Source organism: Paenibacillus campi (assembly GCF_034659835.1).
In the GTDB taxonomy this organism is placed as follows: domain Bacteria; phylum Bacillota; class Bacilli; order Paenibacillales; family Paenibacillaceae; genus Saccharibacillus; species Saccharibacillus campi.
Map to the genome: position 1 here is coordinate 692,059 of NZ_JAXSQZ010000001.1, position 57,671 is coordinate 749,729.

General features: G+C 46.4%; 52 protein-coding genes and 1 other RNA gene (2 of these 53 only partly in view). 40 read left to right on the top strand and 13 right to left on the bottom strand.

Going from position 1 to position 57,671, the window contains the following annotated elements:
- The 4 genes from U1I11_RS02685 to U1I11_RS02700 form a co-directional block, all read left to right on the top strand.
- Positions 1 to 120, top strand: partial view of a tetraprenyl-beta-curcumene synthase family protein gene (locus U1I11_RS02685; RefSeq protein ID WP_322903579.1) — the 3' portion only. 963 nt of this gene lie to the left of the window's left edge; only the last 120 of its 1,083 coding nucleotides appear in the window; its start codon lies off the left edge, out of view; it ends in the stop codon at positions 118 to 120.
- 23 nt (positions 121 to 143) lie between these two features.
- A complete protein-coding gene (pfkA, locus tag U1I11_RS02690) occupies positions 144 to 1,127 on the top strand; it encodes a 6-phosphofructokinase (protein ID WP_322903581.1) in 984 nt (327 codons plus the stop codon).
- Between the two features lie 329 nt (positions 1,128 to 1,456).
- Positions 1,457 to 2,056: a TetR/AcrR family transcriptional regulator gene (locus tag U1I11_RS02695; protein ID WP_322903582.1), complete on the top strand. Its 600-nt coding sequence runs from the start codon at positions 1,457 to 1,459 to the stop codon at positions 2,054 to 2,056.
- A 73-nt stretch (positions 2,057 to 2,129) separates the two neighbouring features.
- Entirely contained in the window at positions 2,130 to 2,999 is an 870-nt protein-coding gene (locus U1I11_RS02700) for a DUF72 domain-containing protein (protein ID WP_322903584.1), read from the top strand.
- A gap of 428 nt (positions 3,000 to 3,427) precedes the next feature.
- On the opposite strand, the gene U1I11_RS02705 is transcribed toward U1I11_RS02700, so the two are convergent.
- From U1I11_RS02705 to U1I11_RS02720, 4 genes are all read right to left on the bottom strand, one after another.
- Positions 3,428 to 4,783, bottom strand: a complete 1,356-nt coding sequence (locus tag U1I11_RS02705; RefSeq protein WP_322903585.1) for an MATE family efflux transporter — start codon at positions 4,781 to 4,783, stop codon at positions 3,428 to 3,430.
- A 425-nt stretch (positions 4,784 to 5,208) separates the two neighbouring features.
- The gene (locus tag U1I11_RS02710) at positions 5,209 to 6,384 is read right to left on the bottom strand and encodes a putative glycoside hydrolase (protein WP_322903587.1); all 1,176 of its coding nucleotides are present in this window, start codon (positions 6,382 to 6,384) and stop codon (positions 5,209 to 5,211) included.
- 401 nt (positions 6,385 to 6,785) lie between these two features.
- Positions 6,786 to 6,989, bottom strand: a complete 204-nt coding sequence (locus tag U1I11_RS02715; RefSeq protein WP_322903589.1) for a hypothetical protein — start codon at positions 6,987 to 6,989, stop codon at positions 6,786 to 6,788.
- 300 nt (positions 6,990 to 7,289) lie between these two features.
- Entirely contained in the window at positions 7,290 to 8,111 is an 822-nt protein-coding gene (locus tag U1I11_RS02720; RefSeq protein ID WP_322903591.1) for a YitT family protein, read from the bottom strand.
- Between the two features lie 426 nt (positions 8,112 to 8,537).
- On the opposite strand from U1I11_RS02720, the gene cshA reads away from it, so the two are divergent.
- Positions 8,538 to 10,130, top strand: a complete 1,593-nt coding sequence (gene cshA / locus U1I11_RS02725; protein WP_322903593.1) for a degradosome RNA helicase CshA — start codon at positions 8,538 to 8,540, stop codon at positions 10,128 to 10,130.
- A 243-nt stretch (positions 10,131 to 10,373) separates the two neighbouring features.
- Here the strand turns inward: cshA and U1I11_RS02730 are convergent, their stop codons facing one another.
- A complete protein-coding gene (locus tag U1I11_RS02730) occupies positions 10,374 to 11,276 on the bottom strand; it encodes a LysR family transcriptional regulator (RefSeq protein ID WP_322903595.1) in 903 nt (300 codons plus the stop codon).
- Between the two features lie 442 nt (positions 11,277 to 11,718).
- On the opposite strand from U1I11_RS02730, the gene U1I11_RS02735 reads away from it, so the two are divergent.
- The 5 genes from U1I11_RS02735 to U1I11_RS02755 all read left to right on the top strand — a co-directional run bounded on the left by U1I11_RS02735 (position 11,719) and on the right by U1I11_RS02755 (position 17,138).
- Positions 11,719 to 13,128 carry an HlyD family secretion protein gene (locus U1I11_RS02735; RefSeq protein ID WP_322903596.1) on the top strand — a complete coding sequence of 470 codons (1,410 nt, stop codon included), beginning with the start codon at positions 11,719 to 11,721 and terminating at the stop codon, positions 13,126 to 13,128.
- Between the two features lies 1 nt (position 13,129).
- Positions 13,130 to 14,341, top strand: a complete 1,212-nt coding sequence (locus U1I11_RS02740) for an ABC transporter permease (protein ID WP_322903597.1) — start codon at positions 13,130 to 13,132, stop codon at positions 14,339 to 14,341.
- 467 nt (positions 14,342 to 14,808) lie between these two features.
- A complete protein-coding gene (locus U1I11_RS02745) occupies positions 14,809 to 15,684 on the top strand; it encodes a YesL family protein (protein ID WP_322903599.1) in 876 nt (291 codons plus the stop codon).
- A 461-nt stretch (positions 15,685 to 16,145) separates the two neighbouring features.
- A non-coding RNA gene (gene ssrS, locus U1I11_RS02750) (6S RNA) lies at positions 16,146 to 16,335 on the top strand.
- A gap of 407 nt (positions 16,336 to 16,742) precedes the next feature.
- Positions 16,743 to 17,138, top strand: coding sequence for a DUF1499 domain-containing protein (locus U1I11_RS02755; protein ID WP_322903601.1), 396 nt, complete (start codon positions 16,743 to 16,745; stop codon positions 17,136 to 17,138).
- A gap of 474 nt (positions 17,139 to 17,612) precedes the next feature.
- Here the strand turns inward: U1I11_RS02755 and tpx are convergent, their stop codons facing one another.
- Complete coding sequence (tpx, locus tag U1I11_RS02760; RefSeq protein ID WP_322903603.1) at positions 17,613 to 18,134, bottom strand: thiol peroxidase; 522 nt, start codon at positions 18,132 to 18,134, stop codon at positions 17,613 to 17,615.
- Positions 18,135 to 18,839: 705 nt separating this feature from the next.
- On the opposite strand from tpx, the gene U1I11_RS02765 reads away from it, so the two are divergent.
- Entirely contained in the window at positions 18,840 to 19,544 is a 705-nt protein-coding gene (locus tag U1I11_RS02765) for a rhomboid family intramembrane serine protease (RefSeq protein WP_322903605.1), read from the top strand.
- A gap of 300 nt (positions 19,545 to 19,844) precedes the next feature.
- Here the strand turns inward: U1I11_RS02765 and U1I11_RS02770 are convergent, their stop codons facing one another.
- Positions 19,845 to 20,522: a zinc metallopeptidase gene (locus U1I11_RS02770; protein WP_322903606.1), complete on the bottom strand. Its 678-nt coding sequence runs from the start codon at positions 20,520 to 20,522 to the stop codon at positions 19,845 to 19,847.
- Positions 20,523 to 20,553: 31 nt separating this feature from the next.
- Entirely contained in the window at positions 20,554 to 20,988 is a 435-nt protein-coding gene (locus U1I11_RS02775) for a MerR family transcriptional regulator (protein WP_322903608.1), read from the bottom strand.
- 414 nt (positions 20,989 to 21,402) lie between these two features.
- Between U1I11_RS02775 and U1I11_RS02780 the strand changes: the two genes are divergently transcribed.
- The 3 genes from U1I11_RS02780 to U1I11_RS02790 are packed head-to-tail and all read left to right on the top strand — an operon-like array spanning position 21,403 to position 24,646.
- Positions 21,403 to 22,794 carry an ammonium transporter gene (locus tag U1I11_RS02780; protein WP_322903609.1) on the top strand — a complete coding sequence of 464 codons (1,392 nt, stop codon included), beginning with the start codon at positions 21,403 to 21,405 and terminating at the stop codon, positions 22,792 to 22,794.
- A 50-nt stretch (positions 22,795 to 22,844) separates the two neighbouring features.
- Positions 22,845 to 23,918 carry a DUF294 nucleotidyltransferase-like domain-containing protein gene (locus U1I11_RS02785; RefSeq protein WP_322903611.1) on the top strand — a complete coding sequence of 358 codons (1,074 nt, stop codon included), beginning with the start codon at positions 22,845 to 22,847 and terminating at the stop codon, positions 23,916 to 23,918.
- Complete coding sequence (locus tag U1I11_RS02790) at positions 23,915 to 24,646, top strand: exonuclease domain-containing protein (protein WP_322903614.1); 732 nt, start codon at positions 23,915 to 23,917, stop codon at positions 24,644 to 24,646. Before U1I11_RS02785 ends, U1I11_RS02790 begins: the two co-directional genes overlap by 4 nt.
- 409 nt (positions 24,647 to 25,055) lie before the next feature.
- Here U1I11_RS02790 and U1I11_RS02795 read toward each other — a convergent pair whose 3' ends face one another.
- Both U1I11_RS02795 and cimA read right to left on the bottom strand, forming a co-directional pair.
- Positions 25,056 to 25,649: a Mov34/MPN/PAD-1 family protein gene (locus U1I11_RS02795; protein WP_322903616.1), complete on the bottom strand. Its 594-nt coding sequence runs from the start codon at positions 25,647 to 25,649 to the stop codon at positions 25,056 to 25,058.
- Between the two features lie 382 nt (positions 25,650 to 26,031).
- Positions 26,032 to 27,651 (bottom strand): citramalate synthase, encoded by a 1,620-nt coding sequence (cimA, locus tag U1I11_RS02800; protein WP_322903618.1) that lies wholly within the window; start codon positions 27,649 to 27,651, stop codon positions 26,032 to 26,034.
- Between the two features lie 283 nt (positions 27,652 to 27,934).
- Between cimA and U1I11_RS02805 the strand changes: the two genes are divergently transcribed.
- From U1I11_RS02805 to U1I11_RS02880, 16 genes are all read left to right on the top strand, one after another.
- The gene (locus tag U1I11_RS02805; protein WP_322903620.1) at positions 27,935 to 28,495 is read left to right on the top strand and encodes an Imm50 family immunity protein; all 561 of its coding nucleotides are present in this window, start codon (positions 27,935 to 27,937) and stop codon (positions 28,493 to 28,495) included.
- A gap of 216 nt (positions 28,496 to 28,711) precedes the next feature.
- Positions 28,712 to 29,077: a hypothetical protein gene (locus U1I11_RS02810; RefSeq protein ID WP_322903621.1), complete on the top strand. Its 366-nt coding sequence runs from the start codon at positions 28,712 to 28,714 to the stop codon at positions 29,075 to 29,077.
- Between the two features lie 93 nt (positions 29,078 to 29,170).
- Complete coding sequence (locus U1I11_RS02815) at positions 29,171 to 29,602, top strand: hypothetical protein (protein WP_322903623.1); 432 nt, start codon at positions 29,171 to 29,173, stop codon at positions 29,600 to 29,602.
- A 187-nt stretch (positions 29,603 to 29,789) separates the two neighbouring features.
- Positions 29,790 to 31,088, top strand: a complete 1,299-nt coding sequence (locus U1I11_RS02820) for a DNA polymerase IV (protein WP_322903625.1) — start codon at positions 29,790 to 29,792, stop codon at positions 31,086 to 31,088.
- A gap of 259 nt (positions 31,089 to 31,347) precedes the next feature.
- Positions 31,348 to 31,584 (top strand): ferredoxin, encoded by a 237-nt coding sequence (locus U1I11_RS02825; protein WP_322903627.1) that lies wholly within the window; start codon positions 31,348 to 31,350, stop codon positions 31,582 to 31,584.
- A gap of 377 nt (positions 31,585 to 31,961) precedes the next feature.
- Complete coding sequence (locus U1I11_RS02830) at positions 31,962 to 33,380, top strand: L,D-transpeptidase (protein WP_322903629.1); 1,419 nt, start codon at positions 31,962 to 31,964, stop codon at positions 33,378 to 33,380.
- A 206-nt stretch (positions 33,381 to 33,586) separates the two neighbouring features.
- Entirely contained in the window at positions 33,587 to 34,681 is a 1,095-nt protein-coding gene (locus tag U1I11_RS02835) for a quinone-dependent dihydroorotate dehydrogenase (protein WP_322903631.1), read from the top strand.
- Between the two features lie 56 nt (positions 34,682 to 34,737).
- The gene (gene yjbM, locus U1I11_RS02840) at positions 34,738 to 35,556 is read left to right on the top strand and encodes a GTP diphosphokinase (protein ID WP_322903633.1); all 819 of its coding nucleotides are present in this window, start codon (positions 34,738 to 34,740) and stop codon (positions 35,554 to 35,556) included.
- Complete coding sequence (locus U1I11_RS02845; RefSeq protein ID WP_322903635.1) at positions 35,546 to 36,034, top strand: DUF309 domain-containing protein; 489 nt, start codon at positions 35,546 to 35,548, stop codon at positions 36,032 to 36,034. The genes yjbM and U1I11_RS02845 overlap by 11 nt, the downstream gene beginning before the upstream one ends.
- A 380-nt stretch (positions 36,035 to 36,414) precedes the next feature.
- A complete protein-coding gene (locus tag U1I11_RS02850; RefSeq protein WP_322903636.1) occupies positions 36,415 to 38,130 on the top strand; it encodes an RsmB/NOP family class I SAM-dependent RNA methyltransferase in 1,716 nt (571 codons plus the stop codon).
- 3 nt (positions 38,131 to 38,133) lie between these two features.
- Positions 38,134 to 38,889, top strand: coding sequence for a pseudouridine synthase (locus U1I11_RS02855; RefSeq protein ID WP_322903637.1), 756 nt, complete (start codon positions 38,134 to 38,136; stop codon positions 38,887 to 38,889).
- Positions 38,890 to 38,960: 71 nt separating this feature from the next.
- Positions 38,961 to 39,782 (top strand): Cof-type HAD-IIB family hydrolase, encoded by an 822-nt coding sequence (locus U1I11_RS02860; RefSeq protein ID WP_322903638.1) that lies wholly within the window; start codon positions 38,961 to 38,963, stop codon positions 39,780 to 39,782.
- 329 nt (positions 39,783 to 40,111) lie between these two features.
- Complete coding sequence (locus U1I11_RS02865; RefSeq protein WP_322903639.1) at positions 40,112 to 41,293, top strand: glycosyltransferase family 4 protein; 1,182 nt, start codon at positions 40,112 to 40,114, stop codon at positions 41,291 to 41,293.
- A gap of 207 nt (positions 41,294 to 41,500) precedes the next feature.
- On the top strand, positions 41,501 to 42,070 hold the full coding sequence (locus U1I11_RS02870; protein ID WP_322904475.1) for a xanthine phosphoribosyltransferase: 570 nt from the start codon (positions 41,501 to 41,503) through the stop codon (positions 42,068 to 42,070).
- 276 nt (positions 42,071 to 42,346) lie between these two features.
- The gene (locus tag U1I11_RS02875) at positions 42,347 to 42,676 is read left to right on the top strand and encodes a hypothetical protein (RefSeq protein WP_322903640.1); all 330 of its coding nucleotides are present in this window, start codon (positions 42,347 to 42,349) and stop codon (positions 42,674 to 42,676) included.
- Between the two features lie 256 nt (positions 42,677 to 42,932).
- On the top strand, positions 42,933 to 43,193 hold the full coding sequence (locus tag U1I11_RS02880) for a hypothetical protein (protein WP_322903641.1): 261 nt from the start codon (positions 42,933 to 42,935) through the stop codon (positions 43,191 to 43,193).
- 635 nt (positions 43,194 to 43,828) lie between these two features.
- Here U1I11_RS02880 and U1I11_RS02885 read toward each other — a convergent pair.
- Both U1I11_RS02885 and U1I11_RS02890 read right to left on the bottom strand, forming a co-directional pair.
- Complete coding sequence (locus U1I11_RS02885) at positions 43,829 to 44,314, bottom strand: YhjD family protein (RefSeq protein WP_322903643.1); 486 nt, start codon at positions 44,312 to 44,314, stop codon at positions 43,829 to 43,831.
- A 490-nt stretch (positions 44,315 to 44,804) separates the two neighbouring features.
- Complete coding sequence (locus tag U1I11_RS02890) at positions 44,805 to 45,449, bottom strand: DUF1349 domain-containing protein (RefSeq protein ID WP_416235580.1); 645 nt, start codon at positions 45,447 to 45,449, stop codon at positions 44,805 to 44,807.
- Between the two features lie 126 nt (positions 45,450 to 45,575).
- Between U1I11_RS02890 and U1I11_RS02895 the strand changes: the two genes are divergently transcribed.
- The 10 genes from U1I11_RS02895 to U1I11_RS02940 all read left to right on the top strand — a co-directional run bounded on the left by U1I11_RS02895 (position 45,576) and on the right by U1I11_RS02940 (position 56,198).
- A complete protein-coding gene (locus U1I11_RS02895) occupies positions 45,576 to 46,778 on the top strand; it encodes an MFS transporter (RefSeq protein ID WP_322903645.1) in 1,203 nt (400 codons plus the stop codon).
- A 1,075-nt stretch (positions 46,779 to 47,853) separates the two neighbouring features.
- Positions 47,854 to 49,095 (top strand): aspartate aminotransferase family protein, encoded by a 1,242-nt coding sequence (locus U1I11_RS02900; protein ID WP_322903648.1) that lies wholly within the window; start codon positions 47,854 to 47,856, stop codon positions 49,093 to 49,095.
- 22 nt (positions 49,096 to 49,117) lie between these two features.
- Entirely contained in the window at positions 49,118 to 50,155 is a 1,038-nt protein-coding gene (locus U1I11_RS02905; RefSeq protein WP_322903651.1) for a zinc-dependent alcohol dehydrogenase, read from the top strand.
- A 33-nt stretch (positions 50,156 to 50,188) separates the two neighbouring features.
- Positions 50,189 to 50,347, top strand: a complete 159-nt coding sequence (locus U1I11_RS02910) for a hypothetical protein (RefSeq protein WP_322903653.1) — start codon at positions 50,189 to 50,191, stop codon at positions 50,345 to 50,347.
- Positions 50,348 to 50,385: 38 nt separating this feature from the next.
- Positions 50,386 to 51,135, top strand: coding sequence for an HAD family hydrolase (locus tag U1I11_RS02915; RefSeq protein ID WP_322903655.1), 750 nt, complete (start codon positions 50,386 to 50,388; stop codon positions 51,133 to 51,135).
- A gap of 1,130 nt (positions 51,136 to 52,265) precedes the next feature.
- Positions 52,266 to 52,586 carry a cupin domain-containing protein gene (locus tag U1I11_RS02920; protein ID WP_322903656.1) on the top strand — a complete coding sequence of 107 codons (321 nt, stop codon included), beginning with the start codon at positions 52,266 to 52,268 and terminating at the stop codon, positions 52,584 to 52,586.
- A gap of 399 nt (positions 52,587 to 52,985) precedes the next feature.
- The gene (locus tag U1I11_RS02925) at positions 52,986 to 54,107 is read left to right on the top strand and encodes a glycerol dehydrogenase (protein WP_322903657.1); all 1,122 of its coding nucleotides are present in this window, start codon (positions 52,986 to 52,988) and stop codon (positions 54,105 to 54,107) included.
- Positions 54,108 to 54,510: 403 nt separating this feature from the next.
- Positions 54,511 to 54,819, top strand: a complete 309-nt coding sequence (locus U1I11_RS02930; protein ID WP_322903658.1) for a barstar family protein — start codon at positions 54,511 to 54,513, stop codon at positions 54,817 to 54,819.
- 456 nt (positions 54,820 to 55,275) lie between these two features.
- Positions 55,276 to 55,719 (top strand): ribonuclease, encoded by a 444-nt coding sequence (locus U1I11_RS02935; RefSeq protein ID WP_322903660.1) that lies wholly within the window; start codon positions 55,276 to 55,278, stop codon positions 55,717 to 55,719.
- Between the two features lie 188 nt (positions 55,720 to 55,907).
- Positions 55,908 to 56,198, top strand: a complete 291-nt coding sequence (locus U1I11_RS02940) for a barstar family protein (RefSeq protein ID WP_322903662.1) — start codon at positions 55,908 to 55,910, stop codon at positions 56,196 to 56,198.
- 136 nt (positions 56,199 to 56,334) lie between these two features.
- On the opposite strand, the gene U1I11_RS02945 is transcribed toward U1I11_RS02940, so the two are convergent.
- Positions 56,335 to 57,671: the 3' portion of an MFS transporter gene (locus tag U1I11_RS02945; RefSeq protein WP_322903664.1), read on the bottom strand. It continues 10 nt past the right edge of the window; the window shows 1,337 of its 1,347 coding nt (coding positions 11-1,347); its start codon lies off the right edge, out of view; it ends in the stop codon at positions 56,335 to 56,337.

Consider the following 57,671-nt stretch of genomic DNA (forward strand, 5'->3'; position numbering starts at 1 on the left):
CCGAAGGTCAGTGAGCAGCAGGAAGTGCGAACCGTCTCCAGAAGGCTCATGCGAAAGGGCCCGCTTACCCGTGTCTTTTTTATGGTAAACAGCCGCTGGATTCGTAAGTATATGTATTGAACATAAACAAGGGGGACATTAGCATGTCAGCAACAGAATCAGCAGTACAAAAAATTGCCGTTTTAACTAGTGGAGGCGACTCTCAAGGTATGAATGCAGCGGTGCGCGCCGTCGTGCGTAGCGCTCTGTATTATGGCTTGGAAGTATGCGGTATCCAGCGCGGCTATCAAGGTCTGCTTAACGAGGATATTTTCCCGATGGACTTGCGTAGTGTCGGTGATATTATTCAGCGTGGGGGAACTGTATTGCAATCGGCACGCTGCAAAGAATTCATGACACTCGAAGGTCAGCAAAAAGGCGCAGACATCCTGCGCAAACACGGTATCGATGGTCTGGTCGTAATCGGTGGCGACGGATCATATCAAGGTGCTAACAAGCTGAGCAAGCTTGGCATCAAAACGATGGGCTTGCCGGGTACGATCGATAACGATATTTCGTTTACCGACTATACGATCGGTTTTGATACATCGGTCGGCGTTGTAGTGGACGCGATTAACAAATTGCGCGATACGATGTCTTCGCACGAGCGCGTATCGATCGTTGAAGTTATGGGTCGTCATTGTGGCGATATTGCGCTGCATGCAGGTCTTGCTTCCGGTGCGGAATCGATTCTGGTGCCGGAAGTTCCGTTTGATCTGAAGGAAGTGGCAGATCGGATGCATAACAACTTTGCTTGTGGTAAACGTCATAGTATCATTATCGTAGCTGAAGGAGCAGGACGTGGCGAAGACGTAGCCGAGCAGCTTCATCTGCAATATCCAAGTCTGGAGCCGCGTGTAACCGTACTGGGACATATTCAGCGCGGAGGTACACCAACGCCTCGTGACCGTAATCTGGCAAGCCGTCTCGGCGATTATGCGGTACGGATGCTGATTGCCGGCGAATCGGACAAAGCATGTGGCATTATTAAAGGTCAACTGAGCATGACCGATATCGATCTAGTAGTGAATACGAAAAAAGATTTTGACCATGCTACGTACGAGCTTGCACTGCGCCTGTCACAGTAATATTAATACTGCCTCTGCTTATGTTTTGATCCGAAAGAACAGGATCGCATGTAGGCAGAGGTTTTTTACATATATCGATCCGTCAAATAGAGCGGAATGTGGAGGATGAAACAAGTAAAAAAATGATCGGTTAGTTATGATTTTTATTACATAAAATGCGATTTTAAGTATCGGTAGTAGCAAAAGTTGGAATAAATCGGTAATTTTTTTGCTGAAAAGTTAGAAGATTGCTAGGAATTATTGTAGTATAGAGTAGAACAATGTGATACGTTTCATTCAGTAATTCAACAATCGGAGTGCTGAGAAACGAGAGAGGGGGCTACTTTACATTGGCTAGAGAAAAAGGAGCGAAGGGAAAGGAGAGCCGGTTACGTTTGTTGCACGCTGCTGCACGACAATTTGCAGTACATGGCTTTCATACTACAAAGGTGAGCGCAATTGTCGGTGAAGCGAAGCTGTCGCAGCCTGCATTTTATTTGTATTTTGAAAGTAAAGAAGCGGTGTTTGAAGAACTGGTATCTATGTTCCGCACCAGCTTGCAGGCGGTTATTAATGACAGTCAGTTGCCCGATCAGGAGTCAGGTCGACACAGTATTCTCGATCAGCTCTGCCATACGATTCAGTCGATGTTTGAGTATTTTTACAGTCATCCGGATTTGACGCGGATTGGATTTTATCAGTCACCGGATGCCGACGAGATCAAGATGGAGCTAGTGCAAGGAATTGAGAAAATGCTGCGCATCGAACAGCGTAGCGGCAATCTGTCGACCGATATGCCGATGGAACTTGTTGCTGAGTGTCTGGTTGGTACGATCGAACGCATCGTATTCACGCAATTGCTGCCGGGAACAGTTAGTGCAGAGCAGCTGGCGATCCATATTGTACGCTTGTATGTATCGGGTCTAACACGCAAACAGAGCAAAGTATAGTCAATGAAGGAGCCGCATATACGGCAAATGAAGCACCATACCGGATGGATAGCAGCCAGGAGGATTGTAAGGCATGATTAGCGTTGGTTTGACAGGTTGGGGAGATCATGATTCGTTGTACCGTACCAAAGAGGCAGTAAAACAGAAGCTGCCTATGTACAGCGGTCTGTTTCCCGTCGTGGAGCTGGACAGCTCGTTTTATGCGATCCAGTCTAAGCATAATATGGAAAAATGGACGGCAGAGACGCCGCAGCATTTTCGTTTTCTGGTCAAAGCGTATCAAGGAATGACCGGGCATACGCGCGGGAAAATTCCATACGATAATGAGGAGGACATGTTTCGCAATTTCCGGCTTTCGATCAGTACGATGGAGGAAGCGGGCAAGCTGCAAGCCGCGCTGTTTCAATTTCCGCCTTGGTTTGATTGCACGAAGGAAAATGTCAGAACATTGCGTCGTGTGCGGCATTTGATGGGCGATGTGCCCTGTGCGCTGGAGTTTCGCCATCAGAGCTGGTTTACACCGCAAATGCGCGACAAAACGCTGCAATTTATGCGTAGTGAAAACTGGATTCATAGTGTATGCGACGAACCGCAAGCGGGCATCGGTTCGGTGCCGATTGTGGAAGCAGCGACCGATTCGCAGCTGACCGTAGTACGAATGCATGGACGTAATGAATCCGGCTGGAATGCTTCCAGTCAGCCAAATTGGCGCGAGATTCGTTATTTGTATCGTTACAACGAACAGGAGCTGTCCGAATGGGCAGAGCGATTGCGCCGACTGGAACAGCAGTCGCAGGAAGTTTGTGTCATTTTTAACAACAACTCGGCTGGAGATGCGGCTGACAATGCTAGACAGCTAATGGCGATGCTTGGTCAACAAGTTCCCGTTATCCCCGAGGAGCAACCGCCAGCGGCGGAGCAGATCGATTTGTTTGATCTGTAAGTTTAGTTTGATCCATGATGTGATGTAGGGGAATTAGAACGGAATTGGGGCAAAATGTACAGTTAAGTATGGAGTACGTGTAAACGTACGAATCGTTTGTTTCCTTTTACATGTATAGTATGACAGCTCATCTTTGTTAAATGTTAAAGTAGCTTAGGTGCGTTCAAGCCGTATGGTGGATGGAGAGCATGTACCGTTTAGCCATCGTTATCGTAATGACAAAAGCCAGCTTCTGTCGTAAACGTGCATGATCTGTAACAACAGATCAACTTTACGATAGCAAGCTGGCTTTTTTGTTGCATTTTATGTCGCTGTCCATACCATTGAGCTTGCTCGAATGCTCGAATGCTCGAATGCTCGAATGCTCGAATGCTCGAATGCTCGAATGCTCGAATGCTCGAATGCTCGAATGCTCAGATATCGGCTGGTTAGCGAGCGTTGTGATCGGCTTTTTGCTGCACCCAAAGCAAGCGGGCGAGTAATGTGATCGCCCCGCAAGCAAGACCGATACTTAGCCCAATCCAGTAGCCATACGCTCCCCAGTCGGTATATGTAGCCAGCAAATAACCGGACGGCAACCCGATGATCCAATAGGATAGAAACGTCAGAAAAAAGGCGGGGTTTACGTCTTTATAGCCCCGCAGTGCGCCTTGCACCGGTGTAGCAATCGCATCGGACAACTGATAAAAACTCGCAAAAATCATAAAATGGGCAATCAGCTCAATCAGCACCGGATCAGACGAATATAGCGCCGCTACTTGATGCCGGAACAGCAGCAAAATGACCGCCGTACAGACCGACAACAATAATGCCGTACCGATTCCAAGCTTGCTATACTGACGTGCATCCCGCTGTCTGCCCGCACCGACCTCGTATCCGACGACGATCGTTAATGCGGTACAGATGCTAAGCGGTAGCATATATAAAGTAGACGCAAAATTTTGCGCCGCCTGGTGCGCCGCGATCGTCATCGTATCATAGCGACTCATCAGCAGTGTAACCCCTGCAAATACCGCTGTTTCAAAAAAGATCGCAAACCCCATCGGCACGCCAAGCTTTAGCATTTCCCGCCACTTGCTGCCGGATGGCGCATACAAGCGAGTCAACAATCGATCTGCACGAAATGGAGTCGCCTTACGTACAACGATTAGCGCGATAAGGAGCAGACACCAATACGTAATCGCTGATGCAACACCTGCACCGACACCGCCCAAACGCGGAAAGCCCCATTTACCAAAAATAAACAATACGTTCAGACCGACATTAATCGGTAACGAACAAAGTGTAATCATCATCGAATAACGAGTTTGCCCCAGTGCATCGATATAACCGCGTAGCACCGTATAAGCAAACAACGGCACAATGCCTGCCGAGAGTGCAATCAAGAAATGCAATGCCACATCATGCACTTTTGCTTCCAAATTCATCGCCGCCAAAATCGGCTGAATGAGCAGCGAGCCTGCCGCCAACACTAGCAATGCGATGACAATCGACAACAGCAAAGCCTGATACACGTTAAAATTGACTTGACGCCGCTGTCCACCGCCGATCAAATGCGAAATAATCGGCGTAATCGCCACTAAAATCCCGCTCAAACCAGCCTGCACTGGAATCCATAAGCTTGAACCGATCGCGACCCCAGCCAAGTCTTCTGCGCTGGCATGACCAGACATATTCGTATCAAAAAAACTAATCATCGATAACGCAATTTGCGTAATGAACACCGGAAATAAAATTTTCAGAAATTGAGCATACTTTTGTCGCCATGTTGTTGTTGGTATCATTAGGATTGACCTCGTTCATTGGAATAATGGAGCAAGCAGTCTGTAAAAAATAGCGATCGCGATCATCGTTGTTGTGCGTACCGATCATCAGGTGCTGCATCAGTCCTTTATTGTACAGGAGGGAAAGCGGGTTGAATAGAGGGACAGGGGAGAGAGTGGAAGCAGCGATTTTGAACAAGACGGATTAGGGCATCTATGTATTGGCGATGTATACACAAATGGATATTTAGTGTAGCTGATGCGACTATCCCATCTGTATAGGAAAAATCAAGGACAGCGAATCGATCATATTTTCTATTTTCAAGCAAGCATACGAGTTGGTGTACATACCTTAAGCCTAGGCAGTTTAGCTATACCAAAAAGGCAGCCACCCAGACATCCAAGTCTGAGCGCTGCCTTCATTTCATACGAATCGATAACTTAGATTAGAAGTTCGCACCTTCCGTATACCGATTCGATGCATTCCAAAGCAGGTACTCATCCACGCCCATATCTTTCATAGCGCGAATTTGATCATCGACCTGCTGTTTGCCGTATTTAATATAATGTCCACTACCAAGCCAACTTGCCGTGAAATCTTGAATCCACGGGCGGATAATCGGCTTTTGCTCGGCAAGTGGATCAAGCTTTTTGAGCGTATCGACCATTGAGCCTTTAATCGTGGCATACGGATTAGTGTCCGGGTTTTTGACGCCAAACCAGCCGGTCGTGTAATGACTCGGATACACCATCGGGCTGATCACATCGACATTTTCGGAAATTTTGGCAAAATCTTGTCCGATTCCTTCCGCAGCCGGAACGGAGGCAGCATAACCAAAAATATCAACCGATACACGTACACCGAGCGGTGCTAACTGCTTGCGTGCATACTGTACAAATTCGGCAACAACGTCGACACGGGATTTATCGTTTTTCTCGAATTTTAGTTCATTTTCATGATTTTCAAATCCTTCTGGGAAACGAACATAGTCGAACTGAATTTCTTTGAAGCCTTTGGCGGCAGCTTCTTTGGCAAGTTCGATATTGTAATCCCAGACAGCTTTTTTGTACGGATTGACAAAATTATCGCCTTTGCCGTTACTCCACACCTGTCCATTTTTTTTCACAAAGGACAGCTCCGGGTGCTTTTTCGCCAGCACGGAATCTTTAAACACAACGATACGCGCAATCGGATATACATTATGCTTTTTCAAGCGTGCCATTAGCTGATCGATATCACCGATAAATTTTTGCGGACTGCCTAATTTTTGCAAGTCCGGATTTGCGGTTTTATACGTTATGTATCCGGCATCGTCTTTGAGATCGATTACCATCGCATTCAATTCGGTCGTATCGAGCAGCTTAAGCAGCTTTTCCATACGTGCACCACCAGCGCTATACGCGGTTACATAGATGCCTTTAATAACCGGAGCGGTTGGCTGTGGATCGATTTTGGCAGGTACTTGATCCGCATTGACTTCCGTCTGTTCCATTTGGTTTTGAATCGCGACCCGATTCAGCATGGATTGCAGAGATGCCGTCTGTGTTGTTTGTGTTTGAGCCTGCTGATCGCCACCGAATGTGGTAGATGCCAGCAGCATAAGCGCCCACAAAATATCCATATGATAGTACCCTCATCTCTTATGTAGTGTAGTCTTCGGCATAGTGAAAGCCGAGCATTGCATCGTCTGTCCGTCATTGCGTCTACTTATCATACCTCCATTTTCGAAATTAGTTGCGCCTAATGAGATCATTAGGCAAACATTTATTTACTTAAACTGTCTCACAAACAACTAAACATAGCAAATAAAAGAAATAATGGAAATATAATCACAAACCGATCAGCAGTCTATAGGGGGCGATACGATGATAGTAAAGCACGCTTTTACATAAACGCAAACAAAAAAGTACCGCCTGGCTGCCCATATAACAGCGACCGAAGCGGTACTTTCTTTTATCATATCTTAATTGTTCATCAACATACTCATTCATTACCGAGAGCTGATCTGCTTACAATCAGCCATTATTGCAATAACTGCTCATCCTGATTTTCACAAATGCTGTACTGAATAATCTCCAGTGCATCGTTTGGTTCCAAAATGCGTAACCCATCGCGCAATACGATCAGCGCATTGAGTTCCTGCTGTTTTAGGGAAGGCATCATATCCGGGAAACATTTTAACACAATTTGTGACAACTTGACGGTTTCCATTTCCACAATAATCATCCTTTCCTATCCTGGAATCATTTCGCTTAAGAGGAGAAATCATTCTTACGGGAACTTAGGAAAAGCATGTGTGCATAAAGGAACAAATACCGTGCACAAAATTTAATCGTTACGTTGTCTGTGCGGCGTGTAAATTATTCTACTATATATAACGACAAAAAGCGACTTTCAGTGAATAGCTAACGCCGATTTCATCAAAAAGTTTACCGAATAGAGCTAACGATACCTTCATCACATCAGGTTGAGCACGATAATAGACTTGCACGCGTTACAACGTACATACGGGAAATACGTATCCAATTAGCTTTTACGGAAAGAACCCATAATGCCGATCGTTTCCACCATATTTACAAAAGCATGTGGATCGGTTTCTTTAATAATTCGCCGCAGCTCGGTCAGCTCGTAGCGCGTCGTCACCGTCATCAGCATATCTTTTGGCGTATTGGAAAATGCACCTGCGGACTTGATCATCGTCACACCGCGTTGTAGTGGCATCAGCTTTTCGACTAACAAGTCCGTATGATTGGATACGATAAACAGCGTCACCTTAATATGATTGACATGGATCAAATCGACCACTTTGCCGCCGATGTAAATACAGACCATTGAAGCGAGCGCGATATTCCAGTTGTTGGACAGATAGCCCATCGCCAAAATGACAAGCCCGTTCAAACCGACGATCACATTGCCGACCGGAAAATCACGATAGCGTGTAATGATCGAGCCCAGTATATCGAAGCCGCCGGTAGAGCCACCCGCACGAAAGGAAATGCCGACCCCAATGCCGATCAATACGCCGCCAAATACGGCAGAGATTAGCAAATCTGTTGCTGCGGCTTGGGTAGGTACAATAGTCATTAACCAGGTTGTCGCCACAACCGACACAATACTGAGAAAAATATATCGTTTGCCAAGCAAAAACCAGCCGGCAATCAGCAGCGGGATATTGTAGACAAAGTACAGCATACTAATGTTAAGCGGTGTAAAATAACCCGTTAACATAGCAAGTCCTGATACCCCTCCGCTAAGCAGTTGGTGAGGAATCAGGAACATATTGAACGCTACGGATGTAAAGATGGAGCCGATCAATACGCCAAGTAATGGCATTGATTTTTTTAACATGCAGGTCACCTCTAGTGTTAGTTAGTAAGTTATGGAAAGTGAGTAGAGCCTAAAATAGGAAGTTTCTTTCCGCTTCGTAATTATATTATGAATCGGCTAGTCATACATCTGTATTTTATGGTATAATGATTTAGATATTCTTGAGTAGGGATGTTTTGCTGAATGAAATTCAGAATTTTAATAAATGCAAGACGGGTTTATTTCATCATAGAGAGTATTGAATAACCCATTTCATCCAACTTTGACATACTAGGCATTGCATCAGATGCTCTAAAAGTGACCGGACTTATTCAATAATCTACACCAGCTAACGGACATGGTGGTCTGTGAGACCTCCTGATATGCAGCGATATGCTACTCAATTGCTACTTAAGAATACAAACAAGTTAGTGGATTGTCCACCATCATAGAAGGAGTTTGAATATTTTGACAAAATTTGTAGACTTTGGTTTAGATGAAAAAGTATTAAAAGCAATTATGGAGCTGGGTTTTGAGGAAGCAACACCGATTCAATCCAAAGCTATTCCAATTGCGATGGACGGCAGTGACCTGATCGGTCAGGCACAAACAGGTACGGGTAAAACAGCGGCATTCAGCATCCCTGTTATTAACAAGATCGATCGTTCGGACGAAAAAATCAGAGCGCTTGTAATGGCGCCAACACGTGAGCTGGCGATCCAGGTTGCGGAAGAAATCGAGAAACTTGCTCGTTTCAAAGGCATCCGTTCGTTGCCAATCTACGGTGGTCAAGAAATCGGCCGTCAGATTCGCGCTCTGAAAAAGAAACCACAAATCATTATCGGTACACCAGGACGTTTGCTTGATCATATCAACCGCAAAACGATCAAACTGGAAGATGTACAATACGTTATTTTGGATGAAGCGGATGAAATGCTGGATATGGGCTTTATGGAAGACATTCAGTCGATCCTGAAGCAAGTACCGGATGAGCGTCAAACGATGTTGTTTTCTGCAACGATGCCGCCAAACATTCAACGTCTGGCGAATCAGTTCCTGAAAGAGCCACAACATGTATCCGTTATTCCAAAACAAGTTAGCGCACCGCTGATCGATCAATCGTATATCGAAGTGAATGAGCGTCAAAAATTTGATGCATTGTCCCGTTTGCTTGATATGGAATCTCCTGAGCTTGCTATCGTATTCGGTCGTACGAAACGTCGTGTAGACGAACTGGCTGAAGCATTGCAAAAACGTGGTTATTCCGCAGACGGTCTGCATGGTGACTTGTCTCAAAACCAACGTGACAATGTTATGCGTAAATTCCGCGATGGCAGCATTGACGTGCTCGTAGCAACTGACGTTGCAGCACGCGGTCTGGACGTATCCGGCGTAACGCATGTTGTAAACTTTGACCTGCCGCAAGACCCTGAAAGCTATGTTCACCGTATCGGTCGTACAGGTCGTGCTGGTAAAGAAGGCGCAGCTTATTCGTTCGTTACGCCGCGTGAGATCGATCATCTGCACTTTATCGAGCGTGTAACTCGTCACAAGATCACTCGTAAGCCTCTGCCATCCTTGGCTGAAGCGATCGAAGGTAAACAACGTATTACAGCGGAACGTCTGCTGGAACTTGTACAGGACGATACTGCTCCACTGAACGAGTACAAAGGGATCGCGATCCAGTTGCTGGAAAGCTATGATTCTGTGAACCTGCTTGCTGCAGCGATGAAATTGCTCACAGGCGACAAAAAGGATGCGCAAGTTGATCTGACTCCAGAAGACCCAATCCGTGCAAAACGCCGTAAACCGGATGTTCGCTCTGGCGGACGCAAACCATCCGGTGGTTATAACCGCAGCGGCGGTGGTTACAAAGGTGGCAACCGTGAAGGCGGCGGCAGTGGTAACCGTGGTGGATACAGCAGCGGTGGCGGCTATAAAGGCGGTAAAAGTGAAGGCGGACGCAGCGACTATTCCCGTGACCGCAAACCACGCAGCAGCAATGGTGGCGGCGAAAACCGTCGTCCATCAAGCAGCAACCGTAGCGATTCGTTCGAATAAGAACGCATAACGAGACAGAAGGCTATATCATGGTATAACAATCCAATATGATGATGGCTGGGCAACATAAAAGAGGCTACCGGTTTTTCCGGTAGCCTCTTTTTGTTACACCGCAAGCTCCACCGCAAGCTCCACCGCAAGCTCCACCGCAAGCTCCACCGCAAGCTCCACCGCAAGCTCCACCGCAAGCTCCACCGCAAGCTCCACCGCAAGCTCCACCGCAAGCTCCACCGCAAGCTTCGCTTACAGCGGTTGCTGCTGCACTTGCAGCGCATGGCGGAAACGACGGATAAACAACTCGGTCGCGCGGGAAGCGGACACACCCGCAGCGGTCACAAGCCACAGAAATGTTTCGCCCTGATCGGGTAGCTGAAGCGGAATGCTCATCATTTCCTTATTAAAAGCTTTGCCATACGTTTGCAGTGAATACGTCGTGCCGATTGTTGCTGCCAGATTCGCACGTACCGCGCGCAGCAGCGCATCGACATTGTTGCTTTTAAACAAAATATCGCTGTTTGGCACAAGCCGCTGCACGAGCGTTAAAATGTTCGGATCATTGTACAGCACAAGCGGTGTACCGGTCAGTTCCTGAAGTTGAACCGTTTTGCGTTCAGCCAGTGGGGATTCGGTATGGCAGAGCAAAATAAGCTGATCTTCCACAATACGTTCAAAATGCAATTCAGGCTGTAATACACGTTGTTTGGGCAGCAACACAAAACCAATATCACTATTACCGTTCATGACACTGTCCAGCACAGCTGCAGTATGATCCTCGATCAGTTCAAAGCGGCTACCCGGAAATTCGCGCTTTATGTCGGATAGCGTTTCAATCAGTAGTGAGATCGGTCCCGGAATGGAGGCGATGCGCAGCCTTGAATTGTTTAGCTCATGATAGCTGCTTGCTTCGCGTTTTAGCTCATCGATTTGTCCGAGGATGGTGACGATTTTGGCGATGATTTTTTCCCCAGCGGCTGTAACCGTCGCTCCCGCTCGTGAACGGACAAAAATGCGTGTCCCTAATTCTTGCTCGAACATCGTGATCGCACGGCTGACGCCGGTGACGGTCAGATGGCAGTGCTCGGCAGCTTTCGTTAACGAGCCTGTTTTGGCGACTTCCGCAATATAATGAAGCTGTTCAATATTCATCTCGTATGCTTCCTTTCGTTTGCTCTATTGAAATAATATCCATTTCATTTTAAGTTGATTAAAAGTTCACTTTACTCTATTTATAATAAATTTATTGTACTTAAAGTATATGATATATTCAAATAAGAGTTTCATTTGCTATCCATCGATTGAGCGGACTGACATAGCACAGCAGACAGAAACGAATCGGCTTGTGCAGCAGGGCAAGCTCATAGATACAGCAAACGGCAACGGTGTGTGCCAACATATGGGCAAACAGCAATTGTACAGCAACCAAATAAGCAAACTACGGCGTGCATGCAAACGGTGATAGAGCCGCTACATACTATAAAATCCGGCTAATTTTCGCGCAAACCATTTTCTGACCGATTGCTGAGCTTTTATACCGAAGCGGGAAATCCGTTTGCTTGCACGACCTGGAGAGAAAGTGGAGTGAATGAATATGACCAAACGAAAATACGTAGTATATGGCGTGATGTTGATCGTTATTGTAATTGCGATCTATGCGCTAAGTTTATTAATCGGTCGTCAGAGCAATGCGCTAACAGAAAGCAATCCTGCTTCTGTACCGACAGCTTATGTGGAATCCGATACAGTCAGCACGAGTTTTAAACTGGCTGGACGGGTAAAAGAGCTGCTAGTAGATGAAGGAGATGCGGTGAAAAAAGGACAATTGTTAGCTGTGCTGGATAGTGCCGAGCTACAGGACAAAGTTGCCCAGGCACAAGCAGCGCTCAAAACAGCCCAAGCGAACGTCTCCCAAGCACAGGCGGGCGTCGTACAAGCGCAGGCAGGCATCGCGCAAGCGCAAGCCGGTGTAACACAGGCGCAAGCAGCCGAGCAAGCCGCACAGGTGAAAGTGTCGCAGGGCACGACCGCTGTGCAAGTAACAACGGAATCGTCGGCAAGTCAAGTCGAGCAAGCTGAAGCCGCCGTCGCTGCCGCCAAAGCGAAATGGCAAGCAGTGAAAAGCGGTGCGCGCCCAGAGGAGATCGCTCAGGCGAAAACAGCGACCGCTTCGGCACGCGATGCGCTGACAACGGCGACCAAAAACTTAAACCGTACCGAGCAATTGTATACGGCAGGACTGGCAACTGACGCTGCATTGGATCAAGCCAAACTGCAACAGCAACAAGCGCAAGCACAAGTTGATGCGGCAACCGAAAAGCAAAAGCTAGTGGAAAAAGGCAGCCGTCAGGAGGAAATTGATGCCGCCTATGCTCAGTATGAACAAGCCCAAGCCGCATTAAAAGAAGCTCAAGCAGGTCAAGGACAAGTCAGCTTGCGCCAGGAAGATGTCAAAGCTGCACAGGCGGCAGTGAATCAGGCACAAGGCGCGGCAGAGCAGGCGCACGGAACGGTCGCACAAGCAGAGGCGAATCGTACGCTGGCGCAAGCCAAAGTACAAGCTGCCCAAGCACAAGTACAACAAGCGCAAGCAGCTTTGCAGGAAGCGCAGACGTATGCAGGTTATACGAAGTTGTATGCACCGACAGACGGTGTGATCAAAACGCGAGCGATTCGTGCGGGTGAGTTGGTCAGTGCCGGGTCGACCATTTACACGCTGGAAACGACTTCACAACGATGGGCGAAATTTTATATGACCGAGACGGCGCTGGACGGTTTGCGTGTGGGCGATAGGGTCACGGTCAAATTGCTAAGCGATGATCGGACATATAAAGGTAAAGTAAAAGTGATCGATGCTGCCGCCGATTTTGCGATCCAAAAGCCAAGTCAAAGCTCTGGCGATACCGATATCCGTTCATTCGGTGTTAAAGTGCTGTTAACCGGCTTGCCGTCTGCCGTACCGACTGGCAGCACGGTGCTGTACACCGGCAAAGGAGCGCAGTAATATGAGCATATGGCGGGCGATTGCCGAAGAATGCAAGCATATGTTTAGCATCCCCAAGCTGGCAGCCATTTTGCTGTTAATGCCAATTTTGTATGCGGTGCTGTTCGGATTTCTGTATTCGCATGAACGGATTACCGATATGCCTGTCGTTGTGTATGATGGCGACAATTCGGCGCTCAGTCGACAAGTTATACAGGCATTTGCTGCGACCGATACGTTTAAGGTGATCGGACAGCGCTGGAATGAGGAGGATGTCGTGCAAGCGGTACAAAATGGGGTGGCACGTGTCGGTTTGATTATCCCTCCTCATTTTGCGAGCGGATTGCAGCATGGCGACAATATCCCGATTATGACGTTTATCGATGGCAGTAATATGATCTATTCCAACAGTGCCTCCCGTATCGCCAATCAAGTCATTATGAGTGTAAGCAGCGGCGCAACATTACAAACACTGGACAAAAAGGGCATGAGCAGTCAGCAGGCAGGCGCATTGCTGAACGCGATTCCGTATCGTTCCAGAGTGCTGTACAATCCGGTATTTAACTATGAATATTATATGCCGGTCGGCGTCATCTCAGCCGCTTTGCAGCAATGTTTGCTGCTGGGCATTGCCTTATCTTGCACATGGCAAAAAGAAGCCGGTCTGTGGCATCGTTTCTACGATTGGCGTTTTGCTCCGTGGAAGCTGGCAATTGCCAAATTAACGCCGTATTTTCTCGTCGGCTTGTTTAATGTAGTGGTGTCGTTTTCGATTGCTCATTTTGGGTTTGGCATTCCGTTTGTCGGACAATTGTTGCCGATGCTAATCCTGTCGCTCGGTTTTAATTTTGCGTTATGTGGGCTTGGCTTTTTGTTTAGCATCGTATCCAAGCGCCAGGTTGATGCGATTCAGGCGTTGATGCTGATCGCGATGCCATCGTTTATGCTGTCTGGTTATACATGGCCACTGGAAGCGATGCCCAAAGCGTTACGTGTGATCGGAGAATGTCTACCGCTGACTCAATTTTTACAAGGCGTACGCAGCATTGTCGTGAAAGGATTGCCACTGGAGCAAATTTGGCACAATGTAATCGCCCTTGGCATGATCGGGCTGGTCACGCTATTGCTGTCATTCCTTCTGTTCCCGCTAACGATGCGTCGTTATGCCGATAGGGGGAGCATACAAGGTGATGGCAAAACAGCGATGACAACAGCGGAATCGCTCGGCAAATGAATGTCTAAACCGGATGATAGCAGAGCTGCTGAATATAGGAATACGATCAAACATAAACTTCGTAGTTTGGCTTAAGTATAGTTACAGTCGGTCTAACCATCATTTGCTGATGAATAAGTTAAAGTACGTTCAAATACGATCTTCACTTGAGACAACCTACTAGGCAGTGTCTTCAAACGATGCTACGTCTCATTTTATTGTTCACAAAGGTCAAAAATAAGACCGTGTACAGCTTACTCTGACGCAAATTACCCGTATCGAACGATCTGTAAAGCAGTTTGAAGATACGCCCTAGTATTTGCAACCGCCGTTTGCCTTGTACTGGCAAGCGGCGGTTGTTTTGTGACGGCTGCCGAAGTAACGCTTGCAATAGGGCTGGTATTGTCCTGTCAACTTGAGTTATAGTTAGAATAGATATCATTAGCGTTGTGGCATCGTGATGCCCGTGTAGACAAGGGGGAAATGCTTTGGAGTTTAGAGGGGTAATGGGCGGGTTGTATCGTATATCCGAGTGGATTATGCGGATCGCCGGCAGCAACCTGTTATGGGTAATTTGTTCGTCACCATTTTTGTTTTTTTTGGTGATGCGTTTTATTTTCAGCCAGCCGCAATTTACGCAAAATGATATTTTGCAGACGAATTGGGCATTGGGAATTTTGGCACCGTTCACACTGTTCCCGGCAACAGCAGCACTATTCACTGTTGTGCGTAAATGGGTCATGGGTGAAGGTGATGTATCCGTTTTCAAAATCTTTTTCCGCGGTTATAAAGAAAACTATCGTCAAAGTATGATCGGCGGCATTTTTTATACGCTGCTGTTCGTCATTATGTATGTGGATTATACCGTATATATGAATCAGTTTCCGCATTTGCAGCTGCTCGGTATCGTAATGCTGATCTTCCTGCTCGTCCTGTTTGTATCGTTATTCAACTTCTTTTCGATGATTGCCCATTATCATATGAAGCTGAAAGATATTATTAAAAATGCGGTTTTACTGTCGATCGTCCGTCCGTTCCGTCTGTTCTCGACTTTGCTCGGTACGGTGGCGCTGCTATTTATCGGCACCAAATACCCGGTACTGTTCGTGCTCTGTCTGTCGTCGGCGATCGCATGGTTTGCCTTTTTTAACTTCTATGGCATGTTCCTGAAAATGCAGGAGCAGTCCGAAAAGCAAGCTGCCGCTGCAAAAGAGAAAGAACTGCAAGCAGACGAGCAACTTGCCGCTGGTGAACAGTCGCCCAATGAACAAGCAAAACGTCTAGAAGACGTTCCCGCCCAACAACTATCGATGGATCAAGATGTGAAAAATAGTCTGACTAAAGACAAAGAGCGTGAACGTTAAGTTTTAGTGTACCAATGAGTGTACGTTTTAAAATCCCCTGCCTGGGATGAACGAACAGGCAGGGGATTTGTTGTAGGAAGGATAGCGGTTTGTATGATAGGCAACTTGCTTGTTGAAAAACTTATATTCGGAAGCCATAATAGTTGGGATGAGGGATGAGGGATGAGGGATGAGGGATGAGGGATGAGGGATGAGGGATGAGGGATGAGGGATGAGGGATGAGGGATGAGGGATGAGGGATGAGGGATGAGGGATGAGCTTGTGAACAGATGTCTACTTTTGCTCTTATGTCGGGGTCAACTATAAACAAACGCTGCTTTTTCTACTATAAATGAAGCCGATATGACAATACGGAAGCGGCTAAATAAGCAGTATACATATTACTGTAAGCGATTACAAAATAGTGAATTACAAAAGCGAAATCGACTTTACAAATGCTAGCATGAAGTTTATAATAAATTTACATCCTGCAATGTACGCCTCGATTTCTCGTTGTTTTGAACCAATGATAATGTCTCGGGAGATTAAAATTCAATTATGGCTGACCGGCCCTATCCATTGGATGTGGGGACTTCAAATATAGTTGTGAGATCACCCACCTGCTAAGCAGGTTCGAAGACAATGTTATCGGACGGCATTTGCGGGACTGTATCATATTTTTTAAAGGCAGGTGCCGACTTGATGTCGACATGCTCCAACCAAAAAACGTTCTGATTTGGATTGTAGTGATCCATTGTTCAGAACGTTTTTTGCGTGCGCTTACAGTATGTGAATAACGCAACAGATACAGACAGACAAAGCAGGCATTTCATCGTCTATTAGTTCATATAAGCCCGGAATACATAGCTGAAAATAAACGGTTCTAGCGGATCGATGATCATCATAGCGATTCCAATACGCATGTCGGTACATTATTGGTTGGAAATTATGTTCCAGTTATACAGCGATCTAAGCATTGGCAGGCAGGTCGTTATTATGAGAATATTAGTTTTCTTATTTACGTAGTAATGATACACTGATAGTAATGAGAGGTCTGTACATGCAAAGGAGGAAACGTCTTGTCGCTTAAAAGAACGTTAATTGGAATTATCCGCAGCCAGGAAGGCACGGGAGATCGCGCCAAAGACCCACAAATGAAAACAAGATATTATAATCTTTCCCGTGAGCGAGCCTGGGAAGAAGTTTCATCCACATTAAAAAAAATCCCCGGCTATAAAGTTCTGCATGAGGTACATAGTGTAGGCGAGATTACGCTGGAGCGCAAAACAGGCTTTGGGCGGATTATGGATATTACCGTTTCGATCGTATCGGTAAGCCCTGTGCGTAGCGCGATCGATATTCACTCCGCTTCGCGCGGATCGCTTGGTGATCTCGGTGCCAACTACCGTAATATTTTGACGCTATTCAGTGCACTGGACAAAAAGCTGTCTCAGTACAAGATCGATCACCCGTAAAAGCTCGTCGTATTTAAAATTGTACTTAATCGTATACACATAGGATGTGCAAATTCAAATCAATGATCATAAAACGTAAAAATAAAGCCTTGAATGCTTCAAGGCTTTATTTTTTGCATTACTTGTTACGTTTGTGGTTTGTATTCATTGACTTCGAAATAAAGGATATTATAGAGGAGAAACTTTTGATAGTCCAGGAAATAGTATGATTTTGTTGAAAAAATTAGGAAGATTTAAAATTTTGTGTCTTACATAAAACGAATTAATTTTATGAGAACCTATTTTGCAGCCTACTTTACTATGAAGCCGAGCTCGTTTGTTTATATGAAATATAGTCTTATGTAAGCTTAACAATCATGTTGTCTCTACCATTATAGGCATACAAAAATGCACTTTTATGGATTGCAAAGCAATACAGCCGCCTGCCAACCATTCAAAGTGCATTTTGTCTATAATTACAACGCTAATCCTAGCTTAACCGAGCAACCCTTTTACCGCTGCAATCGCTTCATCATAATTCGGATGTTCTGCCATTTCGGACAAATACTCAACATAACGCACAACATCATCACGATCAATGACAAAAATCGCCCGCATATCGATTACAAATTCTTTGATCAACACGCCATACGCTTCGCCAAACGAATGATCGCGATAGTCGGACAGTGTGACTACGCGGTCTACGCCTGCTGCGCCGCACCAGCGTGCCTGGGCAAATGGAAGGTCGGCGCTGATCGTCAATACGACTACATCTTCGCCCAGTTCAGAAGCAACTTCATTAAAACGGCGTGTCTGTGCATCACAAACACCGGTATCAAGCGATGGCACAACACTGATTAATTTAATTTTGCCAGCATAATCCGCCAGTGTGGATTGCTCGAGTAAGTTTTTGCTCAGTGTAAAAGCAGGTGCCGGATCACCGACTTTCAGTTCGGGACCGAGCAAAGTAATCGGGCTTCCTTTAAAAGTAGCTACACCAGTACGTTCTTGCGTCATTATTAGTTCCTCCTTCAATATATGCGCATCAAATGAATAGCTATTAAGAAGGCAAGCAACAGGGTACATAATATGTAGGGAGCGCAATTCACTACTACATTGTCTTAAGTTAAATGAAGTTCGCATTCGGATCATTTGCATGTGGATTAAACGCGAATCCAGCATACAAGCTACCTATGAATGCAAAACAATCCACGATCCCGTTGTCCTTGCTGCTGCCTATTTCGCATATTCAGTCGGAATTTATTATAATAAAGAAGCAGCAATAAAGCAAAATTGATGTTCGTTAGCATATCGTATGTATGCAAATAGGCAAAGATCACATTTGCTGATTCATCTGACGATTGAGGGCATAGTTGCGCATAGACAGCAATGGGCTAGACCGTAATTGGATGGATTAGGGGGATTTCCGGTATTAAAAAGTTAGGCGATTTTGCCCATGTTAATTATGATCGTCAGTATGGTGTTGGCATGGCTAGTTACGGTTTAGAACTTGAATTCGATGTAATCTCAAATCCATCCTGATCCATGTACAAAGCAATATCTGTAAACCGCTCTGTTCCTATGTTGTCGGTCAACATAGTTATGTTGCCGTTGCAATAGAGCGCATGTACAGCGTTACATTAAGCAGCCGGCGCTATCATCTGTGTCTGCATAACGAACATAATGAACATGATGTACGATGTCAAAACTAAAGGAGCGCTTATGCTATTTGTCCGTTACGAAAATTGGAAAAGTTTTTTGCGGTTTTATCCGCTCACCTCATTCATTGTACTCGCTAATGTGATCGTCTTTGTACTGATGACGTTTAATGGCGGTTCACAAAACACAGCTACATTGATTGAATATGGAGCGCTCACCAATCTGCTCGGTTATGATCAGTGGTGGAGAACGTTTACAGCGATGTTTGTTCATATCGGCTTCGATCATCTGCTGTTTAATACATTTGCGTTAATTGTGTTTGCACCGCCATTGGAACGGCTGCTCGGCACGCTGCGTTATGGCGTATTGTACTTGGCGAGCGGGCTGATCGGTAATGTGATCAGTTTAGAGCTGTATCGGCAATCAAGTGAAGGTCATTTGGCAGCAGGAGCTTCCGGAGCGATTTATGGCATCTATGGAGCATTTCTGTATATCGCCCTATTTCAACGAGGGATGCTTGACCGTGTATCCCGGCAGACGATTTATACGATTTTAGGACTCGGGTTGGTGTATACGTTTATTATTCCCGGAATCGGCATCTGGGCGCATCTGGGCGGTCTTATTTCCGGTTTCTTCATCTACGGCTTGCTGCTGCGTCTAACTGGCTTAAAACGCCGCTGGCAGCGTATATATAAGCGCTATGAAGAAGAAGTGTTGCGTGAGCAGCAGAGACAAGCAGAAAAGAGTCAGAACGATCCGCCATTGTAAATGAGGCACCCTCTGAGTTTGGAATTTTGTGATGAAGCGATCATAAGATAGACAGATCATGAATGGAATGGAGACAGGGCAATAAGAAGCGATACTCGCCTTCATTGCGCTTATACGAAGCGATAGTAAGCTAAATTACACCATTCATCCTTCGATCTCGTTCCAGCATCCAGTTGATAAACCGATTTAGTACAACAAAATGACCGAGCAAAAAAGCTGCTGTCCCGATTCCTGTGTGGAAAAGGGACAGCAGCTTTTTTGCATACGTTATTGCAATGCATTTGATAGATTGAGAAACAATTAGTCGCGGTTACCGAACAGCAAGAACAGATAACGCGCCAGTTCCAATACAGATAACAGTGCAGCTGCCACATAAGTTAGTGCAGCCGCGTTCAGTACTTTGCCCACGCTACGTTCTTCCTCATGGGTGACATAGCCTTCAGCGACCATCACGTCACGGGCACGGTTACTTGCGTTAAATTCGACCGGCAATGTAATCAATTGGAACGCTACCGCAACTGAGAAAAACAAGACGCCGATCCCGATCAAGTTAAACGATTGGAACAGAAAGCCTGCTAGCAACAACAGCGGTGCGATCCCGGAAGCAAAGTTAACGACCGGGAAAATGCGGTGGCGAATCGCCAACATCGGATAATGCACTTTATGCTGAATCGCGTGACCGATCTCGTGACACGCGACCGAAACGGCGGAAATGCTCGTTCCATAATAGACCGGTTCGGATAAACGTACGACCCGGTTAACCGGATCATAGTGGTCTGTAAGCGCGCCTTCGATCGGCTCGATCGGAACATCGTGCAAACCGTTAGAGTCAAGCATATGGCGAGCGGCATCATATCCGCTCAAACCGCGCATATTCGGCACTTCAGAAAATTTGTTAAACGTTCCTTTGACCCGGAACTGCGCCCAAATTGTCAATGCAAATGCAGCTATAATTAAAACGAGAAAAATAGCGTTCATTGTTCATTCCTCCATATAGATGTAAAGCGGATCACATCAAGCCTGAACCTTGACCGAGTAGTAGTTTCAGCGCTTCAATGCAAGCGGCACTCTGAGGAACCAGATTCATAAATGCACGTTTTGCCTGGTTCGGCTTCATCTGCAGCAGCAGTGGTTCCAATTCGCGCACTTCGCGCTGCAATTGTTCCATATGCAGCTCAATTTCCGTCAAGCGCTGGGTAACCTGTTCTTCATCGGTAACCCGATCCCATGCACTTAGCTTATCTTTGATTTCCTCCAGTGTGTACTTGTCCTGCTTTAACTTTGTAATACGTTCCAGACGAGCTAAAGTTTCAAAACTATATAGACGATAGTTTTTAAGAGAGCGACTTTCAGGCTCGATCAGACCAAGCTTAGTGTAATAATCGACCGTGCGTTCGCTGATGCCAGCGATTCTGGACAGCTCTCCGATTCGGTATAATTTCATATCCCCAACGTATTCACCCCCGTTTTGTTCATGTAAACGAGGATTCAACACTGCTGAATCCTACCGCCTATATTACAGTAACTTAAACCATACAGTCAAACGTAATACTTAAGCGAATATACCCTATAATAGCAAGGCATAAACGCTAATCGTTTCTCTCTAAACCATTTATAAAATTATTGATATAACATTATATTGAATAAATTATATATAGCATACATAATCAGGCTTAAAGATAGCTGAAATTCTCATGAAAGTGTGCTGAAACGTGCGAAAAATTAAGCTTTTAAAAGCGCTACGAAACTATTTTCACGTTTTTGAAAATAAATGCTTGTCAGCGGTGTTTTAATCTGATTATAATGACATTAAGGATTTCACGATATGTGAAGTAATATTACATGGGGAGTGGGTCAAATGAGAAAAAAATGGGCCGTTATGGGGTTAGCGGCATCCGCACTTCTAGCTTTTCCGTTCAGCGCTTTTGCAGCGGATGAAGTTACTGCGACAACGGTGCAAACGAATCTGGATACGTTTTTCGTATTTCTTGCGTTCGCACTCGTACTGTTTATGCAAGCAGGCTTTGCCTTTTTGGAAGCAGGGTCTGTGCGGATGAAAAATGCCGGGCACGTTGCCGGTAAAACAATTTTGACTCTTGGTATCGCACTGGTAGCCTTCTGGGCTTTCGGTTTTGGCTTCGGTTTTGGAGACGGGAACGGATTTTTTGGCTATCAGGGCTTTTTCCTGAGCGGCGAAGAAATGAAGCCGCTATATGGCGCGCTTTCCGGTCTGGATGTTCCGATCTCGGTCATGTTCTTGTTCCATCTGGCGTTTGCAGCGGTATCGCTGTCGATCGCTTTTGGCGGATTCGCTGAGCGTGCAAAGCTGAGCGTATACATTATTTTCGGCGTATTGTTTATGATTATCATTTATCCGATCATCGCTCACTGGGTTTGGGGTGGCGGCTGGCTCGCAGCGATCGGTATGCAGGATTATGCGGGTTCCACCGTTGTCCATTTGACCGGTGCGACAGCGGGTCTGGCAGCAACGATCATGCTCAAACCGCGTCTTGGTAAATACAATAAAGATGGCAAGCCTAACATTATTCCGGGTCATAACCAAGTGTTCTCCGTTATCGGTGTGTTCATTCTCTGGTTCGGCTGGATGGGCTTTAACCCAGGTAGCGCATTGACGCCAAGCGGCGGATTCTTCACTTATGTTGCGCTCACGACGAACTTGGCGGCAGCTGCAGGCGGTATCGCTGCACTGTTGATCTCATGGGTTGTACTTGGCAAAGGCGATATTCCAAGCATGCTGAACGGCGTACTGGCTGCGCTCGTAGCGATTACCGGTTCCTGTGCGTTTGTTGATGTATGGGCAGCGGTTGTAATCGGTCTTGTCGCGGGTATCGTTACATTTTTCACTGCACAATGGTTTGAAAAAGCGGGCGTGGATGATCCGATCTATGCATTTTCCGTACACGGTATTGCCGGTATGTGGGGCGCGATCTCCACTGGTTTGTTTGCTACACCAGAGCTGGCAAAACAAGTTAATGTAGGTCAAGCAGGTCTGTTATACGGCGGCGGTTTCCATCAGCTCGGCGTACAGTTGCTCGGTATGCTTGGTACATTCATTTTCGTACTCGTGCTGTCATTTATTATTCTCGGTATTATGAAAGCACTGGGTGGCATTCGTGTAACCGAAGAAGAAGAAATGATGGGTCTGGATATTAGTGAGCACGGTTCTTACGGTTATCCTGAGCAAATGAGAGCATTGGGTGAAGTGGATCGTAGCAAGCCAAACAGCTAATCCGTATCCAACGCACCAATTAACATTATAAGTGCTGGGAGATGAAGCCGATGAAAAAGACTTCTCTCAATCTTCCCTTGCTTGAGCTGACAGATGCCGTTTGTCCGGAATCACTTAAAGCCAAACGTAGTATGATCCAGCAGCAGTTGTACGCCCAGCTTCACGAAAGCGATATTTGTGAATGGGTGGCGGTCGTCAACGATATGCATGACAGGATCATGCGGCAGGCAGTAACAATATGTGAGCAACAATTAGTTGAGGCGGGCTACGGTTCGCCTCCTGTTGCATATTCTTTTATTGTTTTTGGCAGCGCAGGAAGATGTGAGCAAACACTTTGGAGTGATCAGGATAATGGCTTGATCATAAGTGATGAACAGCACGAGCAAAAAGATCGTTATTTCGCAGTCTTCGGCAGTCGTTTGGCGGATATTTTGGAGCAGGTCGGGTATGAGAAATGCCAAGGGAAAGTGATGTGCTCCGAACCGATGTGGCGCAAAACATTGCAGGCATGGCAACAGCAACTAGACAGCTGGCGCGAGGAATTAAGTTGGGAGCCGGTGCGTAATTGGATTATTGCTTCCGATATGCGTCATATGGCAGGCGATCGCGAACTGGCTGAACGTTGGCAGACGTATTTTTATGCCAGTCTGCAAGAAACACCAGCGATGTCGGCGGCAATTTTACGCAATACGGTACGCCATAAAGCGACATTAAATGTGTTGGGGCAGATTGTGCCAGAGCGGTTTGGTGAACATGCCGGTGATTTTGATGTAAAATATGGAATTTATATTCCGCTTGTGAACGCTGCACGTTTTTTGGCGATTCAAAATGGGATTTATGAATCGTCTACTTTAAAACGGCTGGAACGGCTCATTCAGTTGGAAGCTGCCTCGCTAGCGTTGCTGGAAATGATGCAGGAGGCGTTTTTGACGGCGCTGCGGATGCGTAATTCGACACCGGTTCAAGAAGATGATGGGCTATATGTGAGCACCGGATTTATGCTGCAAAAAGATTGGCGGCAAAAGCCATTTTTCCATGAACTTAGAGAAAGTTTGGGCATTGTCAAAAAAGCGCATCGTGAACTGCAAAGACAATTGCGCTTTCTGGAAAGGAGACGCTTATGAAAGAACCTGCAAAAGCTAGTAGCGGATTTTGGCGGAGTTTGCGCAGTGGTGGTGTTCCATCGGCGATCGCTTCGGTATTTGGTGCACCGTCTGCGCAGCAGATGGCTTTTATACGTTCACTGTCGCGTGAGCAGCGTCGTCCAGAGGTGCTGCATTATCCACTGAGCAGGCTGGAAACCGTCGTTTTCGATTTGGAAACGACGGGGTTTCATCCTCAGCATGGGGATGAGATTTTGTCTTTTGGTGCGGTGAAACTAGTAGGCAGTGAGGTCAAAGAGGAATTTTATACGCTCGTTAATTCTAAGGTGACTGTACCGGACAATATTTCGGTGCTAACTGGTATTACCCAGGAAATGATCGAAGGCGCACCATCATTAATCGACGGGTTACATGATTTTATGGCATTTGCGGGCAGCTCGGTATTGATTGCGCACGGTACAGGGCATGACAAAGCTTTTCTGAATGCTGCACTATGGAAAACGTCCAAAATTCAATTAACCCACCGCATACTGGATACGATGATGATCGCCAGATGGCTCAAGCCTTCACTTGGTAGTTACGGATTAGACGAGGTGCTGGAGGAGGCAAATATTCCTGTGACGGTCAGACATCATGCGCTGGAAGATGCAAAAATGACTGCTGGGTTATGGCAGGAATATCTTCGTCTCATGCGTCACAAGCAAGTGGATACGCTGGAGGAATTGTATTCGCAATTAAGTAATTTTTAGTCGTTAGTTGTTCCTATTGAACATAGGGTAGTCAATGATTGTCTATTATAGCAATACTAGCAGCTTAGACGCTTTATCCGCTTTTCCGTTTGTTTGCGACCGTGATATGCTTGGGCATCCACGACTGCGCAAAAGCATCCGCGAATCGGCGGACACCTCTTCTAGCAATTTAACATATAGACAATCAGTGGACTAACACATAGCAGCAGCGCCACATTTATCGGCTGCAAGTCGGATGATCGGTTATCGTTTGCTGTGGAAAATAGGTCATTCCAATTCTTTTACGCGGCACATACACATATACTTCTATAATAGAACATGGAGAACTATATAGAACCTGGATCAAACACGATATCACAAAAATTCAAAACGGTGATGTAAACAAGTCTATATACTCGTTTATACAGCCTTAATAGGAAATAAGCGGTACAGACAACAAATCATATCGTGATAGCTGTGGCGCAGCGTCAGGTGCGCCCGGCTCATATTGACGAATTACATTGTAAGCACGAATGTTATTGGAATGGTCGTCTAGCACATTGTGATCGCTGGCTAAAGATGGATCGCTGGAGTATCGACTAGTAGCTGTAGGCAGCAGCGGCTCATTTAGTCCAATTCCAGGCGCTGCATATGCTGTAGGCGGACTGCCGATAACATATACGGAAATCAGCCCGGCAAAGTCGGACAGACGCTCGATATCTTCCTGTGACGGCACGGGTGCAGTGTACGGATGGGAATGGAACAGACCGATTAGCTCGTGTTGCTCATAGCAGCACTTTATCCAGTCAGACGGATGCAACTGGAAATGATGCAGCGGGTCAGGTGCGACGTTACGCAGTCTCCGGTAGGAGTGAATCTGCGTACCGCCCGCTGCTTTTTTACCAAGCAGTATGCCGCATACTTCGGTGGAAGGGGAACATTTCATATGGTCGTTCAGCTTTTGTACAACAGCGGCGGCAATCTGAATGACCGTTTGCTCGAACGGATGTGGGCTGTTTGCCAAGTGTATTACCCTCTCTCTATTAAGGCTCTCCGGCGAACGGGGAGTCTCTTTTTTTGGCATAAATACGGTCGTAGTGTACGCTGCTACATACAGTAGCCCAGTTCCTGTCTTACAAAGGAACTGGGCTACTGTAATCGTATTGGTGGAATATTAACTAGCGTGTGTTAGGGCGTATCGTATACGCAAACTCGTATGCTGCGAGCTGCCCTTCGCCGCGGTTTGGGTTTATTAGACTATCGTTCGCTGTTTATAAACTATCGTTTGCTGTTCATGTCATTTGAGTCATTGGAAACGTAATCGTGTCGACTGCTCCTATGACGAGCTTGATCATTTGAATATACTATAATGCCAGTTCAATGCCAGTTCGCTACAGCTTATATTATCAGTGATTGACGATGCCTTGTTTGCCTGAAGTGACGGATTGACCTTGTATAGGCAATTGCTGTCCGAGCAGGGCATAACGAATACTGTCCACTAGCGCTTCCCAGCTCGCTTCGATCACGTTGGCGGATACGCCGACTGTGCTCCACGTGTCATGCACATTTTGCGATTCGATCAGCACGCGTACTTTGGATGCCGTTGCATCGGTTTCATCGAGCACACGCACTTTATAGTCAGACAGATGCATTTCACGCAAGCTTGGATAATGCTCTACTAGCGCTTTGCGCAATGCATTATCAAGCGCATTGACCGGGCCATTGCCTTCTGCCGCCGTATAAATGCTTTGACCACCGATGCGCAGTTTGACAAACGCTTCTGATACAACGGCAGCGCCCGCATTTTTCTCAACGAGCATTTTAAATGATTCAAATACGAACAGCTCGCTTAGCTCCCCATTCGCTTCGCGCAGCAACAGTTCGAGTGAAGCATCAGCACCTTCAAACTGATAACCTTGATGTTCCAAATCTTTGATTTTGCCGATAATTTGTTTTGTTTCTTCGTTTTCAGGGTTCAGCTCCAAATTCATTTCTTTGGCTTTGGACAAAATATTGCTCTGTCCGGCAAGCTCGGAGACGAGGATACGCTGTTTGTTGCCGACACGCTCTGGTTCGATATGTTCATACGTACGCGAATCACGCAAAATGGCAGAGACGTGAATGCCACCTTTATGCGCAAATGCGGCATTGCCAACATATGGCTGGTTGATCGGCATATGCACATTAGCAATCTCGCTTACATAGCGCGCCGTGTTGGTCAGCTGGGCAATTTGTGCCTCGGAAATACATGTATAATCCAGCTTTAACTGCAAATTGGGAATGATCGAGCACAGATTGGCATTGCCGCAACGCTCGCCATAACCGTTCATCGTACCTTGTACTTGGCGTGCGCCTGCCTGTACAGCGCTAAGCGTATTCGCAACCGCCAGCTCACAATCATTGTGCGTATGAATACCGATCGATGCGCCTTCCAGCTCGATCACTAGTCTGGATACGATCTCATACACTTCATGTGGCAAAGTACCACCATTCGTATCACATAGCGTCAGCCAGTCCGCTCCAGCTTCTCGTGCTGCACGCAGTACGGATACGGCGTATTCCGGATTATTTTTATAGCCGTCAAAAAAGTGCTCTGCATCAAAGATCAGCTCCAACTGTTGCTGCTTCAAATAGGCGATTGAGTCAGCAATCATCGCCAAATTTTCCTCCAGCGTCGTTTGCAATGCAGTATGCACATGGAAATCCCACGATTTGCCCACCAATGTGGCTGCCTGTGCACCGGATTCGACAATCCGTTTTAAGTTGGCGTCCTCTTGTGCGGTGCTACCTTTACGGCGTGTACTGCCAAAAGCGGTAATTTTCGCATTCAGATGGAGCTGTTGAACACGTTTGAAAAATTCGATATCTTTACCGTTACTGCCCGGAATACCGCCTTCGATATAATGCACACCAAGCTCATCAAGCTTGCGCGCAATTTTCAATTTGTCGTCTGCCGACAGACTGATACCTTCCCCCTGTGTACCGTCTCGCAGCGTCGTATCGAAAATTGAGATGGATTTGGACATGATGTGGAATCCCCCTTTGATTGGACCAAGATTCATAAACACTCATTTATCGTTGTCGATAACAGATGAAACCTGAGTATAATTGATTATTATAGCATTTTCGGCTATGTGAGGTATACGGTAATTTTACCGGAAAATACCGTAAAAATACATTGTTTGTTTGTGCATGACGCACAAATGGATGCGCTGATTGCGTTTGTTTCATTGGCGATCGCATAGGCTGTATCATGATGTTCTGGTACAATGGAACAACACAAATATGAACTGTTGGAGGATTATGACCATGGAAATCGGAATTAAACGTGTAGAACAGCAAGGCAATCACTATACGATCGACTATACATTGGAACAGCCATTGCCGTTTGATTTGCATGATATCGTGATGGTGCAGGCGGGTGATTATGTCGTCGGTAGTGTGCGGGAACTGGATCGAGAGCGTATTACGCTGCATATTAATGAAGATGAATTGCAATGGGGACAGAAGGCGATCATTCAGCTTGCTTTTTCACCGCTGCTTTCGATTGAAGGCAGTGCGGCGGTTGTTGAACAGTTAGGTTATTTTCCGGACTTTGAACAGGCGATCATTACCGATTATGACATTGGCAAAGAACGGGTACAGTTGACGGTAGAGCTGGCTGATCCAGCGCTAACACAAGCGGTAAAACTGACGTTTTTGGAGGCGTCTGATGTGGAATTCTCGCCGCCAGATGCGCGTTTGAATGTGATTGCACAAATGGATTTCCGCTATGAGGTAACCGATCTGGTCGTCGATATTGAAGCGGCACAGGGATTGTCAGGCAGTTTCTTTTGCGGGAAAATTAAGGCAGAGCTAGTGGAACGGTGAGCGGTTTGGTGCCGCTCTAGCAGCGTTAATCGACGATGATATAAAGGAGGGGCATGATTATTTGCAGCAGATTCAGCATAAGCTAAAGTATGATCGATAGTAGTTTGGACATTTTCACCAAGATGTTGAACTGCTTAATCGGCAGCGTTTGATTGATTATGATCTGCTGAGCATTTAATACTTGTACATAGAAATGGTGAAACAGGGGAGCTGCTTATGGGGCTGGAATATGGAATACGGATCGGTCATACTAACACTAACACAGCGTCAGACGGCAAGCAGGCGGAATGGCTGCTTGATATGCTGCATTCGCGGTTGGTGTTTGCTTTTGGCAATGATGAGACGTATCGGATTGTGTATCATCATCATCAGCTTACTGTGCTTCAGCAGTATGATCGGTGGCCGGAAGTGCTGGAAATTTCGCTGAAATATTCGCGTGGCGAGCTGGAAGGAACGGTAGCGGGCGAGCGGTATGTGTATATCCTTTGTCATATCGGTGGTTCGCTCGTGCAGCCGCTGCTTGCTGTTGTGGATGATGTGCTGAAGCAGTTTCTACCGGGTACGGTGCGCGAGGAATTGTAATGGTGCGGCAATGTGAACGAATAAGCTAGCGAACGAAACGGTCAACCAACGAACGAGCCAACCTAACGGCAAAGGAATGAATGGGAGGAGCAGTTGAACGATATGGACGCGGTACGGACGCCACTTGGTTATATGTATGGGCGTGATGCGATTTATGTGGATAAGCTGGATTATGAGCTGGAACGGCGTACGGTCACATTAACAGGTGAATTTAATGGGGCACTGGGCAGCGATGCAAAGTCGGATGATTTTATAATGTATACGCTCCGCTTGGAAGGGGTGTACTATTTTAACGTGGTAGAGCTGGATTTGTATGGTGATGATGTACAGAGTGTACAGTCACAGTCAGCTTATCCGTCTAACTGGTTGGAATATCGTCATTCCACACTGCTGGACAACGCCAGGCAGCAAGGCAAAGCTGAGCTGCAACGGTTACGTCATTTTATATTGTTTACGTATGATGATGTGTTTGAGATCGTTTGCCGCATGTACACGTTGGAATTACATGCGCTGGGTGCGCAATAGAACGGAATGGTCATTGTCAAATGGCTGTTCTTTTTTTATAATAAAACAGAACGTATATTCGCTACATAGATGTATTTTGGCGTATGACGATAATGTGGATCATCACTATACAAGCTTACAATATAAACTTACGATACAAGCGGTAGAGCTGTCAGCGAAATGTCGGAGGATGACAGGGGGAGAGCAGATGAAACAAGACACCAGCGGTCATTATCCAACGCGTGGACGGGTTATTTTGCATGTGGATATGAATGCTTTTTATTGTTCCGTCCATGCAGCCGAGCAGCCGGACAAGTATGCGGGCAAGCCGACAGCGGTTGCGGGCAGTGTGGAGCTGCGCAAAGGCATCGTCGTGACCGCTTCGTATGAAGCGCGTCGTATGGGTGTGAAGACGGGGATGTTAGTCGGTCAAGCGCTGCAAAAATGTCCACGGCTGACGGTAATTGCACCTGATTTCCATTTGTATCGTAAATATTCGGCTGCATTTATGAATATCGCTTACAGTTATACACCGCTGCTACAAGCGACATCGATCGATGAATGTTATCTCGATATTACCGGTTCCAGCCAGTTTGGCACGCCGCTCGATATCGCCAATGCCTTGCAAACCCGTATTCGGGACGAGCTGCATTTGCCGTGTTCCGTAGGGATTGCACCGAACAAGCTGTTAGCCAAAATGGCATCGGATATGAAAAAGCCTAATGGCATTTCGATCTTGCGTATTCGCGATGTGCCAAAGCTGCTCTGGGAGCAGCCATGTGCAGAGCTGTTCGGTATCGGGCAAAAAACAGCTGCCAAGCTGCGTGAAATGGGCATACGTACGCTCGGTCAGCTAGCGGTCGCAGATGAAGCGCGTTTGAAAGCGCGGTTTGGTGTGATGGGCAGCTGGCTCAAACAGGCAGCGAACGGTATCGATCATTCATTGGTGGAGCCGGATCATGAGCAGAGCAAGTCGATCGGTCATACGACCACATTGCCAGCCGATATTGAGCAACTGGAAGATATTAAGCGCGTTATGCTCAACTTAAGCGATCAGGTGTGTCGGCGGATGCGTAGGCAGAAACTGATGGCGCACACGATACAGATTACGATCCGCACACCGGATATGAAGACGATTACGCGCTCGCGTGCATTGCCAATTCCGACCGAGACGGCGGAGGAAGTGTATTATGAAGCCTGCGAGTTATACATTCGGCACTGGCATCATAAAGGTGCAGTCCGCTTGCTCGGTGTGACATTGCAAAATTTGTTACCACGCAGTGAAGCGGCGATTCAGCTCGATCTGTTTGATTATGAACGTCAGCCACAAAAGGAACAGTTAAACGAAGTGATCGACCAGTTGCGCGACAAATTTGGAGAAAGTGCCGTACTGACCGCCGGCATGCTCGGCAATGATCCGTCGGCGCTTATTCGCAATCATAAACTGCGTGGAACATCGTTGCAGAAAGATGGGCGACGTTTTCAACAGGATGAGACAGAGCAGTAGGCAGATTGGACGCTCGTAAGGTGCCTTATGCTTGCTCTGTTGGTAGGCTGACGGCGTTTAACAGCATATGGGTAAGGGTAAAAAGGACATATCACGGCTTTCATTTCATGATCATTGTGTGACAGACAGATCGGCAATGAAGCATGCGTCAAGTGGATTTTATTTGAAATTGTTGAGGCTTTGTATTATATTTTGAATATCTGTACAAACTGGTGTCCTATAAATAGACAACTGGAACGTAATGATAGGAGGATATACGATGAGCAAATATACTTGGGTTGATAAAGATACATGCATCGCTTGCGGTGCGTGTGGCGCGACTGCACCTGACATCTACGACTACGATGATGAAGGTCTTGCCGAAGTGATTTTTGGCGGCGACAGCAACCGTGGCGTAACAGCGATTCCGGAAGATATGCATGAAGATATGCTGGATGCTTGTGATGGTTGCCCGACCGATTCGATTCAAATTGCTGATGAGCCGCATGCCGAATAAGATCGGTATGCGTTTATGCGCAAATTTGATGTATTAAACGCGCAAAAGCACTATGTTGGCGAGAGCCAGTATGGTGCTTTTTTGCAATTATAGTATATAAAATCATCGTTTACCGGCGAAATAGTGCATTTTACACGTTTTCCATTTCACATTTCCGCAAATAAAGTATGAACGTAGTGATACAATTTGATTCAACAGCCCTATAGTTGTTCTATCGAGAAATGGCTTCTTTTGACCGATAAAAAGGAATATAGGTTTTTTTGGCGTGAATCGGGGCATCACGACCAAAAAACCGGTATTGCAGTCAAACAAGTATACATAATCATACGGCTGCGAAGTCCGGGAAAGGGGAGCCGGAGCGAGTATCCGGAAGTGTGATGAAAAACTTACTTTATTTAAAACGTTATGTGAAAATGCATCCTGACAATCGTATGGGTTGGTATTTGCTTGGCAAAGAGTATGATGCCGACGGACAGATTGGTAAAGCCAATTATTGTTATAATCGCGCCGGTGATGTATACGAGGCGTTTGAGCAAAGCCAAATTCCGGCGGAAGTGCTGAAAGATTACGAAGCGAAAGTGATGGAGATGGGGCATGCGCGCGAGCGTAAAGTGCACAAACGGCGTTTGGTCTGGTTTGGACTCGTGCTGCTGTTTCTGTTTATGATGCGCTCGGTCGGTTTGCCCGCAGCCAGCGATCAGATCGCTATGGATGCGGCACCTGGGGCGGCAACGAATAGCGCTGTAAATGGAGGCAATAACGGTGTCCAACAAACTGTCCAGCTGCCAGCTTATCATGCGCCACTTAGCTTCACCGCCGCTTCAGGTGGTAGCACTGCCGCAGGCAACGGATTGGCGCTATATATGGCACAGCAATCGAACGGCACCGAGCCGGAACGTGTAGCTATACTTGGCATGGAAAAATCCGGTAACTGGGAATTGTGGAAACATGTATTGCCGGTTGCGTATACGATGGAGGCGGCAGAAATGCCAGCGCAAGTACAAGTGCAGTCTTATAATGCGGCGGCATGTCGCTGTCAACCAGCAGCTTCGGGCATTCGTGCTGCCGCTGCAGCGGAATGGATGCAGCAGCAGGAACAGCTTGCTGTCATGCAAACCGCACTGGCGAGCTTTAAAGCAGCGCGTGGGCAATTGCCGGCAGGGTTGATGCAGCTTGATCAATCGTTTCCGTCCAATTGGTTGTCCGGTACGACAGAGACGATGGATCAATCGTTTCGTACATTGCAGCCGTATCCGCTTGATCATACGCAAGCGATGCCCGAAAATGGCTTTAGTGGTGAGATGCAGAAGCTGTTTGCAAGCACGCTTGGCAATCGGCCTTATTTTAGCGAGCCACTGGAAATCATTGTCGATAAAAAAAGGCATCGGCTTGGCTTAGTTAGCGGTACAAAGCTGCTGCGCAATTATCCGGTTGGACTTGGCGGCACAAAAACGCCGGAAGGCGTGTTTCATTTATCGATTAAGGTTATGAATCCGAATGGCAAATCGAGCGGTGAATTTGGCAGTCGTGGGATGCAATTATCCGATACGAATTATGCGATTCATGGCACGAATGAGCCGAATAGCATCGGTGCGGATGAATCGCTCGGCTGTGTACGGATGAATAAGGACGATATCGAGGAGCTGTTCGATATGGCGCCACTCGGTACAAAAGTAACGATCGCTAGCGATGTGCTGCCTGATGAGACACAAATCCCGTCCAAACGCTATGTTTCGGACAAAAAACCGCAACAAGATCAAACCGATCCGAGCCGTACGTACCACTGGCTTCATTAGGACGATCGCCGCTCTTGCCGGAGATGTGCATATAAGCGATAGCTGCACGAATAGGCGGTCTTCTCAAAACGAGAAGATCGCTTTTCTTTTGTGAAAGAACAGGATAAACTAGAATAGAGAGTCATCTTGCATGGAGCCTTGAGGAACCTTGCACAACGCTATGCATCATGGCTTTATGCCTATGCCAGGAACGGAGTGAATGGAATTTGTTATACCGTAATCTTTTCAAGCCTGTATTGTTTCGGATGGACCCGGAAAAAGCGCATCATCTGGTGATCGGAGGGCTAGGCGCGGGCGTGCGCATTCCCGGTACCCTTACTGCTATGCAGTCGATGTATGGCATCCATAGTACACCGGATATGACAACGGAATTGTTCGGGCTTACGTTTCCCGGCCCGGTCGGCTTGGCTGCTGGTCTGGACAAAAATGCCCAAGCGGTAGCTGGCTTGTCCGCGTCCGGATTTGGTTTTATGGAAGTCGGCACGGTGACGCCGAAGCCACAGCCAGGCAATGACCAGCCGCGTTTGTTTCGTTTGCCATCAGATCGGGCGCTCATTAATCGGATGGGCTTTAACAATGAAGGCGCATGGGCGATGGCGGATCGTTTGCGTCATCTGGTCGATCATCCGATCCCGTTAGCGATCAATATCGGCAAAAACAAAGTGACCCCGAATGAACAAGCGGCGAACGATTACAAAGCGTGCATTAGCGAGCTATACACGTATGCCGATTTTTTTGTCGTCAATATTAGCTCTCCGAACACACCGGACCTGCGTAATCTGCAACATGGCAATGAGCTGAAAGAGTTGCTCGCTGAGGTGATGCAGGAGATGGATGCACAGGCTAGAAATCACGGTATCGCCAAATCCGTACTCGTAAAAATCGCACCTGATGTGAGTGATGCCGAACTGGAATATATGGTGGAAACGATTCGTCAGAGCGGTGCGGCGGGTATTATCGCTACGAATACAACGCTGTCCCGTGATGGACTAACCCATGATAGCGCTGGTGAGACTGGCGGTTTGAGTGGACGCCCATTGACCGAGCGCTCCACCGAGATTATTTCCCGTGTATATCGCCAGACCGAAGGCAAGTTGCCGATCATCGGTTGCGGCGGCATTTTTTCGAGCGAAGATGCATATGATAAAATCAAGGCAGGCTCCAGCCTGGTGGAAATTTATACATCATTCATTTATGAAGGCCCGCAGATTACAAGGCGGCTTCATAACGGAATCCGTGAGCTGATGCAACGCGACGGATTCGCACATATTTCCGAGGCGGTCGGAGCAGCTCACCGCTGACAGGCAGCCTTTTCAACATGTTAAAAGAAACAGGTCATACATGAGGAGGCATGAAGATGGATGATAGAGACTGGGAGTTATTCTTGCTTCCCTACGAACAAGCGGTTGAAGAATTGAAAGTAAAATTCAAAACGATGCGCGCCGAATTAAAAAAGAGAGAAGAATACGCACCGATCGAATTTGTTACTGGACGCGTCAAAAAAATATCCAGCATTTTGGATAAAGCGAAGCGTCTGGATGTACCAATGGATCAGTTTGACACCGGAATTGAGGATATCGCAGGCATCCGAATCATGTGCCAGTTTGTGGAGGATATTCGCTGGGTTGCACAATATATTCGTGCACGCAAGGATTTGACCGTTCTTTATGAAAAAGATTATGTGACCAACTTTAAGGATAGCGGGTATCGCAGCTTCCATATGATTGCCGAATATCCGGTACAAACCGCATTCGGTCAAAAAATCGTACTTGCCGAAATTCAGATTCGTACCCTGGCGATGAATTTCTGGGCAACGATTGAACATTCGCTTAATTATAAATATCGTCAAAGCTTGCCGACGCCGATTCGGGATCGTCTGAAAACGGCAGCCGAGGCGGCAATGATTTTGGATAACGAAATGTCCAGCATTCGCGAGGATATTCTCGACGCGCAAAAAAGTTTTGAAGATGAGGCGAATCTCGTGCAGCGGGTATTAAAAGATATCCATCGTCTATACTTCCTGCACAAAATTACCGAAGCGCTGGAAAGTCAGCAAAAGTTCAATGAATTATGGGAAAAGCAAGACTTTGCGGGTTTGCAGCAGCTTGGGGAAGCGGTACGCAAAATGCGCAAATCCGGCGCTCGTATGATTGAAGAAGAACAAGATGAGTCATGAATTCCACCCGCTGTATATCGCCTATCTAGTCTATTTCAACCGGGATCGTGATTATTTTGAATGTCATGAAGTTTTGGAAGAACTGTGGCTGGAAAAGGACAGGGAACCGGTATATAAGGGATTGTTACAAGTAGCGGTCGGGCTGTTTCATTTTCGCAACGGAACGGTCAACTCGATGTACAATAAACGTCTTGGTGCGATCAAAATGTTGAACAGCAGTTTGCATAAGCTAAATGCCTGTTCACATCATGCGCTTGGGATCGATATGGAGCGGTTGCTTGCGGATGTGCGGCAATACATTGCACGTTTGGAGCGATATGAGCATGAGCCGTTTGACTTTTATCCGCTCGATATTTGCATTACCGATCCGCTACTGCGCAAAGAAGTGAAAGCAGGCTGCAAAAAGCTGGCACCTCATCTGCCGCTGCGCACTGGCTATGAACGTGGGCCAAAAGCAAAAGAATGGCGACCGGATTGACATAATCGTAGTCATCCAATGTCGTATATCGATAAAGATGAGTTTGGATTTACCGATACGATTGTTGCAACAAGCCCATCATTGCCAAAAAGCTTGCCGATTGCGGCAGGCTTTTTGATTTGAAGGGACCGAAAAAGCGTGGAGTGTGCTAAACTATATGCTGTCCTACTGGCAACAGTAGCTTTGTGTTGTCATAGTTTAGCGACAATAGATTATGATTGTTGTCAGTAAAAAGTTGGCATATGAACAATTGCTATTGTATGTAGTGTAGTGATAGTGTCCATCCAGCGATAGACGGCGTGAACATAATAACGTGTGGATCAATGCAGCTACACGATGCGGAGCAATCCGATTTTGATACAAAAGGAGCATTATTGAATATGGCTGTACAGTTACCTTCGCAATTTCTGGCGCGTATGAAGCAATTACTGGAAGGGGAATATGAATCTTTTATCCAGAGCTATGAGCAGTCTCCGCGTGCAGGCTTGCGTGTGAATACATTAAAAATAAGAAATGAACAGTTTCAGCGCAAAACTCCATTCCAGTTGCGTCCGATTCCGTGGTGTGAAACAGGGTATTATGTCAACAATGAAGAACGTCCGGGCAAGCATCCGTATTATTATGCCGGGTTATATTATATTCAGGAACCAAGTGCGATGAGTCCAGTAGAAGCGTTACAAGTGCAGCCAGGTGATCGTGTACTTGATCTGTGTGCAGCACCCGGCGGCAAATCGACGCAAATCGCTGCTGCGCTGCAAGGGCAAGGCTTGCTCGTTACTAATGATCTAAGCGGTGAGCGCATTCGAGCGCTAGGCAAAAATTTAGAGCGATACGGTGTGCGTAATGCGATCGTACTAAACGAGACACCGGATCGAATCGCAACGCGGTTTGCAGGCTTTTTTGATAAAATACTGGTGGATGCCCCATGCTCAGGCGAAGGCATGTTCCGCAAAGATGAAGATGCGGCACGGCAATGGCTACATCATTCAGTGGAACGTTGCTCGATTATGCAGCGGGATATTTTGCAAACCGTAGCACGTATGCTTGCCCCTGGCGGACGGATCGTCTATTCAACATGTACATTTGCACCGGAGGAAAATGAACGCAGCATCGCTGTTTTTCTCGATCAACATCAACAGTTTAAGGCGACGATTCCGGTAGGCAGCCAACATTTTCAGCCTGGGCAAAGTCAGTGGGCAGCATTAGTTGAGCAAGAAATCGCTGCAGGACGCTCCGTATTAAATGAAATGGCTGCGGCTGATCAGCCTTTATCTGCCGCAGCCATCGCGCAAACTAGCAATACGGTGCGTTTATGGCCGCATCATATTGAAGGGGAAGGTCATTATCTTGCTGTGCTTGATCATACAGGCATCCGTAGCAGCGATCGCTCAATTGCGATCGCTACATCTGCAGAAGCGAATGATGCAGCAGCATATGGACAGCAACGACAAGCGCAAGCGAGCGGACGTGTGCGCCGTGACAAGTCGGCACGAGCAGACAAAGCGCAGAACGGCAAGTCTAGTAGTCGAGACGGTTATGACGATAAAGCAGCCGCTCGCCGTTCAGATGGCAAAGGGTATGGCAAAAAAGGACAGTCGGCTCGAACGGCTGCTCATCCGGCGGATGAGTTGCAAGATGGCATACTCGCTTGGCAGCAATTTAGCGCACAGGAGTTAAATGTGAATTTGAATGACGAGCAGTCTGCTAATCCGCGTTATATGATCGCTTACGGTAACAATTTGTATTTGTCGCCAATTGCTGAACAGCGTTTGCAAGGATTGAAAGTGATTCGCCCTGGCTGGTATATCGGCTCGTTCAAACATGGACGTTTGGCGGCAAGTCATGCGCTCGCGACAGCGTTACTTCCAGCCGAAGCGAAGCGGCGCCTGAATTTGGCGCTTGATTCGACGGAAGCAATCGCCTATTTAAAAGGACAGACGCTCATCATTGATGAACAGCGGATCGATTGTGATCCCGGCGTAACCGCAAAAGGTATAGTGCTTGTTTGTATTGACGGCTATTCGGTTGGCTGGGGCAAATGGCAACAAGATGGCAATTTGAAAAATGAATACCCGGCAGGATGGAGATGGATGTAGACGATGGCAACAACGAGCAAAAAACAACGAATCGATAAAATACTCGGCAATCTTGGTTATGGCACACGCAGTGAACTAAAGCGTGCAGTTAAGCAAGGGCGCATTCGTGTAGACGGACAAACCGTCAAAGACAGCGGTTTACAAGTTGATCCGCAGCAAAGCGAGCTTGAATTTGATGGACAGCGTGTCGATTATCGTGAATATATTTATGTTATGCTCAACAAGCCACAAGGCGTTATTTCGGCAACCGAAGACCGCCGCGATCGCACGGTAATTGATTTGCTTGATGAGGAGTATCGGGTGTTTGAGCCGTTTCCGGTAGGACGACTGGATAAAGATACCGAAGGGCTGTTGCTGCTCACAAATGACGGTCAGCTTGCCCATGAACTGTTGTCGCCACGCAAGCACGTACCCAAAACGTACGTAGCGGATGTGCTGGGCGATGTGAATGAGCATGATGTGGAGCGCTTTAAAGAAGGGGTCACATTGGATGACGGTTATATGACGATGCCTGCCGCATTGGAAATTACCGGCTCCTCGCACACAGCGGACGGTACGGTGTCACAAATTCGGTTGACGATTTCGGAAGGCAAGTTTCACCAAGTCAAACGCATGTTTGAAGCGGTTGGGAAAAAGGTGATTTATTTGCAGCGTGTTTCGATGGGCGCATTGGAGCTTGATCCAGGCTTGCCGCTTGGACATTACCGTGAATTAACCGCGATCGAGCTGGAGCTGCTCGGTCGCAGCGAAGAAGTATAAGCAAGCGAGAAGTCTTATCAAGCAGGAAGTGTAATAAAGAAAGAAGCACAATAAAGAATGGAGATGGAACGATGCACTATCAATTGATTGCACTGGATATGGACGGTACATTGTTAACCGATGATCATCATATTTTGCCACGTACAGCGGCTGCGCTGCAAGAGCTTGCCGGGCGCGGCGTGGAGATTGTATTTTGCACCGGGCGCACGCCGACTAACTCGATTCCTTATATGAAGCAGCTCGGCTTGCATGAAGATGGGCATGTGATCGTGCATAATGGTGCGGCAACCGTTCATACCGGCACAGGCAAAATTGTGCATCAGTTTCCACTTGATGGAGCGGCATTGGACAGCTATATTAGCTATTGCCGTAGCCATGAGCTGCATTTTGATGTGAATACCGCCTATGACATTTATGTCGATTCGCTTGAAAATATGCAGGCGGCAGCACAGGATATGTACGCTCAGTTTCAAGGCTTTAATATGCAGCCGCGACTGTTACCGCATTGGAGTGAATTGAGCGAACCGGTACTCAAGCTAAGCGTATTTGCACAGCCGGATCAGCTTGATGCAGCATATGCGGATTGGAGTCTGTGGACGCCGACATTTAATGTACAGCGCAGCGGTGAATTTTTTATCGATCTGATGCATCTAGACGCATCCAAAGGCACTGCTCTACAAGCATTCGCTCAGCAAAAAGGCATCGCACCCGAGCATATTATGGCGATCGGTAATTATTACAATGATCTGTCGATGATTCGTTATGCCGGGCTGGGGATTGCGGTCGACAACTCGCCGCTTGATGTGAAAGCAGCCGCAGACGAGATCACATTGTCGAATAACGAAGACGGCGTATATCATATGCTAAAAAAATATTGCGATGTGTCTGTGTGAACATAGCAGGCTATTTCAATCACACACCAGATGTGAACGTAAATCAGCATGTCACCAATCAATACAACATCAGTGCTTCCCACTGTCGTATAGCTGTCTGACAGGTGACAGCAGTTAGGCTACATATGCAAATCATACAACCTGAAAGACCGCTGATGGCAGACAATGCAACGACAAATGATACATTACAGTAGTGCCGCTCGATTTTTGAGCGGTTTTGTTATGTTGGTCTGCGCCAATCCATGATACAATCGTGTAGTAGAAAGCTCAGACGTGTGTACCGATTGCCGTTCAATCGGACAATGAACTGACAGGAAGGAGGAATATTTTTGAGATTGTTGCAGGCACTGTTTTTTCCTCCTGAACAACCGGGGGGCGTATCATCGATGATTCCATATTTGCAGGAGCGCTTTAGTTCGGCGCGCTGGGAGATGGAGTTATTTTCTTTGCCTAAGCGTATTCGCAACAAAGGCAAAGATGATGTCGTATTTGAAACATTTGACTGGACGATTTACGGAGAAAGTCCGATTGTACAAAAATACATTCAAACGTATCGTGACTATCGCTGGTGGGCAAAGCTCAGGCTAACTAAACCGTACGATCTGATTCATTCCCATCATCCGCTAGTCGGATTGGTCATGCGTGAAGTGTTTCCGCACACACCGATCATTCAGACGATTCACTCCAGCTATGAACGCGAGCTCATCTTAAACGGCAAAATACAGGCAGGCAGCAGCGAACAGCAGTTTCTAATCTCACTTTATCGCGAGTTGGAGCTGAAAACCGATCGCTTAATGACGGTTTCGCAATCGTTTAAAAGTTATCTGGCACCTTATGTGGAGTATGCGGAACGCATTATCGTATTGCCGAACGGTTTTGACGAGAAGCGTTTCAAACCGATTCCACATGAAAATGAAGTGCCTCAACTGATGACCGTTTGTCGCCTTGTACCGGCAAAAGGGCTGGATACATTGCTTAAAGCGTGCGCGATTTTGAAGCAGCATGGACATGCGTATGTACTGCATATTATCGGAGATGGACCAAGTCGCACCGAACTGGAAAATATGGCGCGTGAGCTTGGCATTTATGAGGATACGATCTTTTACGGGTATACGCTTCATCCTGAAGAATTTATGCCATTTTTCGATATTTTTGTATTGCCGTCACGAGCGGAGGCGTTTGGTTCAGTGTTTGCGGAGGCAGCATTATGCTGGCTGGCGCTCGTTGGTACGGATGTAGGCGGTATTGCCGAGCAGATTGAGGACGGCGTAAACGGTCTACTCGTGCCGCCGGATCACGAGCAATTGCTAGCAGAAGCGTTGGAAAAAGTCATTGCCGATCCTGCCTATCGTTATGAACTAGCGCGTACTGGCTGGGAAAAAGCAAAAACGCATTATTCGCTCGGACATGTAGTAAACGAGCTGAAAAAGCTGTATCTGGAATTTGTGCCTGAACAGCCAACGACCCGGATGACGGATATGGCGGCACCGCAATTAGAAGGCGAAACGTAAGTACAACCTATAATGATACACAATGGCAGGAAATGCTACACAAGCGACGAATACATCAAAATGTGATGTAAGACGTAGCCAGTCCAAGCAACAGCGCGTAGGATGACAACATACACCTATACAAAGACGCACGCACTAACAGAAGCAATTGCAACGCAGCTGATAACATGCTTGGACTCGACCGATATGAATGATGGAGGACGGATGATGGAACAATTAAAACAACGTATTTTGGAAGAAGCAACCGTATTATCAAGTGATGTACTAAAGCTGGACGCATTGCTTAATCAGCAGGTTGATCCGCAGCTGATGATGAGCATGGGGAAAGAATTTGCACGTCTGTATGAAGGTGAACGTATTACACGCGTTGTGACCGTCGAATCGTCAGGCATTCCGGTTGCATTTGCAACCGCGCTCGAACTCGGTGTACCGCTCGTATTTGCACGCCGTAAAAAGACGCTGCTTGCTGATCCGGATGCACTCGTTGAGCGTGTGCCGTCGTTTACGAAAGGTATTGTGACCGATATTTTGCTGTCCAAACAATTTGTGACCGAACATGATCGCATTTTGTTTATCGATGACATTATCGCTAATGGTGATGCGGCACGCGGGCTGGTCAAAATTATTCAGCGTTCCGGTGCAACGCTCGTCGGCGTCGGCATCGTCATTGAAAAATGCTTCCAAAATGGTGCGAATGCGATTCGTGAACAAGGCATTCGTCTCGATTCGCTCGTCAAAATCGCTTCACTGGACGATGGCAAAATTACATTTGCGTAAGCGATAAGGCAAGCGCTCTGCATCGCTCCAGGCATGAACGCTGTCAACCATCTCGTACACATCGATTGTAAAATGATATTTTAAAATTATTTATGCATTTTATTTCGGTTTGTCTTATGATATAAGTAGATGTGACCGATAGTGTAAATATAACCCCATGATCCGACACTAGACTTGGATAAGCTTACACGGATTTTACCAAAATACGATATTTTCTTTCCAAATGGGGTCCCGTTGTCTTATAATAAAGATATGTTAGGGAGGGGAGGCAGACTAATGAGCAAAGAGCCGATCACTGAACAATTTTTCCTGAACAAACTGGCTGACGCAAAAGTACACTTCGAACGTGCTTTGGATTGCAAGCACACTGAATTTGATGACCTGTATCCCTATATGATTGAACATCCTCAGTTCTTTTGGTACAAACGTTATGTAGCATGGTCTGAATTGCTGACTATTGTGAATTTGTGTCAAGAGCTGGACTTCGCCTGGGAGCCGCAATTTTCGAATCATCAGGTAGAGTACGTCAATGAGCGTGTGATGTCCGCTAAAGTGCTTGATTATTGGTTCGAGAAAAACGATTCCAAAGAGCATGCACAGCGTTAATCATATTTTGGATCATCATTCCATTTGCTTTAACAAGACCTAAATGATCATTCATTTAGGTCTTTTTTTGATCGTTAACATCTGCGGTAGGGATGAGGTTATGATCGGATGAGACAACGGTGAGATTATACGGTCATGCAAACGTATATTCATATAGCTGTTCATAAGACAGCCATACCGATGCCTACGCCTACCGAACGGTTATACGAATGGCAATCGATAGGCTGGATTGCACAGCTGGAAAGGAGCAATTGAGATGATTAGTGAAGAACAACTGGACGCCTATCGTCTGTCCGGTGAAAAGGTACGTGTCGTACGCGATGATATTCGCGACAATGATGTGCGCGGTATTGTGATCGCTTGGGATGATGAGTATGTGCTCATTCGCCGTCCGAATCGGAATGTGGTCAAGTTAAGCCGTCATTATATCATTCAACCGTCCAAAGAGCCGCGCCGTAGCCCGTTAGATGAACAAATGATAGCTAATCCCGATGAATCAATCACAGATGAATCGTAGTGCTAAAGTGACAAGTAGTGATGAGTAGTGACAAGTAGTGATGAGTAGTGACAAGTAGTGATGAGTAGTGATGAGTAGTGATGACTACGATGGCGCTAATCATCGAAAGCATCGATATGCAACAAGAAATATAAGATATAAAAAGAAACACGAAAAGAAGCACAAAAAGAAACACAAGCAAAAGACCTTGTCTCCGCTGTTTGCGGTTCAAGGTCTTTTTGGCGTAGCTATTGGGGACTGTTCACGGTGTATGAACTAGGCTACATATGCTCAAACTGTCTCTGCCAAAGTCCTCATATCGTCGTAAGTGGGGAAATCGCAATTATAGGGGGATAATCGCGATTTCTAGATTCAGAAAAGGGACAAAGCTGCAAAATTTACATATTGGTATCGTTTAGCTGCTGATTATGATATACGTCGCCTTGCTTATGAGGGTGAAGCTAACGATCTATTTATAAAGCCGGTTTGTGTAAACAAAGGACGTTTAGCAGAGACAGAGGCAAACATCAATTGGGCAAAACATAGGCTAACAGATCATTTCTATCGCTTAAACGATATCGACTCAACTCATTCGGGAGCGCTGAACGATAAACAGCATGATTGTATCCAGCACTATAGCTGTATATTTTAGTTCATTATGCGCCGGTACGATAAGGTGCATAATTGCCTGCATAACGTGTCGATTTGTTTACACGTGTAGGGGAGAAAGCAGGCGTTTCGGATTGATCATCCGTATGCGTTGACGCTGTAGTCGTAACGTTTGTGCTTAAGCCAACGTATGCGCGCATACGTGCAGATGCTTCGTGATAAAACTCGTCGGCAGGAATGTGAAAGGTTCCATGATGGCCCTTGCACAGGATTTGCGCTTGTACATCATGTTCGGATCGATCGACTTCATATAGGCGGATTTGATGTCTGCGCAAATCACGTCGTACTTCGGACAATAACAAATTGGTACGATCAATACCACCCTGGATAATTTCCATATACAATGCGGGACTATCAAAAGCGTCCTGATGCTTCATCATACGGGCATCATGATCGAATTTCTTCTGAATATAAGTTAGCAGCAAATAGCTTTTTACTAGGGAACGTTCTTCTGCAGATAAAAAGACAGCCATTCATTTCACCACCTTATAGGAACGGATGTTTCGGGAACTTATGTTCTCATTATAGCGAACATGGGGGATATTGGCAAGCATTATGTATAAAAATATCCAAAAATATGTGTGCGATGGTAGCGGTATTTTGCATACAATTTGTGGAGCAATGATATGGATGTGTATCTTATTTTAGTATGTTGCTGCCGACGTATAAACGTGATAAACAAACAGGAGCAACGACGAACAAGCTCGCAGTTGCTCCTGTTTTCGGTTTTAATATAAAGCTAACATATAGATAAATGGATGTGCACATACAATGGCATCAAATAATCGTAGCAACAAGCTTCTGTCTTCCATATTATTCCACGTAAACTGTTAACAAGTGAGTATTAAACAAGTTTCACATGTAAAAATTGACGTAAATTTTACATTGAACGTCACTATAAAAGCGATTATAGTTAATAATTGTAATATATATAATTAATATACATAAAATTAAATGATAGGATTATTTGGTGGGCATGTCTAGTTGTACGATATGGAGAAAATCAAACTCCACTTCGCAACCATGTCCTTGTGGACAGCATGCATACACACCACATTGGAAAGGAGTCTGATCATTCACATCATCGAACAGATGCGCAATTCTCATTTGCTGCCATGCCGGTTCTGATGCGTTATCATCTGTCGGCTCTGCGTATTCAATCGTGTAATCACCAGCAACACGGGTAATGCGGAACATTAGCTCTGTAAAGCCTGCCTGGAAGTTTTGTGTCGACCAGTCGGAATAACCATTGTTCGTCACTACTGCACCGAGCTTGGCATGTCCATCGGTTTCAAATTCAACCGATGTTTTCAGCCAGCAACGATCGGAAAAGCGAACCATCAGCCCGGCTTGATCATATTGATGTACCGGGTATGTACGGACGCGTGTCGTCATTTGAAAATCGCCCTGCACTTTGGCAAAGAGAAAATGCCCGTTATCGACCCGAAAGCCGTAATGCGTTTTTTGCCAAAAATCGGTTTCTGCTAGCGGCTTGAAGGTGAGCACCTGTTTTTGCGAGCTGATCGACCAGTTTTCCGGTGGGGAGTGCCATTGCAGTCGTTCGTCTAATGTCGTTTCAGTGAAATTTTCCAGCACGTTCGTCATCATAGTTGCTCCTTTGCATACGTTTATTGTGGGCAGCAGCACCATTGGGGCTGTGCGCTCATTCATTATGTTGAAATTGACTGGAAATATCAAGCTTCTAAACATAATTATGGGAAGGTGAAGGTGGACATGAAACGAATTTTTAGGTTGAGTTGTGCGTTTTATTTTTTGATTGGGATTACGAGCGTTATGCTTGGTGCACTATTGCCGGTCATTTTGCCGCATTATCAGCGCAGTTATAGCGATGGTGGTACGCTGCTGTTTTTGCAGTTTATCGGTTTTCTTGCCGGGGTGTTAATCTCGCCTTCACTGTCGGCAGGCATCGGACGTAAACGCTTGCTTTTGATCGCTTTAACTGCGATTACGCTGGCATATGCAGTTATGGGCACGATGCCTGCGTGGGGCTGGATGGTAATGATGACGATCTTCGTCGGTTTTGGCTCCGGTATTATCGAATCTTCGATCGGCGCATTTACGATTGAATTTGCCGAGGAGCAGAAGGCGGTAGCGATGACAAAGCTGGATGTGTATTTTGGTGTCGGCTCGATGCTGTTGCCGGCGCTGGCAAGTTTGTATATTTATCTCGGTGTATGGCATCTGTCGTTTTATACGGTCGCATTGTCCACATTGGTGTTGTTGTTGTTCTGGATGCGAATGCCTGCGGACAGCTCGGCGCATTTGCATCAGGATCAGATGAACACGGATACGACAGCAGCGGCGGCGAAGCCTAAATATCAAAGTGGACAATTGAAGTTATTATCGATCTTTGTGTTATTTTTCTTTGTTTATATGGGCATCGAATTAGGTATGATGAATTTTCTACCTTCGATTTTGATCGAAAGTATTCATATTAGCGATGCGGCGGCTTCGCTTAGTGTTACCTTTTTCTGGGGAGCGATTACGATTGGACGGTTGTTTGTCGGACGGATGGCGGAATCGATGAGTTATGCGCCGTTTCTAATTGGCAGCACGATCGCTTCAATGCTGCTCATTATTGCGCTGGCGCTCTTTTCCAGCCCGGTTATGATGTATGTGCTTATTTTCGGAGTTGGCTTTTGCATTTCGGGTCTGTTCTCGATCGCGCTCGTATTTGCCAATACGCTAATGCCTGGCATGGTGGAACGAACGACGAGTACGCTGATTGCAGCTGGCGGGATCGGCGGTTCGGTGCTGCAATATTTGATCGGTTGGAGTATGGATCATTGGTCGGTCGGACCGACATTGTGGATTTTTGCACTGTTTGCGTTTGTGTTGCTGATTAGTCTTGTGCTCGTACAACAGTTGCCGACGAATCGGACTGCGGTACGTGCAGGGATGGAATCGAAGTATTGAGCGAGCTAGTAGGCTGACCGCGTTAAATAAGTAGTTTGCTCGTGCAGAGCAGCGATGTTGTCCTGCTACAATTCCAGTGTATTTTCATAAGGTAGAGTGAATGAGACACTGAATGTAAGCTGGTCAGCCGACTAGGACAGTACGCAAACTTGATTGGTTAGGGCATCATCGACTGTGGTGCGGAATAGGCGGGGATTCTCGCCTCGACTAGGAAGTTACGGAATAGGAGAGAAGGTAGATTGCTAGTCTCAAAGAAGTATGGTCTTTTGCTACGCAACCCCCTTTTTCATTGCACATTGTGTTAAGTACATTTACAGTCTGTCGATCTAATTATCGCTTGAGTATAAATAGTTTAAGGCATGTTGGAACACAATTTTCACTTGAGACAGCTTACTAGATGTCGTCCTTACTCTTTATTTCCTTCCTGTAGTGAAGTGCTGCTTGCGCCTACGAGTTTGCGTACACGATCCAAATCAATGCGTTGTAGTCATAGTTATCGGTTGTACGTGTCGATTTCAGCTTGAAGGAGGTGGTGCCTGCCTTTTCGGTTATAGAATAGCCGGAAAGGGAATTGGCAGATGATCATGCAGTAGGAACAGGAGACGTACGGATGGCAGTTTTGCCTGGGAGCGTATGTATCCTGCCAATGAGCGTATGTAGATGAGTAGACAGAGAAGATGCAGCAATTTCCATTCAGTGCAAGCGGGCATAACGACATGCATAGATACGTATCACAAGATGATCATAGCATCGTATGATGTTTGTGGTGTTAGATGAAAATAGTTCTTATAATAAGGTGTTAATAAGATCAACCTATATAATAAATATCGTGTTTGCGTCAAAAATATTAATAAATTAGCTGTTATTCTCTGTCTGCAAGTAGGCGAAGCCGGAAAGTCACAACCGTTTGTCAAGGCGGACAAACGGATAGGGTGTAGTACATGTCATAAGGGGCAGGCAAGCAAACGGAATGCGTATAGATTACAGAAGCGCAGTTCGGCTATAAACAGACCCATCATATTGCAATATTGGTGTCCGATTGTATTGCTATTCTATCCATGTGGAGGGATTATACATGTCAACAACTACAGAAAGCCGTTTTTCGATTGGGCAAGGAATCCGTTTGATTGATGATGCCGGGAATGAATATTTGGATGGGGTATCCGGTACGTTTAACTTGTCACTAGGCTACAATCACCCTTATGTTGTGGAAAAGATTCAGGAGCAGGTTGGTAATCTGACGCATATGTCATCTTCTTTTACCGAGCCGTATGTGGAGGAAGTGCTGTCGTTATTGTTGGAGGAAGCGCCGAACGGAATTGATGCGGGCTGGATGCGTGATATTACCGGCTCTACCGCTAATGAATGTGCAACCAAAATTGCGCAAAAATATACCGGTGAGCGCGATATTGTCAGTTTGTATTATTCGCATCATGGTCAGACACAGTTCGCAACCGGTATTTCAGGCAATGCGTTTCGTCGTAAAGGTTTTCCGAATTCTTCGGTTCCTAATGCACTCCATGTCCCTGTACCGTACTGCTACCGTTGCCCGTTCCAAAGCGACCCGGATCATTGCGCAATGCAATGTATTGAAGCGCTGTCCGATCAGCTAGAATTTGGCGGCTCCGGTTCTACCGCTTGCATGATTATCGAGCCGATTCTTGGCAATGGCGGCAATATTATTCCACCGCTAGAATATTTCAAACAATTGCGTAAACTGTGTGATGAGCACGATATGTTACTGATCGCTGATGAAGTGCAGACAGGTATCGGACGCACGGGTTATATGTATGCCAGTACATTATTTGATATTAAACCGGATATGATTACGCTCGCCAAAGGGCTTGGTGGGATCGGTGTGCCGGTGGCAGCCGTACTGATGCAATCTCGCCTCAATGTGCTGGAAAAGCACGAGCATTCTTTTACATCCGGCAGCAATATGATTTCGCTAACAGCCGCGCGTTCGACGATGGAAGTTGTATCCGCACCTGGCTTCCTTGAAAGTGTGCGCACCAAAGGCGAATTGCTCGGCAATATACTGTCCCCACTGGCAGAGCTGTATCCTGATACGATCGGTGAAGCGCGTGGTGTTGGCTTAATGTGGGGGCTGGAAATCGTCGATGCAGATGGCGCGCCGGATTCCCGCAAAGCGAATGCGATCGTCGATTTGGCATTCCGTGAAGAAAATCTAATCTTGCGCGGCTCGCGTTATGGTTTTGGTAATGTGGTGAAAGTACGTCCATCACTAACGGTGACAGAAGATGAAATTGTCGAGATCGTCGGTCGTCTGGAACGTGTATTGCAAAAAATGGGTTAATCTATAAAGGGGGAAAATGATAATGCTTTCACTTGTTTATCGTTCAGCATGGGATGTGGCACTGGAAGAACGTCCACGCCCGCAAATTCGTGGCGATCATGATGTGATCGTACGCATTCACGCTACCGGTGTATGTGGTACCGATCTCGGCATTATTAGCGGTAAATACCATGCCAAATCGTCGATTATTCTCGGTCATGAATCCGCCGGTGAAGTGATCGAGATCGGGCCGAATGTACAAAATCTGCAACCGGGCGATCGTGTCGTCATCGATCCGACGTATTATTGCGGTCAGTGCAAAATGTGCCGTACCGGACGGCAAAATCATTGCCTGCATAAAAGTACAACCGAAACTGGTGTTAGCAGTGATGGTACGTTTACCGATTATTATGTGACCGAAGATCGGTTCTTGTATAAGCTAGCCGATCATGTCAGTTATGAAGAAGCGACATTAACGGAACCGCTCAGTTGTATGTTGACTGGCATTAATCAAATTCAGTTGCTGCCGAATTTCCGGACGATCATTCTCGGTGCTGGGCCGATCGGTATGCTGTACAGTTATGCGCTCGCTTCCAAAGGTGTAATCGGCAGTATCGTTGACATTTCCGAGGAACGGCTAGAGCTCGCTCGTTCGATCGCTCCGGATCGCTGGGATACGTATGCTTCCTTTGATGCTGCTGTGCAAGGTATCTCGCCCGATGATCATCAAGTCGATCTGATCGTCGATACGACAGGTGCGATCGGTACGCAAGTATTGTCCAATTTGGCGCATGGCGGTTATTTGATGCTAGTCGGTTTGCGCGATGGGGTGAGCCATTTTAATCCAAAAGAGGTCGTTGATCGCAGCCTCAAAATTATCGGTTCGATCGATTCGCTCGGCACATTCGCGACTGCCCATTATATGATCGAACGCGGTCTCGTACCGGCAAAAAAGCTGATCACACATACGTATCCGCTACAATCGTATCAGGAAGCGTTCCGTATGCTCGGCTGTGATTTGGACGACGGCACATTAACGACCGCTTCTGGCGCAATTAAAGTTGTACTTCAATCGACCTGATGCCAAAATAAGTTTGTGACTGATGTGACTGATGTGACTGATGTGACTGATGTGACTGATGTGACTGATGTGACTGATGTGACTGATGTGACTGATGTGACTGATGTGACTGATGTGACTGATGTGACTGATGTGCACGGCTGTGGCGAACAGAAAATGAAACCGGCAGCCATGTACACCGGTAAAAGATAGCAGGACAGCGATTGCACAGTACAGGAGGAATGTGAACGATGACAAGCGAGCAAACGGGTATATCGGCAGTTGCAGATACACATTTAGGGCAAGCTGCGGACTGGCTGGTGGAGCCGATCGCAGGCGTTATTTTTGATATGGATGGCGTGCTGATCGACAGTGAGCCGATCTATTTTGACATTGAAAAAAGTACGTTTGTTCATTTTGGTGCACAGGTTGAGCAGGAAGAACATCATACGTATGTGGGCGTAACACTTGCATCGATGTTTCAGCAAGTGCAGCAGCGGCACAGGCTGAGCTGTACGGTAGAGGAGATGTTATCGTTTCATGTGCAGCATGTGATGGATGTGATCCGCAAACATCCGGAGCTGCGCCCGTTTGAGGGACTAGTTGCCTGGCTCGACTGGCTGCATGAAGCAGGCATACCGATGGTTGTTGCCTCATCGTCACCGCGTGCGCTGATCGAGCTAATTTTGGAGCGGCTGGAACTGCGTGGCTATTTTCAAGGCATAGTAAGCGGTGAAGAAGTGGCGCATGGTAAGCCGGCGCCGGATATTTTCCTGCATGCAGCCGGGATGCTCGGCGTGCAGCCGGAACGTTGTTTGGTGATCGAAGATTCCCGCAATGGTGTAAAAGCCGCCCGCTCTGCAAGCATGCGCTGCATCGGGCATCAAAATCCTGGCTCTGGTATGCAAAATTTGGAGCAGGCGCATACGGTCATTCACAATTACGCAGAATTGTTTGCCTTGCGTGGGCAATTGCCTTTCTATAGAAGAAACGCGCAGTAATGATAGGCAGTGAGCGGTAGATGGTGCATTGGCAATGAAGTTATGTCGTGCTAATGTGCAGTAAGTCAGTTCACGCAAATATCGCACGATGCAACGCTGAGTCATGCAAGCCGGTGATTGGTAATCGAGCAGCCGCATCTGAATAGAGCGACGATCGATGTGCTTAATCATGTAATGTTGTAAGCGCAAGCAAAGGAAGACGAACAACATTACGTTTAGAGTGTACGAATATTACGAATATAGTGTATGGAAGCATGCTGTTTCTTACGACGCCAGGCATCACCCAACAATTGATGATAGTATTGGCGTCATCCTATACTGTGAGCGGTCAGGTACGTATGTATCGAATCTGACCGCTCGCGGCTATACGGAATATTGTAATAAGAGCAAGCGACGATTGTACTGTAGAGATATACATGTAAGTGAAATACAGCTTTACTAACGTTTAAGTCAGTTTGAACATATTTGCTACATAGTTAAATAAAAAGTTTTTACTAGGCGTGTACGCAAGCTCATAGGATGCGAGAAGCAGGGAACGGACGGAAGCAAATAAAGGGAAAGGATGGACTTCAGTGTTTGCGATTTTCAAACACGAGGTGAAATGAAAAGAGGTTTTTGCGTAGCAAAATACCATACTGCTTCAGTGTTTGCGATTTTCAAACACGAGGTGAAATGAAAAAAGGTTTTTGCGTAGCAAAATCCCCTACAGATTTGAGCACAGGAATGTACTCCTACTCCGTACATCCCTGTGCGAGACGGGAGTCCGTCGCCTTATTCCGTCCCGCAGCGGTGAATGCTTTAACTTACCAGGTTTGCGTACACGCCCTAGCATGATAGATATGAAGCGGCGAAGTTTTGCATATTCATTGACCCTAGCGGATCGTAATGTATAATTTCGATGCCGCCCGATCGTTTATTTATTAGGCTAGATCATCAGGTTAAGCATAACGAGTTCAGTCGTTTTGTCCCCCCTTTCACAATCGATTTAACGGTGTCAGCGCAGCAACGGTATATTTTATAATGAACAGGAGCACATTTGGGTTAGAGTCCATTTAACACAGTACGATAGAAGCTTTTGTATAGGTAAAGCGATAACACACTACCTTAAATCGACAAAGGAGCTGGATAAGATGAGCAATATTGGAGTATGGGAATCGGCAGAGCCGGGCGTAAAACGCTGTATTTTGAATGCGGCGGATGAGCTGATGATGATGGAGGTTCATTTTGAAAAAGGAGCAGAAGGCTATCAACATAGCCATCCACATCAGCAGATGAGTTATTGTTTGAGCGGATCATTTATTTTTACGATTGACGGTGTGCATACGACGATAAGCGCAGGCGAGACGATTGCGATTCCGCCGCATGCGCGTCATGGTGTGTTAGCGTTAGAGGAGAATTCGGCATTGCTGGATGCGTTCACCCCGATTCGCGAAGATTTGCTGAAGCGATAGCTCACTAGCAAAAATCATTAGCCCCCAAGCTGTCCGACTACTTTGACCGATATTAATTTGAGTGTTGGAGCTGTTTTAAGATCGTATTGATCAGCATTTCAGTACACAATAAAAATTAACATTTAACTTGGTCTGCATATTAGCCACAGGCGACACGACGCTTCTTCACACGATTGTGCGGAATTGTTCGGTTACCTGTGGCTGATTATGGTGAATAACATAACGAGGGCTATGAGTAGGAGCCGTCCAACATTTTACCATTACAATGGATATAACAATAAATGCAATAAGGATAGGTACATATTTGGAGCGCATAGCCTTCGTGAATCATTCGTGTCCGTCATCTGCGTGCATAATGTGTATAGGATGCGATGTTTACAATAGAAAGGAGCGATTGTCATGACAGAACGTGTATTTATTAGTCCCGGCAAATATGTGCAAGGGCGCGATGTGATCGCCAAAGCCGGACAATATGTAAAAGCGCTGGATAATAATAGCAAAGCACTCGTCATCGCTGATGAAATCGTATGGGATATCGCTGGCAATCAGGTGCTGACAAGCTTGGAGCAATTTGAGGTCGAGTATGTCAAAGTTGTATTCAATGGCGAAGCGTCGACCAATGAGATCGAGCGACTGACTACAACCGGGCGCGAGCATAGTACACGCATCGTGATCGGTGTTGGTGGTGGCAAAACGCTCGATACCGCCAAAGCGGTCAGCGATTCGCTCGGCGGTTATACGGTGATCGTACCGACGACCGCTTCCACCGATGCGCCGACCAGTGCATTGTCGGTCATTTATTCGGATGAAGGTATATTTGAAAGCTATAAATTTTATACGAAAAATCCTGATCTGATTTTGGTTGATACCGCTATTATTGCAGCTGCACCGCCGCGTTTTCTCGCTTCCGGTATTGCCGATGCGCTCGCTACTTGGGTGGAAGCGAGAGCGGTAATCGAAGCGCGCGCCAACACGATGGCTGGTGGTCTGCCCACATTGGCGGCAGAAGCGATCGCTCGCAAATGCGAGGAGACGCTGTTTGACTTCGGTCTGCTCGCCTATGAATCGGTGCGTCGTAAAGTCGTAACGCCTGCATTGGAAGCGATCGTAGAAGCGAATACGCTGCTAAGCGGACTTGGGTTTGAAAGTGGCGGTCTAGCTGGTGCGCATGCGATCCATAACGGTTTTACCGTGTTGGAAGGGGATATCCACCATATGACACATGGTGAAAAAGTTGCTTTTGGTACATTGACTCAGTTAGCATTAGAGCAGCGACCGATTCAGGAAATTGAAAAATATATCGCTTTTTATATGAGTCTTGATTTGCCGGTAACGTTGGAAGATTTGCATATTGGCAATGTGACGGACGATGATTTGTATCGTGTTGCTGAAGCGGCAACGAAGCCGGATGAAACGGCGCATAATTTGCCGTTTCCGGTCACTGCTGCGGATGTGAAAGATGCGATTATCGCTGCCGACCAATATTCGCATGCTTATAAGCAAAAACATGGACGAGGGTAAACCAACGCTGGCTATGATAACATAAGCTGACCTTTGCTTTTGAACGATTCCGTTCGATTTTTAACAGTTAAAAACATCGTATCTGTGCAGACCCTGCTGTTAGCCATCTAGTAGCAGGGATTTGCTGCTGCTCCGGTCACTTTATTTTTTACAAAAATCCACAATAAAATCGGTCTATTTATCGTCTGAATATGATATAAAAGATAGGGGGAAATAAATAGCAAGCAATCAACAATTTTTACAGGCATAAACAGGCAGTACCGATTCTGTCCGATACAGAAGCGGTGACATCACACAGTAACGCTCGGGAATGGGCGACTGCAGACAGACGTACAGGTTCACGTTGAGATGCCGGAGACTGTAAATAAGGTATACAAATGTTGAACAAGGTAGGGTGTGGGCAATGAGAACAAATATGAAGACAGTTGTATTAAACGGGGAAGATTTTGCTACGGTGGAAGAACTGCATATGACATTGTGTCAGCTGTTAAAATTGCCTGCCGACTATGGTGCCAACCTCGATGCACTATGGGATGGATTGACCGGGCAGATTGAGCTGCCACTGCAAATTGAATGGTTGAATTATGAGCTAAGCTATGAACGGCTCGGAAGTTATGCCGAGCAGGTGCTTGGATTGATGGAGGAAGTGCAAGGCGAAGGCAATGGCTTCCGGGTTTGGGTGCTGCAAAGCAGCGATGCGATGGCATTTTGAGTATAGCTAGCTAGTAAACATCAACTGAAAGCGACATATCATGATCCGCCTAGTACGCTAATCGTTAGCGTATACGGTGCGGATACTATACGAATGTAGTACTTAATTGAAAAGCCGCATGTCCTTTTATTGCTGTTATGCTGTGCTAGGAAGTTAACTAGTGACAGGAGAGCGTATGGCAAAGGGCAGCGGCTTTTTTGCGTTGGTATATGTGTAACGCTAGCAGTAGCAATTCGAATAGACAGATTAGGTCAAAGTGAGTGGTGACGAATGATAGTGTTGAAAATATGGATAACACAAACAATTATTTAAAATTTTACAAAATTAAACGGTGAAATTAAAGATTTTAACGACATCATATGGTATAACTGGTAAGTGAAGGTTGATATCTATAAATGATTTCATTATTTTAGGGTATTGAATTCAACATTGTACCGTATACAGGAGGATGACAAGATGAAAAAGTTTTGGTCAACAGCTTTACTTGCTATGATGCTAGTAGTTGTATTTTTGGCAGGATCACAAGCGCTGCCTGCTGCCAACACGCATAAAGCATCGGCGGCAACATGTACGATTATTAACACATTTGACGGTGTAGCCAATTATGTGGCTGCTAATGGCAAGCTGCCATGCAATTACATAACTAAATCGCAGGCGAGTGCACTTGGCTGGGTATCGTCCAAAGGCAATTTGGCAGATGTCGCTCCAGGCAAAAGTATCGGTGGCGATACGTTCAGCAACCGTGAAGGCTTGTTGCCTAAAGCAAGCGGACGCGTATGGCGTGAAGCGGACATCGATTACACATCCGGCTTCCGCAATTCCAAACGCGTACTGTATTCTAACGATGGGCTAATTTATAAAACGACCGATCATTATGAAAGTTTTACACGCATGAGATAAACGCATACAGAGGCAGTGGGAAACTGCAACTATGCTAGCGATTCTGTCATGTCTAGCTGCCGATCATTGGTGGCAGGATGGCAGAATCGCACTATTGTGGTAATGTAATGATAATGAATAATGTCCACATACATAATGGGTACGGCATTTATAATCTAATTTATAGTGTAGTAGTATAGGGAGGCAACATGATGAAGACTGTTACAATCGACGGTAAAGATTTTCATACTAAGTGTGAACTGCATGAACAACTGAAGGAAAAATTGGAATTGCCGGAATTTTACGGTGCCAATCTGGATGCACTGTGGGATTGTATTACCGGAATGATTGAATTACCGCTGGAGCTACACTGGCTTCATTATAATGTCAGTGAGCAGCGACTTGGTGCACAGGCACAGCGTGTACGTGCGTTGTTGGAAGAAGCGCAAAATGAAAATATTGGCTTTACGTTTATAGTTGAAGATGAAGCACATGTGTAAGCTTGCTAGTTATTGAACGTTAATTGAACGTTATTGGATATCGTTACTGAACGATATTGCATATCAACCCAAAAAACCGACCTACTAAGGTCGGTTTTTTTCGTGAACCTATTTGCGATGATCAGTGTGCAGGCAATCAGTTAGGCGATGTTGTACGTGCAATCGGTTTTTTGAGGAAAAAGCCATAAGAGATAGCACCCAGCAACAATAAACCGGCTCCAAGCAGAAATACATCGTTAAAACTGCCGGTTTTATCAAGAATCAAACCGGTAATGATCGGCGCAAGTGCAGCACCGAGGAAGCCGCCAAAGTTTTGGATGGCACCGAGCGAAGCGACTTGCTCACCTGGGGCGATATCGGCTGCCAATGTCCAGATTACACCGGATGGTAACTGAGAAGCAAAGTAGCCAACCGACAATAGGATGATACTAAGTACGGTGTTATCGATAAATGGGATTGGTGCAACCGAGGCGGCTGCCAGTACTGCACCGCCCACAATCGGCACTTTGCGCGACGTAATCGGATGTACACCTTTGCGGATGAAATAATCTGAAATGATCCCACCAACAAGGACACCGATAATGCCGGCGATAAATGGAATCGAAGCGATCCAGCCCGTCTGCTTGAGGGTAAAGCCCTGTTCCTTTTCCAAATAACTTGGCAACCACGTCAGATAAACCCAGATCGTAAACATAATGCCGAAGTTACCGATAATCATAAACCATGTACTTTTATGTTTGAATAGAGAAGACCAGCTGGCAGTGGACGTTGCGCTTGTTTGTGCTTCGCTCGTAGGTGAGTTGACAGTTGATGTGCTGTTGGCTAGTTCATGATCGGCTGCATGGATAAGCTGTTGTTCGGCAAATGTAGGATCACGATATATTTTGAGCCAAATGATCATCAGCAGTAGCCCGGCAATCCCGATCACAATAAACATTCCGCGCCAGCTCATCGTTAACATCAAAGCAGTCAACAATGGCGGAGCAATCGCATTAGCGATTTGTGAACCGGTGTTAATAATGGAAGTGGGTACTCCACGCTCTTTTTTGGCAAACCAGCGTTCGTTGGACTTTAATGCGGAAGTGAAAAATGGCGACTCGGATACGCCAAGCAACATTCGCATGGCGTACAATAGTGAATAGGAATTGACAAAGGCGCTTATCAATGTGGCGATTGACCATAAGCCAGATGCCCAGGCGAACATTTTACGAGGTCCAAAGCGATCGACCAGCCAACCGGCAGGCAAATTGGCAATCGCATAAGGCCACAAAAATGCCGATAATAACAAGCCCATTTGTGTGGAGGAAAGCCCAAATTGTTGAGCGATCGTCGTGTTGGCGACACTCAAATTCGAACGATCCAAGTAGTTAATTACCGCTCCGGTTAGTAGCAGGATGACGATGCCCCAGCGCAATTTCGGTTTGGAAGTGAGCGGGGATTGCGATGCAGTTTTGCCCGGTGATGGAGTAGAGT

What these genes read in the sequence shown, in the direction of transcription:
- U1I11_RS02775 (WP_322903608.1), bottom strand. Translation starts at nt 20,988, where the DNA reads ATGAAATTATACCGAATCGGAGAGCTGTCCAGAATCGCTGGCATCAGC.
- U1I11_RS02700 (WP_322903584.1), top strand. Translation starts at nt 2,130, where the DNA reads ATGATTAGCGTTGGTTTGACAGGTTGGGGAGATCATGATTCGTTGTAC.
- U1I11_RS02785 (WP_322903611.1), top strand. Translation starts at nt 22,845, where the DNA reads ATGAAAAAGACTTCTCTCAATCTTCCCTTGCTTGAGCTGACAGATGCC.
- U1I11_RS02875 (WP_322903640.1), top strand. Translation starts at nt 42,347, where the DNA reads ATGAGCAAAGAGCCGATCACTGAACAATTTTTCCTGAACAAACTGGCT.
- U1I11_RS02805 (WP_322903620.1), top strand. Translation starts at nt 27,935, where the DNA reads ATGGAAATCGGAATTAAACGTGTAGAACAGCAAGGCAATCACTATACG.
- U1I11_RS02880 (WP_322903641.1), top strand. Translation starts at nt 42,933, where the DNA reads ATGATTAGTGAAGAACAACTGGACGCCTATCGTCTGTCCGGTGAAAAG.
- U1I11_RS02730 (WP_322903595.1), bottom strand. Translation starts at nt 11,276, where the DNA reads ATGAATATTGAACAGCTTCATTATATTGCGGAAGTCGCCAAAACAGGC.
- U1I11_RS02925 (WP_322903657.1), top strand. Translation starts at nt 52,986, where the DNA reads ATGACAGAACGTGTATTTATTAGTCCCGGCAAATATGTGCAAGGGCGC.
- U1I11_RS02780 (WP_322903609.1), top strand. Translation starts at nt 21,403, where the DNA reads ATGAGAAAAAAATGGGCCGTTATGGGGTTAGCGGCATCCGCACTTCTA.
- U1I11_RS02855 (WP_322903637.1), top strand. Translation starts at nt 38,134, where the DNA reads ATGGCAACAACGAGCAAAAAACAACGAATCGATAAAATACTCGGCAAT.
- U1I11_RS02860 (WP_322903638.1), top strand. Translation starts at nt 38,961, where the DNA reads ATGCACTATCAATTGATTGCACTGGATATGGACGGTACATTGTTAACC.
- U1I11_RS02720 (WP_322903591.1), bottom strand. Translation starts at nt 8,111, where the DNA reads ATGTTAAAAAAATCAATGCCATTACTTGGCGTATTGATCGGCTCCATC.
- U1I11_RS02770 (WP_322903606.1), bottom strand. Translation starts at nt 20,522, where the DNA reads ATGAACGCTATTTTTCTCGTTTTAATTATAGCTGCATTTGCATTGACA.
- pfkA (WP_322903581.1), top strand. Translation starts at nt 144, where the DNA reads ATGTCAGCAACAGAATCAGCAGTACAAAAAATTGCCGTTTTAACTAGT.
- U1I11_RS02870 (WP_322904475.1), top strand. Translation starts at nt 41,501, where the DNA reads ATGGAACAATTAAAACAACGTATTTTGGAAGAAGCAACCGTATTATCA.
- U1I11_RS02850 (WP_322903636.1), top strand. Translation starts at nt 36,415, where the DNA reads ATGGCTGTACAGTTACCTTCGCAATTTCTGGCGCGTATGAAGCAATTA.
- U1I11_RS02825 (WP_322903627.1), top strand. Translation starts at nt 31,348, where the DNA reads ATGAGCAAATATACTTGGGTTGATAAAGATACATGCATCGCTTGCGGT.
- U1I11_RS02895 (WP_322903645.1), top strand. Translation starts at nt 45,576, where the DNA reads ATGAAACGAATTTTTAGGTTGAGTTGTGCGTTTTATTTTTTGATTGGG.
- yjbM (WP_322903633.1), top strand. Translation starts at nt 34,738, where the DNA reads ATGGATGATAGAGACTGGGAGTTATTCTTGCTTCCCTACGAACAAGCG.
- U1I11_RS02920 (WP_322903656.1), top strand. Translation starts at nt 52,266, where the DNA reads ATGAGCAATATTGGAGTATGGGAATCGGCAGAGCCGGGCGTAAAACGC.
- U1I11_RS02940 (WP_322903662.1), top strand. Translation starts at nt 55,908, where the DNA reads ATGATGAAGACTGTTACAATCGACGGTAAAGATTTTCATACTAAGTGT.
- U1I11_RS02710 (WP_322903587.1), bottom strand. Translation starts at nt 6,384, where the DNA reads ATGGATATTTTGTGGGCGCTTATGCTGCTGGCATCTACCACATTCGGT.
- U1I11_RS02810 (WP_322903621.1), top strand. Translation starts at nt 28,712, where the DNA reads ATGGGGCTGGAATATGGAATACGGATCGGTCATACTAACACTAACACA.
- U1I11_RS02930 (WP_322903658.1), top strand. Translation starts at nt 54,511, where the DNA reads ATGAGAACAAATATGAAGACAGTTGTATTAAACGGGGAAGATTTTGCT.
- U1I11_RS02735 (WP_322903596.1), top strand. Translation starts at nt 11,719, where the DNA reads ATGACCAAACGAAAATACGTAGTATATGGCGTGATGTTGATCGTTATT.
- U1I11_RS02820 (WP_322903625.1), top strand. Translation starts at nt 29,790, where the DNA reads ATGAAACAAGACACCAGCGGTCATTATCCAACGCGTGGACGGGTTATT.
- U1I11_RS02905 (WP_322903651.1), top strand. Translation starts at nt 49,118, where the DNA reads ATGCTTTCACTTGTTTATCGTTCAGCATGGGATGTGGCACTGGAAGAA.
- U1I11_RS02705 (WP_322903585.1), bottom strand. Translation starts at nt 4,783, where the DNA reads ATGATACCAACAACAACATGGCGACAAAAGTATGCTCAATTTCTGAAA.
- U1I11_RS02885 (WP_322903643.1), bottom strand. Translation starts at nt 44,314, where the DNA reads ATGGCTGTCTTTTTATCTGCAGAAGAACGTTCCCTAGTAAAAAGCTAT.
- U1I11_RS02765 (WP_322903605.1), top strand. Translation starts at nt 18,840, where the DNA reads ATGCTATTTGTCCGTTACGAAAATTGGAAAAGTTTTTTGCGGTTTTAT.
- U1I11_RS02935 (WP_322903660.1), top strand. Translation starts at nt 55,276, where the DNA reads ATGAAAAAGTTTTGGTCAACAGCTTTACTTGCTATGATGCTAGTAGTT.
- cimA (WP_322903618.1), bottom strand. Translation starts at nt 27,651, where the DNA reads ATGTCCAAATCCATCTCAATTTTCGATACGACGCTGCGAGACGGTACA.
- tpx (WP_322903603.1), bottom strand. Translation starts at nt 18,134, where the DNA reads ATGACGCAAGAACGTACTGGTGTAGCTACTTTTAAAGGAAGCCCGATT.
- U1I11_RS02845 (WP_322903635.1), top strand. Translation starts at nt 35,546, where the DNA reads ATGAGTCATGAATTCCACCCGCTGTATATCGCCTATCTAGTCTATTTC.
- U1I11_RS02890 (WP_416235580.1), bottom strand. Translation starts at nt 45,449, where the DNA reads ATGATGACGAACGTGCTGGAAAATTTCACTGAAACGACATTAGACGAA.
- U1I11_RS02715 (WP_322903589.1), bottom strand. Translation starts at nt 6,989, where the DNA reads ATGATTATTGTGGAAATGGAAACCGTCAAGTTGTCACAAATTGTGTTA.
- U1I11_RS02740 (WP_322903597.1), top strand. Translation starts at nt 13,130, where the DNA reads ATGAGCATATGGCGGGCGATTGCCGAAGAATGCAAGCATATGTTTAGC.
- U1I11_RS02915 (WP_322903655.1), top strand. Translation starts at nt 50,386, where the DNA reads ATGACAAGCGAGCAAACGGGTATATCGGCAGTTGCAGATACACATTTA.
- U1I11_RS02790 (WP_322903614.1), top strand. Translation starts at nt 23,915, where the DNA reads ATGAAAGAACCTGCAAAAGCTAGTAGCGGATTTTGGCGGAGTTTGCGC.
- U1I11_RS02830 (WP_322903629.1), top strand. Translation starts at nt 31,962, where the DNA reads ATGAAAAACTTACTTTATTTAAAACGTTATGTGAAAATGCATCCTGAC.
- U1I11_RS02900 (WP_322903648.1), top strand. Translation starts at nt 47,854, where the DNA reads ATGTCAACAACTACAGAAAGCCGTTTTTCGATTGGGCAAGGAATCCGT.